Source organism: Actinocorallia sp. A-T 12471 (genome assembly GCF_033875155.1).
Lineage (GTDB): Bacteria > Actinomycetota > Actinomycetes > Streptosporangiales > Streptosporangiaceae > Actinocorallia.
The window spans coordinates 1-57,671 of the sequence record NZ_JAWZTE010000010.1 but is presented as its reverse complement, the minus strand read 5'-3'; the positions used below and the strand labels follow the sequence as shown (position 1 = coordinate 57,671).

The window sequence follows — 57,671 nt, the reverse complement described above, 5'->3', positions numbered from 1 at the left end:
CCTGGAGCCCCGGCGGCGGCGCGGGCGTCCGCACCGTCGACGTCCACGTCGCCCAGCTGCGCGCCAAACTCGGCCCGGCCAGCCCCATCCGCACAGTCCGCGGCGTCGGCTACGCCGCCGACATCTAACCCCGCACATCTCAGTGGGGTGTGCTCGTGGTGGGGTGGGTGGGGCGCTACCGTGGGGTGGGTGATGGGGGCTCAGGGGGTTCGGGGGGGTGCCGTGCTCGGCCCGCTCGCGGTGCTCGCGGCGGGGGGTGCGGCGTTCGCCTATGTGGGTGTGGTCGATCCGAATGAGGCGGGGCACTATCCGACATGCCCGTTTCTGGCGATCACCGGGTTGGCGTGTCCGGGGTGCGGGGGGTTGCGCATGGCGCACGCGCTCGCGCACGGGAGGCTCGGTGAGGCGGTCGGGTTGAACGCGCTCGCGTTCGCGCTGGTCCTCGTCGCCGCCTATCTGTGGGTGCTGTGGACCGTCGCCTCAGTGCGCGGCATCCCGGTCCGCACACGCCTCGGCGACCGCTGGACGATCTTCGCGCTCACCGGCGCGATCGTCGTCTTCTGGATCGTCCGCAACCTGCCGTTCGGGCAGGCACTGGCCCCGTGAGAGCGGGGGCGTGTGTGAGCGAGGTCCCGTGAGGCGGCTAACATCGGCAGGTACAGCAACCGTGACGAGGGGACAACCGTGAGCGTTCTCGACGAGATCATCGACGGAGTGCGCGCGGATCTCGCGGACCGGCAGCGCACCGTCGCGCTAGAGGAGCTGAAGGAGCGCGCCGCGGCCGCCGCGCCGCCCCGTGACGCCCTCGCCGCGCTCGGCGGCGACGGCGTCGCGGTCATCGCGGAGGTCAAGCGCAGCAGCCCGTCCAAGGGCGCGCTCGCGGCCATCGCCGACCCCGCCGCCCTGGCCCGCGACTACGAGTCGGGGGGCGCGAAGGTCATCAGCGTGCTCACCGAGCGCCGCCGCTTCGGCGGCAGCCTCGACGACCTCGCCGAGGTCCGCGCCAACGTCGACATCTGTGTCCTGCGCAAGGACTTCATCGTCACCGCCTACCAGCTGTGGGAGGCCCGTGCCTACGGGGCCGACCTGGCGCTGCTGATCGTCGCGGCGCTCGAGCAGGAGGCGCTGGTGTCCCTGATCGAGCGGGCCGAGTCCATCGGGCTCACCCCGCTGGTCGAGGTGCACACCGAGGAGGAGGTGGAGCGTGCCGTCGCCGCGGGGGCCAAGGTCATCGGCGTCAACGCCCGCAACCTCAAGACCCTGGAGGTCGAGCGGGGCACCTTCGCCCGCCTGGCCCCGCTGATCCCCGCCGACCGCATCAAGATCGCCGAGTCCGGCGTCCGAGGCCCGCACGACCTGCTGTCCTACGCGTCCGCGGGGGCGGACGCGGTCCTGGTCGGCGAGAGCCTGGTGACGGGCAAGGACCCGCGCGCCGCCGTCGCCGACCTCGTCGCCGCCGGAGCGCACCCCGCCCTGCGTCAGGGCAAGTAGTCGGCAGGGCGTCCCAGACAACCCGCTGCCCAACAGGAAAGTCCTCATGACCATCGACAACGCCGTGCCGGACGCCGCGGGGCGCTTCGGCCGGTTCGGCGGGCGCTTCGCGCCCGAGGCGCTCATGGCCGCGCTCGACCAGCTCGAGACCGAGTACCTCAAGGCCAAGGACGACCCGGCCTTCCAGGCCGAGTTCCAGGACCTGCTCACCAACTACGCGGGCCGGCCGAGCCTGCTCACCGAGGCGCCGAGGTTCGCCGCGCACGCGGGCGGGGCCCGCATCCTGCTCAAGCGCGAGGACCTCAACCACACCGGCTCGCACAAGATCAACAACGTGCTCGGCCAGGCGCTGATGACCAGGCGCATGGGCAAGACCCGGGTGATCGCCGAGACCGGCGCGGGCCAGCACGGCGTGGCCACCGCGACCGCCGCCGCGCTGCTCGGCCTCGAGTGCACGGTCTACATGGGCGAGGTCGACACCCAGCGCCAGGCGCTGAACGTCGCGCGCATGCGGATGCTGGGCGCGGAGGTCGTCCCGGTCAAGAACGGCAGCCGCACCCTGAAGGACGCCGTCAACGAGGCGTTCCGCGACTGGGTCGCCTCCGTGGACGACACGCACTACGTGATCGGCACGGTCATGGGCCCGCACCCGTTCCCGATGATGGTCCGCGACTTCGTGCGGGTCGTCGGCGTCGAGGCGCGCGAGCAGAGCCTGGCGCAGCTCGGCAGGCTCCCCGACGCGGTCGTCGCGTGCGTGGGCGGCGGCTCCAACGCGATCGGCATCTTCCACGACTTCATCCCCGATGAGGGCGTCCGCCTGTACGGGTTCGAGGCGGCCGGCGAGGGCGTCGAGACGGGCAGGCACGCCGCGACCATGACGGCCGGGGCCGTCGGCGTCATCCACGGCATGCGCACCTACCTCCTGCAGGACGAGGAGGGCCAGACGATCGAGTCGCACTCGATCTCCGCGGGCCTCGACTACCCGGGCGTCGGCCCCGAGCACTCGTGGCTGAAGGACACCGGCCGCGCGACCTACGCGGCGATCACCGACGCCGAGGCGATGGACGCGTTCGCGCTGCTGTGCCGCACCGAGGGCATCATCCCGGCGATCGAGTCGGCGCACGCGCTGGCCGGCGCGATCAAGGTCGGCAAGGAGCTGGGCCCCGAGGCGACCATCGTGGTGTGCCTGTCGGGCCGCGGCGACAAGGACATGCACACCGCGGCCGCCTACTTCGGCCTGATGCCGGAGGAGGAGCAGTGAGCGTTTCCGTCGCGTTCGACAAGGCCAAGGCCGAGAACCGGGCCGCGCTCGTCGGCTACCTGCCCGCCGGGTTCCCCAGCGTGGAGGGCGGGATCGAGGTCGCGCGGGCGATGGTGGCGGGCGGCTGCGACGTCATCGAGATCGGCCTGCCCTACACCGACCCGCTGATGGACGGCCCGACCATCCAGGACGCCGTGCACCGCTCCCTCACCGGGGGCGCGCGCCTGGCCGACGTGTTCCGCACGGTCGAGGCGGTCGCCGAGACGGGTGCGGCGACGCTCGTCATGACGTACTGGAACCCGGTCGACCGGCACGGCGTCGAGCGCTTCGCCCGCGAGCTCAAGGACGCGGGCGGCTCCGGCCTGATCACGCCCGACCTCACCCCCGAGGAGGGCGAGGAGTGGCTCGAGGTCGCCGACGCGCTCGACCTCGACAAGGTCTTCCTCGTCGCGCTCAGCTCCACCGAAGAGCGGATCAAGAAGATCACCGAGGTCTGCCGTGGCTTCGTGTACGCCGCGTCGCTCATGGGCGTCACCGGCGCGCGCAAGGCGATCGACACCGGCGCGCCGGGCCTCGTCGCGCGCACCAAGGCGCAGACGTCGCTTCCGGTCGGGCTCGGCCTCGGCGTCGGCACCGGGGCGCAGGCCGCGGAGGTCGCGGGCTTCGCTGACGGCGTCATCGTCGGCTCCGCCTTCATCCGCCGCGTCCTCGACGCCTACACCCTCGCCGACGGCGTCCGCGACGCCCGTGCCCTCGCCGAGGAACTTGCCGAAGGCGTGCGCGGCCGCGCCCGGCACTGAGGACAAAAGCCCTTCAGCCGGTGCCCCAAGGTCCGGGGCACCGGCTTCTTCGTGCCGGTAGTCTTTGCTTTCGGTGACGCCGCGCGCACGCTTCGCGTCCGAAGGGGCCGTGCCGGCTCCGGCGTCGCGCCCCGCGTGCTGATCGGGGGCTTACCCGCGTCCGGCTAGCCTGCCGGTGGAAATCCGGTGTGAAAGGTGAGGTGGGAGGCATGGTGGCCGATACCCGGGACGACACGGGGCCCGAGTCGCCGACGCGGCGCGCGCCCTGGACTGAGTGGGTCACCTTCGCCGCACGGCTGGGCCTGGCCGGGGTGCTGTTCTGGGCGGGGTGGACCAAGTTCACCGAGCCCGCGCCGCTCCAGCGCCAGGCCGTCGCGGCTTACGAACTGCTGCCCGACGCGCTGATCGGCCCGGTCGGGCACGGCCTGCCCGTCCTGGAGATGGTCCTCGCGCTGCTGCTCGTGGTCGGTTTCGCGACGCGGCTGAGCGCGATCCTTTCCGGCCTGCTGATGATCGTGTTCATCGGCGGGATCGCCTCGGCGTGGGCGCGCGGCCTGACGATCGACTGCGGGTGCTTCGGCGGGGGCGGCACCGTCGCCGCGGGGGAGACCAAATACCTCCAGGAGATCCTGCGGGACGTCGGATACCTGGCGCTCGCGGTGTGGATCACCGTGCTCGCGCCGGGCCGTCTCGCGGTGGACCGCAGGATCGGCCTGTAGGAAGAAACGATCGAGGGGGATCGGATGGGCAAGTCCTCGCGGGAGCGTTCCGCGCGGGAGAGGATCGCCGAGGAGCGCAGGCTCCAGGCCAAGCGGGACAAGCAGGTCAAGGCGCTGGCGGTCGGCGGGGGCGCGCTCGCGCTGATCGCGGTCGCCGTGGGCCTCGTCGTGCTGGCGAACTCGGGGGGAGGCGACAAGATGGAGTACACCGGGGCGCTCGCGCCGACGAGCAGACAGGACGACGGCTCGGTCGTCATGGCCAAGGAGGGCGTCACCGGGCCGACGGTCGAGGTCTACGAGGACTTCCAGTGCCCGGCCTGCAAGAGCCTTGAGGAGACCACGGGCGCGACGCTCAAGGAGCTCGCCGCGCAGGGCAAGGCGAGGGTCGTCTACCGGCCGTTCCGGCTGTTCAGCGAGGACCCGCTGAAGTCCAACTCCGAGCGGGCCGCCAACGCCGCGCTGTGCGCGCCGGGCGACAACTGGGTGCGGTTCCACGACAGGCTGTTCGCCGAGCAGCCCAAGGAGGGCAAGGTCGGCTTCGAGAACTCCGACCTGATCGCCTGGGCGGCCGACTACGGGATCAGCGGCTCGGCCTTCGAGTCGTGCGTCAACGGCAATGAGAAGTCCGCGCAGGTCCAGGCGATGACCGACCACGCGTTCAACATCGGCAAGGTCCAGTCGACGCCGACGATCATGCTCGACGGCAAGAACATCACCGAGCAGGCGTGGACGCCCGACGACCTCACCAAGGCGGTCACCGGGACGTCCTGACGCCGGGACCGCGGCGGGCACGGAGGCGGCGGGCCGGAGTCCGCCGCCTCATCATGTGCCCGAGGAGGGCCCCGGACGCGGTAACGTCACGGGCATGCTGCTCGCCTCGATCCCGAGCCCGTCCCAGGGCGTCTGGCACCTCGGCCCGTTCCCCCTCCGGGCTTACGCGCTGATGATCATCATCGGCGTGATCGTCGCCGTCTGGCTCGGTGACAAGCGCTGGGTCGCCAAGGGCGGCGAACCCGGCACCGTCATCGACATCGCCGTCTGGGCCGTGCCGTTCGGCCTCGTCGGCGGCAGGCTGTACCACGTCATCACCGACTACCAGATGTACTTCGGCGAGGGCCGCGACCCGATCGACGCGCTGAAGATCTGGCACGGCGGCCTCGGCATCTGGGGGGCGATCGCGCTCGGCGCGCTCGGCGCGTGGATCGGCTGCCGGCAGAAGGGCGTGCGCCTCGCCCCGCTGGGCGACGCGGTCGCGCCCGGCATCGCCCTCGCGCAGGCCATCGGCCGCTGGGGCAACTGGTGGAACCAGGAGCTTTACGGCAAGCCCTCCACGCTGCCGTGGGCCGTGGAGATCGACCAGGCGCACCGGCCGAAGGACTCCTTCGGCGTCGTGCTGCCCGAGTACGCCGACGTCACCACCTACCACCCGACCTTCCTGTACGAGTCGCTGTGGTGCGCCGCCCTGGCCTTCGTGCTGATCTGGGCCGGCAAGAAGTGGAACCTCAACCACGGCAGGACCTTCGCCCTGTACGTCGCGGGCTACACCCTCGGGCGCGGCTGGATCGAGCTGCTGCGCATCGACAACGCGCACGAGTTCCTCGGCCTGCGCCTCAACGCCTACACGTCGCTGCTGGTGTTCGCCGCCGCGGTCGGCTACCTGTACCTCAACCGGAACAAGGGCGCGGTGCCCGAGCGGCTGGACGACGGCCACAGCTACTTCCCCGACGTCGACGACACCGCCGACACCGCCGAGGCCGACGCCGACCCGGACGGCGACAAGCCGCTCGACGCCGCCGACACCGAGCCGACCGAGGACCTGTCGGCCGTGCCGCCGGAGGAGCGCGCCCGCGCCGCCGAGGAGGCCGCCGCCAAGGCCGAGGCCGAGCGCCCGGCCAAGGACGCGGAGACCGAGACCGAGACAGGCCAGCCCGAGCCCGCTGACGAGTCCGTCGACGCTGACGAGCCCGTCGCGGCCGAGCCCGTCGAGCCCGTCGCGGACGAGGCCAAGGCCGACGTGCCCGCGCCCGCCAAGGAGTCAGCGGAGGCCGACGCCGCGCCGGACGAGCCCTCGGGCTCGACCGCGCCCGCCGACCCCGAGCCCGACCCCGAGCCCGCTGACGCCGACGCGAAGGCCGACGCCGAGCGGGCCGACGAGGACGAGGCGGTCAAGGACCGGGCCTGACGAGCCAACCCCTGGCCGGTCTCCGGCCGGTCGGGCGGAGAAGGTGTGCGAGATCGGCGCGGGCGGGGGAGCCGAGCGGCCCCCCGCCCGCGCCGATGCTCGATAAGCTCTCGTCGCGATGTCTGAAATGCCTGGAGGATCGGTGGCCGGTACGAGCGCGCGGACGAAGTCCGCGGAAGAGGAGATCTGGCCCGAGCCCTCCTCACGCGGTGGCGCGGGCGGCAAGGGCAAGATCATCGTCGCGGCGGTCGCCGCGGTGGTGCTCGTCGTGGCGGCCGCCGTCGCCTGGTTCGTGCTGGGTTCCGGCGACGGGGACAAGGGTGCGGCGTCCCCCACGAGCGGGCACGTGCCCGACGCCTACGTGCCGCAGTCGCCGGGGCAGAACGCCGGGAAGGTCGCGTCGCGCAAGACCGACATCCGCCCGTTTACCGAGGGCGAGCTGTTCGACGCGATGAAGCAGGTGAAGTACCGCTCCTACACGTTCGAGCTGAAGGGTGCGGAGGTCACCGACGACTGCGCGTCGGCGGTGTGGGGCCAGCTGCTCGTGGAGACCCTGGAACGCGGCGACTGCACCCAGGCGGCGCGCGGCGCGTACCTGTCCAAGGACGGCAAGGGCGCGGGGATCTTCGCGGCGTTCAACATGGCCGACCAGCGCGCGGCGCAGCAGGTGCTGAACGCGCTCGACCCCGAGCTCAAGGGCGGGTTCGTGCGGCCGCTGCCGATCGACGGCGTCACCGACTTCGGCTCGGGATTCACCGCCGCCTACACCCAGGCCATCGGCCACTACGTGATCATGAGCTGGGTCGGCAGGTCCGACGGTTCGCCGCCGGAGGCGATGAACGAGCTGATCGACACGAGCCTCGCCGTGCAGAAGCCCGAGGAGTTCGCCTGGGGCCGGATCGTGCTGCTCGACCCCCGATGAACGATCCGCGCCTTCCCCGTCAGTCCGCGCCCGGGCCACGGCCGCCGCAGGGCCGTCCCGTGCCGCGTCCGCGCTACCCGGAGGCGGCTTATCCGGAGGCGGCCGTGACGGGGCCGAATCCGGTCCTGCCGGACCCGGCCAAGGAGCGCGACGCCGTCGCCGACAAGGGCGCACAGCCGCGCAAGGGCGGCGGGGGCGGCGCGAAGCGGCCGGGCAAGGGAAAGCGCAGGTCGCAGGTGTTCTTCGGCGCGGCCGCCGCGCTGCTCGTGGTCGTCCTGGCCGCCGTGGTCGCGGTGTTCGCGCTGCGGCCCGACTCCTCGGACGACCCCGGCCAGGCCGGGGGAGTGCGCATGGGCGAGCCCGAGGTGAACGGCTTCACGCCGGGCAGCTATTCGTCGTCCCCGTCCACCGACGTGTTCGCCGAGATCGACACCCGGGCGCTCGACCCCGAGCCGCTGAAGGCCGAGGAGATGTTCCCCAAGGGCTCGGCGCTTGAGGACGAGACCACCGGCGCGAAGCTCGCCCGCCGCGCCGCCGTCGCCGACACCGACTGCGCCGACGCGATCTGGGGCCAGAGCCTCGCGCGGGCGCTCGGCGCGGCGGGATGCAGTCAGGCGGTCCGCGGACTTTACACGGACGCAAAGAAGGGCTTCGCGGCTCTTGTGGCGGTCTACAACCTGAGGGACTCCTCGGCCGCCAATGCCGCTGTTGAGGCGTTCGGCGCGGGAAGCGCGGGATTCGTGCGCGTTCCCGAGGAAGCGCCGGAGTTCTTCGGGCAGGGCTTCGGGATGGCGCGTGGAATAGCCATGGGCCACTACGCGTTGATCGCATGGGTGCAGCGGACGGATGGCACCGGTGACGGGCGCAGCGCCGCGCTCCTTTCCGTGCTGGTTACGGCCGCGGAAGCCGACGCCCTGTACACCCGCGCGGCCGGATGACCTGCGTGTTTCCGTGAGGTTGATCACGGATGAACGGACAGGTCTAGACCTGGTGGGTCTGGTTTGTCCGGCTATGATGGGGTAGGCATACAGGACGGCGCCGGCCCGGAAGGGCCGGAACCGCCCGGCGGCGTGCCCTGGAGCTGATCGACGAAGACAGCTACCGGCGAAAGGATTCGTTTCGAAAGTTTCGCCAACCCACCCAGTCGGGCATGATCTGGGCATTGATGTAACCTTTAGGTAATACTCGCAGCAGGGCCAACGCCGTCCCGAACTGCACTTGTCAGTTGACAGTGAACTTTACGGGAGGGTTGATGGCGGCTGCTGCCCTCACACCTGGTCAGCCTGAAGCGCAGGGGCTCTACGACCCGGCCAACGAGCACGACGCCTGCGGCGTCGGCCTCGTGGCCGACCTTCACGGGCGCAAGACGCACGAGATCGTAGAGAACGCGCTGACGGTCCTGCGCAACCTCGACCACCGCGGCGCGGTCGGCGCTGAGCCCGACGACGGCGACGGCGTCGGCATCCTCACCCAGATCCCCGACGCGTTCTTCCGCGAGGTAGTCGACTTCGAGCTTCCCGAAGCCGGCGCCTACGCCGCAGGTCTCGCCTTCCTCCCCGCCGAGGCCGAGGAGCGCGCGGCCGCCGTCGCGCACATCCACGCCGTCGCGGCGGAAGAGGGCCTTGCCGTCCTCGGCTGGCGCGAACTGCCGATCGACCCGACCTTCTGCGGCCCCGCCGCGCGGCGCGTCATGCCGCACTTCAGCCAGCTCTTCCTCACCACGGCGTCGGACGGCCCCTTCGCCGGGCGCAAGGGCCTTGAGCTGGACCGCGTCGTGTTCTGCGCCCGCGAGCGCATCGAGCAGGACGTGCGCGTCTACTTCCCGAGCCTGTCCAGCCGGACCATCGTCTACAAGGGCATGCTCACCACCCCGCAGCTTGAGCCGTTCTTCCCCGACCTGTCCGACCGCCGGTTCAGCACGGCGATCGCGCTGGTCCACTCGCGGTTCTCCACCAACACCTTCCCGGCGTGGGAGCTGGCGCACCCCTACCGCTACCTCGCGCACAACGGTGAGATCAACACAGTCAAGGGCAACCGGAACTGGATGCGCGCGCGTGAGGCGCTGCTCGCGTCCGACGTGCTGCCCGGCGACATCTCCCGGATCTTCCCGGTCATCGACATCGAGGCGTCCGACACCGCGTCCTTCGACGAGGCGCTCGAGCTGCTGCACCTGGGCGGCCGTTCGCTGCCGCACGCGGTGCTGATGATGATCCCCGAGGCGTGGGAGAACCACACCGAGATGGACCCCGCCCGGCGGGCGTTCTACGAGTTCCACTCGACGCTGATGGAGGCATGGGACGGTCCCGCCTCCGTCTCCTTCACCGACGGCACCGTCGTCGGCGCGGTCCTCGACCGCAACGGCCTGCGTCCCGGCCGCTTCTGGGTGACCGAGGACGGGCTCGTCGTGCTGTCGTCGGAGTCCGGCGTGCTCGACATCGACCCGGCCAAGGTCGTCCGCAAGGGCCGCCTTCAGCCCGGCAAGATCTTCGTGGTCGACACCGAGGCCGGCCGGATCGTGGAGGACGACGAGGTCAAGGCGTCCCTCGCCGCCGAGCACCCGTACCAGGAGTGGCTCGATGAGGGCCTCGTGCGCTTCCAGGAGCTGCCGCCGCGTGAGCGCGAGGTTCCCACGCACGATACCCTCGTGCGCCGTCAGCAGACCTTCGGCTACACCAACGAGGAACTGCGCGTCATCCTGACGCCGATGGCCGCCACCGGCGCGGAGCCGATCGGCTCGATGGGCACCGACACCCCCGTCGCCGCCCTGTCGGAGAAGCCGCGGCTGCTGTTCGAGTACTTCAAGCAGCTGTTCGCGCAGGTCACCAACCCGCCGCTGGACGCCATCCGCGAAGAGATGATCACTTCGCTGCAGTCCACGCTCGGCCCGGAAGGCAACCTGCTCGACCCCGGCCCCGACTCCTGCAAGCGCCTCGTCCTCCAGACGCCGATCCTGGACAACGAGGAACTCGCCAAGATCATCCACATCAACGACGAGGGCTCCCTCCCGCACCTGCAGGCCCATGTCGTCCACGGCACCTACCCGGTGGCCGGGGGCGGCGCGGCGCTCGTCAAGCGGCTTGAGGAGATCTGCTCGGAGGTGTCCCGCGAGATCGCGGCGGGCGCGCGCATGATCGTGCTGTCCGACCGCGGCGCGGACTCCGCCCTCGCGGCGATCCCGTCGCTGCTGCTCACCGGCGCGGTCCACCACCACCTCATCCGCGAGAAGACCCGCACCCGGGTCGGCCTCGTGGTCGAGGCCGGCGACGCCCGCGAGTGCCACCACATGGCCCTGCTCATCGGCTACGGCGCTTCCGCGGTCAACCCGTACCTGGCGATCGAGACCGTCCAGGACCTGGTCCGCACCGGCGCGCTCAAGGGCGTCGACGAGGCCAAGGCCGCGCGCAACCTCGTGAAGGCGTACGGCAAGGGCGTCCTCAAGGTCATGTCCAAGATCGGCGTCTCGACCGTCGCGTCGTACACCGGCGCGCAGATCTTCCAGGCCATCGGCCTTGGCGGCGAGGTCATCGACCGCGCCTTCACCGGCACGTCCTCGCAGATGGGCGGCATCGGCTTCGCCGAGATCGCCCGCGAGGTCGCCGCCCGGCACACCCGCGCCTACCCCGTGAGCGGCAACGAGACCGCGCACCGCACCCTCGAGGTCGGCGGCGAGTACCAGTGGCGGCGCGAGGGCGAACCGCACCTGTTCAACCCGCAGACGGTCTTCAAGCTCCAGCACGCCACCCGCACGCGGCGCTACGAGATCTTCAAGGAGTACACCAAGCTGGTGGACGACCAGTCCGCCCAGCTGATGACGCTGCGCGGCCTGTTCTCCTTCAGGTCCGACCGGCCCTCGATCCCGATCGAGGAGGTCGAGTCCGTCGCGGAGATCGTCAAGCGGTTCTCCACGGGCGCGATGTCCTACGGCTCGATCTCGGCCGAGGCGCACGAGACCCTCGCGATCGCGATGAACCGGCTCGGCGCGAAGTCGAACACCGGTGAGGGCGGCGAGGACCCCGCGCGCTTCACCCCGGACGCCAACGGCGACTCGCGCCGCTCGTCCATCAAGCAGGTCGCGTCCGGGCGCTTCGGCGTCACCTCGGAGTACCTGACCAACGCCGACGACATCCAGATCAAGATGGCGCAGGGCGCGAAGCCCGGCGAGGGCGGCCAGCTGCCCGGCCACAAGGTGTACCCGTGGGTCGCCAAGACCCGGCACTCCACGCCCGGCGTCGGCCTCATCTCGCCGCCGCCGCACCACGACATCTACTCGATCGAGGACCTCGCCCAGCTCATCCACGACCTCAAGAACGCCAACCCGGCCGCGCGCGTGCACGTCAAGCTCGTGTCCGAGGTCGGCGTCGGGACCGTCGCGGCGGGCGTGTCCAAGGCGCACGCGGACGTCGTGCTGATCTCCGGCCACGACGGCGGCACCGGCGCGTCGCCGCTCACCTCGCTCAAGCACGCGGGCGCGCCCTGGGAGCTCGGCCTGGCCGAGACCCAGCAGACGCTGCTGCTGAACGGGCTGCGCGACAGGATCGTGGTGCAGACCGACGGTCAGATGAAGACCGGCCGCGACGTCGTCATCGCCGCCCTGCTGGGCGCCGAGGAGTACGGCTTCGCGACGGCCCCGCTGATCGTGTCGGGCTGCGTCATGATGCGCGTCTGCCACCTCGACACGTGTCCGGTCGGCGTCGCCACCCAGAACCCGGTCCTGCGCGAGCGGTTCTCCGGCAAGCCGGAGTTCGTCGTCAACTTCTTCGAGTTCATCGCCGAGGAGGTACGCGAGCTGCTCGCCGAGCTGGGCTTCCGCAGCCTTGACGAGGCCATCGGCCAGGTCGGCGTCCTGGAGACCCGCGCGGCGGTCGACCACTGGAAGGCCGCCGGGCTCGACCTGTCGCCGATCTTCCACACGCCCGAGCTGCCCGAGGGCGCGGCGCTCAAGTGCGTCACGACCCAGGACCACGGGCTGGAGAAGGCGCTGGACAACACGCTGATCCAGCTCGCCGAGGGCGCCGTCGCGTTCGGCGACCGGGTGAAGCTCGAGCTGCCGATCCGGAACGTCAACCGGACGGTCGGCACGATGCTCGGCCACGAGGTGACCAAGAAGTGGGGCGGCGAGGGCCTTCCCGCCGACACCATCGACATCACCTTCACCGGCTCGGCCGGCAACTCGTTCGGCGCGTTCGTCCCCGCGGGCATCACCCTGCGGCTGGTCGGCGACTCCAACGACTACCTCGGCAAGGGCCTGTCCGGCGGCCGGATCACGGTGCAGCCCGACCCGTCGGCGCAGTTCAACGCCGAGGACCAGATCATCGCCGGAAACGTCCTGCTCTATGGGGCGACGTCCGGTGAGGCGTTCCTGCGCGGCCTGGTCGGCGAGCGGTTCTGCGTCCGCAACTCCGGCGCGACCGCCGTCGTGGAGGGCGTCGGCGACCACGGCCTCGAGTACATGACCGGCGGACGCGCGGTCATCCTCGGGCCGACCGGCCGCAACCTCGCGGCGGGCATGTCCGGCGGCATCGCCTACGTGCTCGACCTCCAGCCCCAGCGCGTCAACCCCGAGATGGTCGAGATCGAGGCGCTGAGCACCGAGGACCGCGACGCGCTGCACGGACTCGTCGCGCGGCACGCCGAGGAGACCGGCTCGACCGTCGCGGCCAAGCTGCTCGCCGAGTGGGACAGCGCGGTCGAGCGGTTCAGCAAGATCATGCCGCGCGACTACAAGCGGGTGCTGGCGGCCAAGGCCGCGGCCGAAGCCGAGGGACGCGACGTCGACGAGGCCATCATGGCCGCCGCACAGGGATAGGAGGCGAGAAATGGCAGACCCCAAGGGGTTCTTGAAGGTCACGCAGCGGGAGCTGCCGGCCCGCCGTCCGGTGGACGTGCGCATCCGTGACTGGAAGGAGGTCTACGAGGACCTCCAGCGCCCGACCCTGGAGCGCCAGGCCAGCCGGTGCATGGACTGCGGCATCCCGTTCTGCCACCAGGGCTGCCCGCTCGGCAACCTCATCCCCGAGTGGAACGACCTTGTCTACAAGCAGAACTGGCAGGCCGGGATCGAGCGGCTGCACGCCACCAACAACTTCCCGGAGTTCACCGGACGGCTGTGCCCCGCGCCGTGCGAGACCGCGTGCGTGCTCGGCATCAACCAGGACCCGGTGACGATCAAGCGGGTCGAGGTCGAGCTGATCGACCGCGCCTTCGCCGAGGGCTGGGTCAAGCCGCAGCCGCCGGCCGTCAAGACCGGGAAGAAGGTCGCGGTCGTCGGGTCGGGTCCCGCGGGTCTTGCGGCTGCGCAGCAGCTGACCAGGGCCGGGCACGACGTCGTCGTCTACGAGCGGTCCGACGCGCTCGGCGGGCTGCTGCGTCGCGGCATCCCCGAGTTCAAGATGGAGAAGCGCCACGTCGAGCGGCGGCTCGACCAGATGCGCGCCGAGGGCACGGTCTTCAAGACCGGCGTCAACGTCGGCGTCGACATCACCGCCGAGGAACTGCGCGCCGAGTACGACGCGGTGGTTCTGGCGGGCGGCGCGACCGCGTGGCGCGACCTGAACGTCCCCGGCCGCGAGTCCACGGGCGTCTACCAGGCGATGGAGTACCTGCCGATCGCCAACCAGGTGGCCGAGGGGGTGCTTCCCGAGCCGACGATCACCGCCGAGGGCAAGCACGTCGTCGTCATCGGCGGCGGCGACACCGGCGCGGACTGCATCGGCACCGCCCTGCGCCAGGGCGCGGCGTCGGTCACCCAGCTGGAGATCATGCCGAAGCCGCCGGAGGCCCGTCCGGGCAGCCAGCCCTGGCCGACGTTCCCCATCCTGTTCAAGATGGAGAGCGCCCACGAGGAGCTGGAAGCGGCCGGAGGCCCCCGGGTCTACGCGGTCAACACGCTCGGCTTCACCGCCGACGAGGACGGCAACGTCAAGTCGCTGCGCCTCGTTGACGTCGAGGGGCCGCAGACCGGCTTCAAGCCGATCGAGGGCACCGAGCGGGAGATCCCGGCTGAGCTCGTCACGCTTTCGATGGGCTTCCTCGGGCCGCAGCGCGAGGGTCTGCTGGAGCAGCTGGGCGTCGAGCTCGACCAGCGCGGCAACGTCGTGCGGAACCTCGACTACCGGACCTCGGTGGACGGCGTGTACGTCGCGGGGGACATGGGGCGCGGTCAGTCCCTGATCGTCTGGGCGATCGCCGAGGGCCGCGCCGCGGCCTCGCGCGTCGACCAGGACCTGCAGGGCTCAACGGCGCTGCCGTACCCGATCCCGCCGACGGCGCGGCCCATCGCCTGACCGTCTTAGAGCCGCACAAGGGCGCACCCCGCTACGGGGTGCGCCCTTTGCGTTCTGGCCTGGCCCGAGAGACCCCCACCCACTACAACCTGGCTCCCACCCTCCCCCTAACCCAAAGGACGCGCTCCCCACGGGAGCGCGCCCTTCACGTTCTACCGGGAAACACCAGCCAAAAAAGCCGCCAACGCACCCCGCGAGACGCTCAGGTGCCCTTGCGCGGGGTTCTTGCTGTCCCGCACGCCTCGGGCCGAGCCGGGAAAGCGCGCGACCTCGACGCACGCACCGTTGCCGCTACTCCTGCTGCTCTTGCGCCACTGGGGGGAGATGTCGGTCATCGTGCGACCCCGGCGAGGAGGGCCGCCAGCGCGGACCGCGTGACGGTCAGGTGCCCCTGCCCGGGGTTCTTGGAGTCTCGGACGCCTCGGGCCGCGCCGCGGAAGCGCGCGACCTCGACGCACTCACCGTTGCCGCTGCTCCTGGTGCTTTTGCGCCATTCAGGGGAGATGTCCGCTGTCATCGGCTCTCCTTAGTTCACGCGGCCTTGCGCATCTCCCTGGCGAGTACACGAAGGAGCCGTGTTGACTCGATGGGGGACAGCGCGGACGCTCTCAAGTGGTCAAATATCAGTCTATAGGCCGAGACCTCGGCCGGTTCTTCCACGAACAGCGCGCTTGTGCCCGCGTCGATGTAGACGACGTCCGGATCTGGGTCGTCGAACCCCAGAACCACGAACGATGACGCCATGGCCGCGTGCTCTCCGGCGCTGTAGGGCATGACCTGGATGTGAACTCCCGGCTGATCGGCCACATCCGCGAGCCGGTCGAGCTGTTCGGCCATCACCTCGGGACCGCCGACCATCCGACGAACGGCTCCCTCGTCAAGAATGATCCATGGGCGCAGTGGCGCGTCGCCTTCGAGGACGCGCTGGCGGTCGACTCTGAGCGTGACCCGCCGCTCGATCGACGCCTCATCGTCATCAGGTCGGGTCGCCTTGATGACGGCTCGGGCGTAGTTCTCGGTCTGGACGATTCCGGCCACGAGTTGCTGCTGATAGCTCAGTAGAACGTTGGCTTCGGTCTCCAGGCCGATGTAGGTGCTGTACTCCGACGGCAGGACGTCGCCATATGCCTGCCACCAGCCGCGCTGGCGCGCCTCGCGGGACAGCGTGAGCAGCACCTCGGCCGTCGTGTCGTCCACCCGGTAGACGGCGAGCAGGCTCTTCAGGTCTGCCGGGCGGATGCGCCGGTCGCCCACTTCCCAGCGGGCGAGGGTGCTGGCGGACCACCCGTTGTCCGCCATGACGCACACCTGCTCGATGGTGTGGCCGGCTTGCTCACGGAGTCTCCGCAGTTCCCTCGCGAGTCGTTTGCTGCGGACGGTCGGGCTCGGCCTAACGGACATAAATACTCAAACCTCCCAAGCCGTGCCGTCCGCGAATTTTGGCGAATTGCCATTGACTTGTTGCCAACGACGCATTGTTGCTTCATCCTGGCATCAGACTGCCACAGCGAGTAGTAACTCTGCGGCAAATCGGCGAGATCTTCGGTGTTTCCCTTTGGCGAAACGCCAAACGACAACGACCCCGGCCAGTGAAGGCACGGGGCCTGACCGGAAGTGAGGTTCTGACCATGGGGTGTGATTCTCGGCCGGCGGCGGTCGGTGTTCTTGCGGGGCTTGAGGCGCTGGAGGTGGTGTTGGTGCGGCGGGGGGATCTCGTCGTGTCGGCGGGGGTGGTGGGGGTGGGGGTGCCCTGTTTGCGGGTGGCCGCCGTTGGTGGGGGTGGGGTTGTGGAGCGGGTGACGGTGGAGCCGGAGGTCGGCGGGGCGGTGTTCGTGTTGGCGCGGGGGGAGCGGTGGCCCGTCGCGGATGTGGCGGGGACGGCCGAGCGGGTCGCGGCGGTGCTGGGAGCGCATGTGGGGTTGCGCGTTCGGGCGGATGCGCGGGCTGTGGGGGCGGTGCGGGCGTGGTGTCGGAGGGTGCTGGCGGGGTGTGCGCAGCTTGGGGACGCGATGGTGTGCGTGAGCGAGCTGCTCGGGAACGTCGTGCGGCATGGGGGAGAGGCCCCGGTGCCCTCGACCGTGACGTTCTGGCATGAGGGGTCCGCTCTTCTCGGGGAGGTGCGGCATCCGATGGCCGACGATGCCGTGCGTCCGGCTACGCCCGACCACGTTCTTGACGAGCTCGCCGCGCTCGCCGCGCTCACCGAAGGGGCGGGCCCGCCCGGCTTCGACCTGGCCGCCCTTTCCGAGGGCGGGCGCGGCCTCGTCGTCGTGCGGGGACTCGCCGACGACGTCAGCCAGACCCGCACCCCCTCCGGCCTCGTCACCGTCTGGCGGCAGACCCCCTGCGGCTGCGTCCGCCCCACCCACACCCCCTGACGCCCCCGGCCCCCAGGAAGTCGCCGCCGTCCCGGAGGTGGGTGGGGGGGTTCTTGCAGGTGGGGGTGGGTGTGTCAGGGTGGGGGGATGCGGATCTTTGTTGTTGACGCGTTCACGGATCGGGCGTTCGGGGGGAACCCGGCGGGGGTGTGTCTGCTGGAGAAGCCCGCCGAGCCGAAGTGGATGCAGGCGGTGGCGGCGGAGATGCGGCACTCGGAGACCGCGTTCGTCCGGGCGCTCGACGAGGGGTTCGAGCTGCGGTGGTTCACGCCCGAGACCGAGGTGCGGCTGTGCGGGCACGCGACGCTCGCGGCGGCGCGCGCGATCTACGCCGAGGGCCTCGCCGAGCCGTGGCAGACGATCGAGTTCTCCACGCTGAGCGGCCTGCTGACCGTCGCCCAGGAAGAAGACGGCCTGCGGCTCGACTTCCCTGCCGTGCCCGCCGAACGTGTCGAACCCCCGGCGGGCCTCGCCGCGGCGCTCGGCGTCGAGCCGGTCTTCACCGCGCGCAACGCCCAGAACGACATCCTCGCCGTCGTCCCCGACGCGACGGCCGTCCGGAACCTGCGGCCCGACTTCGCCCTCCTCGAAACGATCGACGCGCGCGGCGTCGCCGTCACCGCCCCCGCCGACGCCGAAGCCGAGGGCGCGGACTTCGTCTCCCGCTTCTTCGCCCCCTCAGTCGGCATCCCCGAGGACCCGGTGACGGGCTCGGCCCACTGCATGCTCGCCCCCTACTGGGCAGAACGCCTGGGCCGCGACACCCTCACCGGTCTCCAGGTCTCCCCCCGCTCCGGCAAGGTCACCGTCCGCCTCGAGAACGGCCGCGCCCACCTCACCGGCAACGCCGTCATAGTCCTCATCGGCGAACTCCTGGTCTAACCCGACGCCGTCAGTTGTTACCACCCCATCGGGGACCCGAGCGGTCGGCCAACAGAACCTCAAGGGGCCGTCGTTTGATCGCGAGCAGCGAGACTGGCGCGAGGACGATCCAGCCGGTCTTCGGCTCGGCGTGCGGCAGCGGCGCAAGGGAACCGGCGAGCGCCGGGCTGGGGACGCCGGGGACCGTCGCGACGCACACCGCCCACTTCTTGCCGGGAACCGTCCGCCGGACGGCGACCCGCCCGATCTCCGGCCAGCGGTAGAACGTGAGCCGACCGCTGTCGCGCACCCCGAGGCCGTCGCCGTCCACCCGCAGCTCGAACGGCTCGCGCACCGCCCTGATCCGGGGGACGAGACGGCCGAGGCCGGTCACCACAAGGTAGATGCCGAGCGCGCCAAGGACGACGACAAGGCTGCCGTCCGCGTTGTTCGCGGTGCCCGAGACCGCGCCCGCCAGCATCACCACGCCGATCAGCAGCCGAAGGACGGTCCGCGCGAGCGCGCCGACCAGCACCGCCTTGCGGCCCCGGAGGACGACGCCGCTCCCGGGACCCGTCGCGCGTCCGGCGTCCGGGGCCGGGACCTCGAGCGTCGTCGTCACGCGCTCCACGCGCGGAGCCGACGCCTCGGGAGCGGTGTCCGGATACCCGAGGAGCCGCATGAGGGTCTGCGCCGCCGTGGGCCGCAGTTCCGGATCTTTGGCCAGGCAGGCGCGGACGATCCCGGCGAGCTCCGGCGGCAGCGCGGACACGTCGGGTTCGGCGTGCAGGACCCGGTGCAGCACCGCGGGGATGCTGTCCGCGCCGAACGGCGGCGCGCCCGTCGCCGCGAAGACGAGGGTCGAGGCCCAGGCGAACATGTCGGTGGCGGGCCCGAGCGGCAGTCCCGCGACCTGCTCGGGCGCCATGTAGGCGGGCGTGCCGACGGTGTGGCTGCGCATCGTGGCCATGCCGTCGAGTGCCCTGGCGATGCCGAAGTCGATGACGCGGGGGCCGTCCTCGCCGACGATCACGTTCGGCGGTTTGAAGTCGCGGTGCACGATCCCGGCTCGGTGGATCGCCGCGAGCGCCGTCACCGTGCCGATCGCGAGCCGGTGCAGGTCAGCGCCCGCGCGGACGCCGTCAGCCCGGATGAGCTCGTGCAGCGACCGGCCGCGCACGTACTCGCTGACGATGTAGGGCCGATCGCCGTACACGTCGGCGGCGATGACCCGGGCGGTGCAGAAGTCCGCGACGCGGCGTGCCGTCTCGAGTTCCCGGACGAATCGGACGCGCGCGGCCTCGTCGCCGCTGAAGCCCGCTGACAGGAGCTTCACCGCGACCTGCCGTCCGGACGGGCTCCGGCCCAGGTAGACGACGCCCTGACCGCCCTCGCCGAGCCGTCCCACGAGGACGTACCCGCCCACTTCGCCGGGATCGCCCGCCACCAACGCCGCAGCCCCCGACATCCCCACCCTCCAGCAACCTCGCCCACCCACCGCTTCTACTTATATCCCGACAACCCGCCCGACGCCCCCACTTCCGCCCCGGTCCCGCCGAATGTCGGGACCGGGGCGCGGTGGGTCAGCCTGCCAGCCAGGCTTCGAGTTCGTCGGCTTGGCGGGGGAGGGAGGCGGAGAGGTTTAGGGAGCCGGTTTCGGTGACGACGAGGTCGTCTTCGATGCGGACGCCGATGCCGCGCAGCTCCTCGGGGAGGGTGAGGTCGTCGGGCTGGAGGTAGAGGCCGGGTTCGACGGTGAGGACGTGGCCGGGCTCCAGGACGCCGTCGAGGTAGGTCTCGGCGCGGGCCTTGGCGCAGTCGTGGACGTCCATGCCGAGCATGTGGCCCGAGCTGCACAGGGTGTAGCGGCGGTACAGGCCGGACTCGGGGTCGAGTGCGGCCTCCGCGCCGCCGGGCAGCAGGCCCCAGTCGTCAAGGCCCTCGGCGATGACGCGCATCGCGGCGTTGTGGAAGTCGCGGAAGCGCGCGCCGGGCTTGACGGCGGCGATCGCGGCCTCCTGCGCGGCGTACACGAGGTCGTAGACGCGGCGCTGCGCGTCGGTGAACCTGCCGTTCGCCGGGAGGGTGCGGGTGATGTCGGCGGTGTAGAACGAGTCGGCTTCGACGCCGGCGTCCAGCAGCAGCAGTTCCCCGTCGCGGACCGGGCCGTCGTTGCGGATCCAGTGCAGCACGCACGCGTGCGCGCCCGCCGCGGCGATGGTCTCGTAGCCCGTGCCGTTGCCCTCAAGGCGCGCGCGGCGGTTGAAGGTCGCCTCGACCCAGCGTTCGCCGCGCGGGTGGCGCAGCGCGAACGGCAGCTCGGCGGCGACGTCGCCGAACCCCGCGACGGTGAAGTCGACGGCGGCGGTGAGCTGGCCGACCTCGTACTCGTCCTTGACCAGGCGCAGCTCGGCGAGGACGGCGTGCAGCTCATGGTCGGCGTGCTCGTCGGCGTGCGGGGGGACGAGCGCGTCGATCGCCTCGTCGACGCCGCGCACGACCCGCACCGGGGCCCGTCCTGACGTCAGCGCGGCCTCAAGCCTCTCCAGCGGAGCGGCGGCGAGGCCGAGCGCCTGTTCGGTCTCCTCAAGCGCGCGGCGGCGACCCACCCACAGCTCGCCGTGACGCCGGTCGCGGTAGAACTGCGCGCCGAGCGGCCCGTCGTCGCGCGGTGAGCGCGGGTGCGTGTACAGCACCGCCTCGTGCCCCGACGCCGTCGGCTCGAGCACCAGCACCGCCTCCGGGACCGCCTCGGTGGCGACCTCGGCCGTGAGGTGCGCGAACGCGGTGTGCGGCCGGAACGCGTAGTCGCAGTCGTTGCTGCGCACCTTCAGCCCGCCCGACGGGATCACCAGCCGCTCCCCGGGGAAGCGCGCCGAGACAGCGGCCCGCCTCTTGGCCGCGTACGCCGAGGCCGGGACGGGTTCGGCCGTCACGTTCGTGTCGGCCCATCCGTGCCGGAAGAACTCGGCGAGGGCGGGGGTGATGGGCAGGTCGTGGCTGCCGGTGACGAACCTTGCGTCGCTTGAGGTGCTCATGTGGGGCTTTCCGGACGGTGATCGAGGAGGGACGGCTGGTGGGGGTGCGCGTCCCAGATTACGCCCGGGCCAAGACCGGCGTCGCCGGGGCCTTGCGAGCCGATCTCTCGCGACCTATCGTTCTCCCTATCTAGATATATCTAGATATGACTCTACTAAGACTCAGGTGAGAGGGAGGGTTCCGGTGGCCCTTGGCGAAAGACTCGTCGACGCGCTCTTCGCGCGCGGCACCGTGGCCGAGGTCGACTTCGCGGCGGCGCGGGTGCGCGCTATCCGGCTGCGGGTGGGCGCCGACCTCGCGTGGCGGCCAGGACAGCAGGTGCGGGTGCACGTCAACGACCTGCTGTCCGGGCTGCGCAAGCCGTTCGACATCCTGCGCACCTACTCGGTCTGGGACTACGACGGCGTCCACCTCGACCTGCGGGTCCTCGACCACGGCGACGGCCCGGGCGCGGGCTGGGCCCGCGCGCTCTCGGCCGGCGACGAGGTGGTCTTCGGCAAGCCGGAGGGCGGCTTCGTCGTCCGGCCCGAGGCGGGTCTGCATCTTTTCGTCGGGGAGGAGACGGCCCTCGGGGCGTTCGGGCCGATGACGCGCGCCGTCGCGGACGCGTCCCCCGGCGTTCCCTGCCACAGCGTCGTAGAGGTCGCGGGCCCAGACGACAGGCTCCCCCTGGAAGGCGACGTCACCTGGCTCTACCGAGGACAGGCCCCCGCCTACGACTCGGCGACGCTCGCCGAAGCCGTCGCCGGTCTCGACCTTCCCCCCGACAACGCGCACGCCTACCTCGCGGGGGAGGCGAAGACCTGCCAGTCCGTCAAGAAGGCGCTGCTCGCCAAGGGCTGGGCGCGCCGCTCGATCCACGTCAAGCCGTTCTGGACCCCCGGCAAACGCGGCATGGACTAGCGGCTCAGCGGCCGATCCAGTCGCGGATCGCCGCGTTGAGCTCATGTCCGGCAAGGGGCGCGACGGGCAGCGACGTCGGGGCGGGCCGCAGCCCTTCGAGGACGAGGGCGTGATGGCGCAGCCAGGGCCGTCCGGGGATGTGCCGCGTGTGCTCGGCGATCGTCGCGACGGCCATGAGCAGCAGCGTCAGGTCCCCGAACCCGAGGTCCGCCCGGACCGCCCCGGCCCGCTTGGCCCGCTCGAGCAGCAGCTCGACGGGCGGCGCGAAGACGCCGAGCGCGGCGGCGAGCCGGTCGACGTCGCCGGGCGCGAGGATCAGCTGGCGCAGGCCCCTGTCGGTCAGGTGCTCGTCGCAGAAGCGCTGGAGGAACCGTTCGAGCCCGGTCCACGGATCGGGCTCGGCCAGCGCGTCCTCGGCGAGCAGGCGCAGCTCCTCGTGCTGTGTCTCGACCACCGCCTCGATGAGGTCCTCGCGCGCGGGGAAGCGCCGGTAGACGGTGCCGATCCCCACTCCCGCCGTCCGCGCGACCTCCTCGAGGGTGACGTCGAGGCCCCGCTCGGCGAACAGCGCACGCGCCGCGGCGAGGATCCGCGCACGGTTGCGCGCGGCGTCCTTGCGCAGCGGCCGGGTCGACGTGCTCATGATCACCGAATCCTAGCGAAGTCCGGATATGCCGGACAGGGCCCGCTGCCGGGGGATCGCCGCTGAGCTGGGCATAGGATCGGTGGTCATGAAGTCCGTCGAGACCGAGATCACCACGTGGTACCTGGAGCAGACGTCCCCGGACGATCTCGTTCCGGCACGGCCCGCCGCGGTCGAGGTGATCCGGGCCGAGGTGCCAAGCCCTGAGTTCAGCAGATACCTGTACTTCGGGGTCGGCGGCGACTACCAGTGGAGCGACCGGCTGCCCTGGGGCTACGACGAGTGGGCGCAGTGGCTTGAACGTCCCGGCTCGGAGACCTGGGTGGCCTGGGACCGGGGCACGCCCGCCGGATACGCCGAGTTCAACCCCGGCGACGACGGGTCGGTGGAGATCATCTGCTTCGGGCTGCTGCCCGCGTTCACCGGCAAGGGCTTCGGCGGGCACCTGCTCACCGAGGCCGTCCGGCGGGCCTGGACGCTCGACGAGCGGCACGACCTGCCCAAGACGTCGCGGGTCTGGCTGCACACCTGCTCCCTCGACGGCCCCGCCGCGCTGCCGAACTACCGGGCGCGCGGCTTCCGCGTCTACGACACGCGCTTCGCGATCGAACGCGTCTGGGCGCGCCCGCTCGGCCCGTGGCCCGGGTCGCCCCGCTGAGCCTGAGAAATCGGTGAGAGTGCGCTGAGAACGCCCCGCCGCTCCACGGAGCACGGGCCGCCGATGGCTACGTTGAGTGCATGACTACTCCGGACGAGCCCCGCGCCCACATCCTCGTCGTGGACGACGAGCCAGCGGTCCGCGAGTCGCTCGCCAACAGCCTGATCTTCGAGGGCTACCAGGTGAGCGAGGCAGGCGACGGCGTCGAGGCGCTCGAACAGGCCGAAAAGCTCAGCCCCGACCTCCTCGTCCTCGACGTCCTCATGCCCCGCATGGACGGCCTGACCGCGTGCCGCCGCCTGCGCACCGGCGGCGACGCCACCCCCGTGCTGATGCTGACCGCGCGCGACATGGTCGGCGACCGCGTCACCGGACTCGACGCCGGAGCCGACGACTACCTCGTGAAGCCGTTCGAACTCGACGAACTCCTCGCCCGGGTGCGCGCCCTGCTGCGCCGCAGCGCCATGACGGGCGCGCCGCGCGCCGCCGACGCCGAGGCCGACGAGGTCCTTGAGTTCGCGGGCCTGCGCATGAACACCCTCACCCGCGAGGTCACCCGCGACGGCCGCGCGCTTGAGCTGACCCGTACCGAGTACATGCTTCTCGAGATGTTCATGACCCACCCGCGCCAGGTGCTCACCCGCGAGCAGATCCTCGAGACGGTCTGGGGATTCGACTTCGAACCCGCGTCCAACTCCCTCGACGTGTACGTCATGTACCTGCGCCGCAAGACCGAGGTCGGCGGGATGCCGCGCCTTGTGCACACCGTACGCGGCGTCGGTTACGTGCTGCGTCCGGGCGCATGAGGCGGCTTCCGCTGCGTGGGCGGATCACGCTGCTCGCGTCGGCCGCCGTGGCCGTCGCCGTCGCGGCGTGCGCGGTCGCCAGTTGGTTCCTCGTGCGCGACGCGCTGTACGGGCAGCTCGACCGTCAGCTGCACGCCCAGGCCGAGGGGCCGGGCGGCAGGGAGGGCGACTGGACGCCGCGCGAGATCGCGATCGCGGTGCAGTCGTGCACGTCAGAGCCGATCTCCGACACCGACGACAGCCCGTTCGGGTTCCGTCCGCCGAACGGGCGGCTGCAACAGGTCGTGCTCGACAACGGCCAGGTCTGCACGATGCGCAACGGCGGCAAGATGCCCGTCAGCGAGGCCGACCTGTCGGTGGTGCGCGGGGAACGCGAGCAGGTGCTCTACAACGGCTCGGGCACCGACGCCGACGGTGAGCGGGTGAACGTCCGGATCATCACCTCCGCCCGTTATCTGAACGCGGACGGCTACCGGATCACCGTCATGACCGCGCTGCCGCTCCAGCAGGTCACCGAGCCGCTGCGCGAACTCGCGCTGACCCTGCTGCTGGTGTCGGCGTGCGGGATCGTCGGGTCGGCCATCGCGGGGCTGGTGATCGCGCGGGCGTCGCTGAAGCCGGTCGACCGGCTGACCGACGCCGTCGAGGAGGTCGCGCGGACCGAGGACCTGTCGGTGCGCATCCCCGAGGAGGGCACCGACGAGATCGCGCGCCTCGGCCGCTCCTTCAACACGATGACGGCCGCGCTGGCCGCGTCCCAGGAACGCCAGCGCAACCTCATCGCCGACGCCGGACACGAGCTGCGCACCCCGCTGACCAGCATGCGCACCAACATCGACCTGCTGATCCGCAGCCAGGAGACCGGCCGCGACCTGCCGCCGGAGACCAAGACGAGGCTGCTGGACAGCGTCCGCGCCCAGATGCGCGAGCTGACGTCGCTGATCGGCGACCTGCTCCAGCTCGGCAGCCCCGCCGCCAAACCACGGCAGCACACCGAGGTCGCCTTCCACGAGGTCGTCGAGCGCGCGGTCGAGCGGGCGCGGCTGCGCGGCCACGGGCTGACCGTCACGGCCGACCTCAAGCCCTGGTGGGTCGAGGGGGACCCCGACAGCCTTGAGCGCGCGGTGGTGAACCTGTGCGACAACGCCGTCAAGTTCAGCCCGCCGGCCGGGACCGTCGAGGTGACGCTCAACGACGGGGTGCTGCTGGTGCGCGACCACGGGCCGGGGGTGTCCGAAGAGGACCTGCCGTATGTGTTCGAGCGGTTCTGGCGGTCGCCGTCCGCGCGCAGCCTCCCCGGGTCGGGGCTCGGGCTCGCGATCGTCGCGCAGGTCGCCAGGGAGGCGGGCGGCGACGTCTCGCTGACCGCCGCGCCCGGCGGCGGAACCGTCGCGCGGCTCAGCCTCCCGGGGACTCTCATCCGCAGTTAAGCCGCACGTCAGGGGCCTCCCAGGGCGGGTCGGCATCTTCGGTGGCATGAGCGCAACCATCGACCTCCCCGAAGGCGGCAGGGCGGCCCCGCCCGCGACGCGTCGGCTGGAGAAGCTTGTCGAGGTCGTCATCCCCGTGCACAACGAGGAGCACGTCCTGGAGGCCAGCGTCCGCCGTCTGCACGCCTACCTGTTCGAGAACTTCCCTTACGGCTTCCGCATCACCGTCGCCGACAACGCGAGCGCCGACCGGACGTCCGAGGTGGCCGCGCGGCTCGCCGCCGAGCTGCCCAGGGTCCGCGCGGTGCGGCTCGACCGCAAGGGCCGGGGCCTCGCGCTGCGGCACGTGTGGGGGGCCAGCGACGCCGACGTCGTCGCCTACATGGACGTCGACCTCTCGACCGATCTCGACGGGTTCCTCCCGCTCGTCGCCCCGCTGCTGTCCGGCCACTCCGACCTCGCGATCGGCAGCCGGCTCGACCGGGGCTCGACCGTCGTGCGGGGGGCGAAGCGCGAGGTCATCTCGCGCTGCTACAACCTGCTGCTGCGCACCACGCTCGCCGCCCGCTTCTCCGACGCGCAGTGCGGGTTCAAGGCGGCCAGGACCCAGGTCGTCCAGGCGCTGCTGCCGCAGGTCGAGGACGACGCGTGGTTCTTCGACACCGAACTGCTGCTGCTCGCCGAACGGACCGGGCTGCGCATCCACGAGGTCCCGGTGGACTGGGTGGACGATCCGGACAGCCGCGTCGACGTCAAGCAGACCGCCCTTGACGACCTCAGGGGCATGGCAAGGGTCGCGCGCCGGATAGCGCGCGGGCGGTTCGGGGAGACGTCGCTCTCGCGGGAGCTGCCGCGCGGGATGGCCCGGCAGCTTCCCCGGTTCGCGATCGTCGGGGTGCTGAGCACGATCGCGCAGCTTGTTCTTTATGTTCTGTTCCGTCTGGTGATGTCGCCGCTTGTGGCGAACGCCTTGAGCCTGCTGCTGACGGCGGTGGCCAACACGGCGGCGAACCGGAGGTTCACGTTCGGCGTGACGGGGACGTCGGGGGCGTTGCGGCATCAGGCGCAGGGCGGGATCGCGTTCCTCGTCGGGCTCGGGTTGTCGACCGGGGGGCTCGCGCTGCTGCATCTGATCGTGGACGCGCCCACGCGGGGGGTCGAGGTCGGGGTCGTCGTGGTGGCCAACGGGCTCGCGACCCTCGTCCGGTTCCTGCTGCTTCGGGTGTGGGTGTTCCGTCCGGGTGTTCGGCGGGAGGCGGCGTCATGAGCACCGTTCTTGAGATTCCCGTGGGTCACGTGTCCCCTGTTAAGGAGCGTTCCCTGATAGCGCGCGTGTTCCTCGGCAAGGCCGACGAGCCCCGGTGGGCCCGTCCCGTCCTTTGGGCTGTGCTGCTGCTGGCGGGTGGGCTGTACGGGTGGAACCTCGCGGCGTCCGGGGACGCCAACACGTACTACGCGGCCGCCGTGTACTCCGGCGCGCAGAGCTGGAAGGCGTGGTTCTTCGGGGCGCTGGACGCGGGCGCGTTCATCACCGTCGACAAGCCGCCGTTCGCGCTGTGGGTGATGGGGCTGTCGGCGCGGATCTTCGGGTACTCGTCGTGGAGCATGCTGCTGCCGCAGGCGCTCATGGGCGTCGCCGCCGTCGGCATCCTGTACTCGTCGGTGCGGCGCGGCCTGGTCGGACGGCTCGGCGCTGCTCGCGCGGCCGCCGGGGCGAGCGTCGCGGCGCTGGTGTTCGCGCTGACGCCGATCACCGTGGCGATCAACCGCGACAACAACCCCGACACGCTCCTGGTGCTGCTGCTCGTCGGCGCGGCCTGGTGCTGCCAGCGCGCCATCGCCAACGGGAAGCTGCTTCCGCTGCTGGGATGCGCGGCGCTCGTCGGGTGCGCGTTCAACACCAAGATGCTCCAGGGGTACGTGCCGCTGCCCGCGTTCGCCCTGGCGTACCTCGCGCTCGCCGACGTCACGCTCGGGAGGCGGATCAAGAACCTGCTCCTCGCGGGGGTCGCGCTCGTCGCCGCGAGCGGCTGGTGGATGGGCGTCGTCGCCCTGTTCCCCGCCGACGCCCGCCCCTACATCGGCGGCAGCACCGACAACACGGTCTGGGACCTGGTGATCGGCTACAACGGCCTGGGCCGCATCTTCGGCGCCGACGGCCCCGGCAGCACGGGTGGCGGGGGCGGCAGTATGGGCGGCGGCGGGGGCGCGAGCTTCGGCGGCGCGTCCGGGGCGGGCCGCCTGTTCAACGAGACGATGGCCGGCCAGATCTCCTGGCTGCTCCCCGCCGCCGCGCTCCTCACCCTCGCCGCGCTCGTCCTCGTCGGACGCGCCCGCCGCACCGACCCGGCCCGCGCGCTCCTCGTGCTCTGGGGAGGCTGGCTGCTCCTGCACTACGCGGTCTTCAGCTTCGCCGAAGGCACCTTCCACCCCTACTACACGACGGCCATGGCCCCCGCCGTCGCCGCCCTGGCGGGCGCGTGCGGCGCGCTCCTGTGGCGCGCCCCCCGCGCGTTGGGCTGGGTCCTGCCCGTGACCGCCGCCCTCACCGGCATATGGGCCTTCGAGGTGCTGCGCCGCACTCCCGACTGGCACCCATGGCTCGCCTGGACCGTGGCCGCAGCCTCCTTCGCCGCAGTCCTCACCCTGCTCATCGTCGCCTACGGCCCCCGCGCCGGCCGGACTCTCACAGCCCTCGCGCTCACCGCCGCCCTGGTCACGGGCCTCGCGGGCCCCGCCGCCTACGCGGCCTCCGCCGCCACCACCCCCGTCAACGGCACAAACCCCACAGCGGGCCCCGCCTCCTCCTCGGGCCCCGGCGGCATGGGCCGCCCCGGCAGCGGAAGCTTCCCCGACGGCGGCGGCAACGGCTTCCCAGGCGGCGGCCAGCCCCCCTCCGGCATGCCCGACGCCCAACCCCCGTCCTCAACCTCCCAACCCCAAGACACTCAGCCCCAAGACTCTCAGGGGCAGGGTTCTTGGGGGCAGGGTGCTCCGGGGGGTGGGGGTGGGCCCGGTGGGGGCTTCGGCGGGCGCGGGGGGCTTGATGAGGAGACCGTCGCGTATCTGAAGGAGAACCAGGGGGAGGCGACCTGGCTTGTGGCGGTGAGTGATGCGCAGACCGCCGCGTCATTGATTCTGAGTACGGGGGAGCCGGTCATTTCGATGGGCGGGTTCACCGGGTCGGATCGGGCGATGACGGTCGAGCGGCTCAAGGAACTCGTCGCCGACGGGAAGCTGAAGTACATCGTCGTCGGGGGGTCCCGGGGCGGTGCGGGGGAGGTGGACTCCTGGGTTCAGGAGAACGCGACCCCTGTGGAGGAGGTGGGCGACGGCTCGCTGTACGAGCTTTCGGCCGACTGAAATCCCCGGTAACGCCCTCCGCCCGCACTGGCGGGGGGCGTTATCGCATGTCAATCTCGCATTTATGCGCACGATCAGGAGCATTCTGTTCGGCGGGCCGGAGGACCCGGCGTGGGCGCGCCCGGTGGTGTGGGCGCTCACCGCGCTCACCGCGCTGCTGTACTTCGCGGGGACCGGGGCCGACCCGCACCCGTACGCCCTGGTCGGCGCGGTCGCGGCGGGCGGCGCGGTCTTCGCGCTGTACGCGGCGGTCACGCGCCTGTTCGGACACGGCGCCGGAGCGCTCGCGGCGCTCGCCCTCGCGCTGAGCCCAGTCGGAGTGGGCCTCGCCGCATCCTCCGACGCCCTCGCCCTGCTCCTCCTCATCCTCGCGGCCCACACCCTCACCCCGCCCGCTCAGGCCGCTCGGCCCGCCGGGCATGCTCAGTCCGCCCGGTCGGTCTGGCACGGCCGGGTTGTGGGGCGTGTTGGTGGGGGGCTTGTGCTCGGGGTCGGGGGTGGGGCGGTGCTGTGGAGTGGGCCGTGGGGGTACACGGCGTCCGGGGTCTGGGGGCGGGAGGGCGGGCCGGCGCAGGGCGCCGGGCGTGCGGTCGGGGTCGCCGAGTCGTTCGCGGATGTGCCGGGCGGGCCGTTCGCGTCGCTGCTGCCCTTCGCGCTCGTTTCGCTCGTCGCGGGGCTGGTGATCGTGCGCGGTGACCGCGCGCGCACGGTGGCGCTGCTGCTCTGGGGGGCCTGGACGGCGATCGCCGCCACGGCCTTCGCGCTCGTGCCCGGCACCGGGTCCTCGGGCCTCGTCTTCCTTGAGCCCGGCCAGGAGGTTTCCGTCGGCGTGCCGCCGGGGCCCGGTGCGGACTCGTCGGCGGTCGCGCTGCTCGGGCCGGGCGTCGCCGCGCTCGCCGGGATCGGCGCGGCGCTCATGGGCCGCGCCGGACGCCCCTGGCCCGCCGTCCTCGCCGTCTGCGCGGTCGGCACCGCCGCCGTCGTGTTCGTCGCGTTCGGCGACGCGCCCGGCGTGCGGCCCTGGCTGCGCTGGGCCGTCGTCGCGCTGGCCCTCGCCTCCGCCGCCCTGATGGCCCGTAAGCGCCTCGCCTGCGGCATGGCCACCCTCACCGGCCTCCTCGCCGGCCTCGCCGCCCCCGCCCTCCTGGCCCTCTCCACCGCGGGCCTCATCGCCCCCCTCTAACCCCCTCCCCAACCCGCCGTGCGTGACGCCCCTCCCCAACACTTCAGTGAAGGTAGACACGGGGGTGGGATGCGGGACGGGGAGGGTTGCTCCGCTCTAGGCTGGGGGCTCCCGTTTCTCCCGGAGAGCCCGTGCCCACCCTTCACAAGTTCGCCGTGCTCGTGCTCGGCGCAGCGCTGTTGTTCGGTCTTCTGCTCGCGCCGCAGGAGCAGGACGCCGACGAGGTCGTCGCCAAGCCGTCAAAGGCGGGGGCCGCGGCCGAGCCCGCGGGCCACACCGCGACGCCGACGGCCAAGCCGACGCCCACCAAGACGACGCCGCCTCCGCCGCAGCCCGCCACCGCGGCGGCCGCCGCGGCCAAGGCCAACGAGCTCGGCCAGGTTCCGGTGATCATGTACCACCGGATCATCAAGAAGCCGTTCTCCTCGATCGACCGCACGCCGGACGAGCTGCGCAAGGAGCTGGAGTCCCTGGCCAAGGCGAACTACGTGCCGATCACCGCCGCCGACTTCGTGCGCGGGAACATCGACATCCCGGCCGGGTCCCACCCCGTCGTGCTGACGTTCGACGACGGCAACCCGACCCAGTTCGCCCTCGACGCCTCGGGTAACCCCGTCCCGGAGACGGCGGTCGGCGTCCTGTTCGACGTCGCGTCCCGCTACCCGACGTTCCGGCCCGTCGCGACGTTCTACGTCAACAAGGACCCGTTCCAGCTCGGCGAGGAGGCCAACCCGGGCGTCGCGTGGCTCGTCCAGCACGGGTTCGAGATCGGCAACCACACCCAGACGCACCCGAACCTCGCCGGTATGTCGCGTAAGAACGTCGAGGCGGAGATCGCGAAGAACGAGTCGGTCGTGGAGAAGATCTCCGGGTCGCGCTCGGTCACGTTCGCGTATCCGTTCGGCAACCCTCCGCGCTCGAAGGCCAAGGACAACGCGTTCGTCGCCAAAGGTTCGACCTGGGAGTTCAAGGGCATCTTCCTGGCCGGGTGGAACCCGTCGGTGTCGGTCTTCGCCAAGGATTTCGACCCCACCCGTATCTCCCGCATCCGGTCGGAGGATAAAATCAAGGAGGACGGATGCGACAAGTTCTGCTCGACCGCCTGGCTTGAGTGGCTGGAAAAGAACCCCGACCAGAGGTTCACCTCCGACGGCGACAAGAACACCGTGACGGCTCCGTCGTCGGTGATCGGTGATCTCGCCCCCGACTGGGCGGCCCAGGGCCGCTTCTACCAGCCCGCCGACATCCCCGGGTAGATCTCCCCCCGGATGCTCGGATTGACCTGGGGCACTGCCATCTCATATGCTGATCGCTGCGCTGTGGGCCTGCGGCGCCTCGGACGGAGCAGGCGCACGCTCGATCTGGTCGACATCGGTCATCTCGGGGGGTTCAGCCCCTCATCTCCGGTCTTGGGCAGGGACGAAATGGGCCCTCGCGCTTCATAAATCGACTCATGTCCGTACCCGGAGCCAGTCCACACATGACGAGCAGCACCGAAGCCACCTCGACCACCCCGCAGGTAGCGGTCAACGACATCGGTTCGGCGGAGGACTTCCTCGCCGCGATCGACCTGACCATCAAATACTTCAATGACGGCGACATCGTCGAAGGCACCGTCGTCAAGGTCGACCGAGACGAGGTCTTGCTCGACATCGGTTACAAGACCGAGGGCGTGATCCCTTCCCGGGAACTCTCGATCAAGCACGACGTCGACCCCAACGAGGTCGTTTCCGTCGGCGACGAGGTCGAGGCCCTGGTCCTCCAGAAGGAGGACAAGGAGGGTCGCCTGATCCTGTCCAAGAAGCGCGCCCAGTACGAGCGCGCCTGGGGCACGATCGAGAAGATCAAGGACGAGGACGGCATCGTCACCGGTACGGTCATCGAGGTCGTCAAGGGTGGTCTCATCCTTGACATCGGCCTGCGCGGCTTCCTCCCGGCGTCCCTGGTCGAGATGCGCCGCGTCCGCGACCTTCAGCCGTACGTCGGCAAGGAGCTCGAGGCCAAGATCATCGAGCTGGACAAGAACCGCAACAACGTGGTCCTGTCCCGCCGTGCCTGGCTCGAGCAGACCCAGTCCGAGGTCCGCCAGACCTTCCTCAACACCCTCCAGAAGGGCCAGGTCCGTAAGGGCGTCGTGTCCTCGATCGTCAACTTCGGTGCGTTCGTGGACCTCGGCGGCGTCGACGGCCTGGTGCACGTCTCGGAGCTGTCCTGGAAGCACATCGACCACCCGTCCGAGGTCGTCGAGGTCGGCCAGGAGGTCACGGTCGAGGTCCTGGACGTCGACATGGAGCGCGAGCGCGTCTCCCTGTCGCTGAAGGCGACCCAGGAAGACCCGTGGCAGCAGTTCGCCCGGACCCACCAGATCGGCCAGGTCGTTCCCGGCCGCGTCACCAAGCTCGTCCCGTTCGGCGCGTTCGTCCGCGTCGAGGAGGGCATCGAGGGCCTGGTCCACATCTCCGAGCTGGCCGAGCGCCACGTGGAGATCCCCGAGCAGGTCGTCCAGGTCGGCGACGAGATCTTCGTCAAGATCATCGACATCGACCTCGACCGCCGTCGCATCAGCCTCTCGCTGAAGCAGGCGAACGAGGGCGCCGTCGAGGTCACCGAAGAGGACTTCGACCCGACCCTGTACGGCATGCCGGCCGAGTACGACGCCGAGGGCAACTACAAGTACCCCGAGGGCTTCGACGCCGACACCGGCGAGTGGCTCGAGGGCTACGACGCCCAGCGCGAGACCTGGGAGCGGCAGTACGCCGAGGCCAGGTCCCGGTTCGAGGCGCACCGCAAGCAGATCGACGAGGCCCGCAAGGCCGACGCCGAGGCAGCGGGCGGCGAGAGCGGCACCACCTCCTACAGCGGTGGTGGCGAGGAGGCCACGGGCGGCGCCCTGGCGACGGACGAGGCCCTGGCCGCGCTTCGCGAGAAGCTGTCCGGCAACCAGTAAGCACCGTTTTGGGGGTAACTCATCCCATCGCCGGATGAGCCGTCCCGTTCAGCCGCTACCATCTTCAGGTGGTCACGACTGACAAAGGCACCGAGTTCGAGGGCCCTGCCGGACCACCGGCAGGGCCCTCGATCGTTCCCCGGGGGGTCGCGCGGCTGACGCTGATCGCGGTCACCGTCGCGGTGTTCGCCGAGACGCTCCGCTACAGCCTCCCCGCGTTCTCCAACACGTCCGTCGGCGGCGCGCTCGGTTTCGGGCTGCTCGCCGCCGCGGCGGCGTTCCTCGCCCCGGCGATCCGGGCGCTGCGCGGTCCGCGCTGGCTCGTGGTGATCGGCGTCGGCGGGCTGCTGCTCACGCGGGTCGTGGCGCAGGGGACGGGTCCGGTGCTGAACCTCGCGGTGGTCGGCACCGCGTTCGGGCTGCTGGCCCTGCCCGCCCTGTACGAGAGCTCACGCGGCCTGTCGGGCGTCGGCTTCTCCATCGCCGCGACGGCCGGGCTCGCCTTCGACACCAGCGTCAGGATGTTGTTCGGCACCTGGGACGGGGTGTGGCGCGACGGGATCGGCCCCTGGGCGGTCTGCCTGGTCGTGGTGGCCGTCGGGATCGCGGCGCTGGCCAGGGAGATGTCCTCGCCCGCCGTCCCGTTCCCCGGGATCAGCTGGCGTGACGCGCTCGGCGCGGCCGCGCTCGGCCCGTTCATCGCCCTCCAGGTCCTTGTGCTGTCGAATCCGGCGTTCGTGGCGTCGTCGGGCTGGCTGTCGCTGACCACCGCCTGCTACGTCGTCTGGGCGGGCCACGCGCTCGCGCTGGCGTTCCTGGCGTCCGGCCTCGCGGTGCGCGCGGTGCCGGGCGGCGTCGGCGTCCTGGGCGGCACCCTGCTCGGGGTGTGCGCGGGCGCGGTCGCCGGGACCTACGCGCTCGACGGCAAGGTCGTGGTGATCGCGGTCGTGCCCGCCCAGCTCCTCGCGGCCTGGCTGCTCGCGGTCGCGTGCCGCGCGCCGCTGCGGCTCGCCGGGACCGGCGGCCCGATCTGGCGGGTGGACCTCGGCGCGGCCCTCGGCGGCCTGGCGCTCGTGGCGATCCTCGTCCCGTACACGCTGAACCCCGAACACCCGCTGCCGTTCCCCAACAACGCGCTGAGCGGCATCGCGGGCATCCTGCTCGGCCTGCTCGCGGCGATCGCGGCCGCGCGCGGCGGCCCGCTGCCCGCCCGCGCCCCCCAGCGCGCGCTGACGGCCCTGGGGGCGTGTCTGCTGCTGCTCATCCCGCCGTTCGTGTTCGGCAGGGCGGCGGCCGTCCCCGCGTCCGGCGCGATCGCCGACGAGGTGCGCGTGGTGTCGCTCAACATCGACCAGGCGATGCACGGCGGAAGGCTCGACCCCGAACGGATCGCCGCGCTCGTGGAGGCCCGTGACGCCGACGTCGTCACGCTCCAGGACGTCGGCAGGGGCGCGACCGCCTCGGGCACCGCCGACCTCGGCGTCTGGCTGTCGCAGCGCCTGGGGATGACCCTGGTGTGGGGCCCGGCAGCCGACTCCCAGTACGGCAACGCGATCCTCACCTCCCTCCCGGTCAAGTCGACGGGCACGGCACGGGTGTTCAACGGCGACGAGGTGCGCGGCTACGTGTGGGCGCGGATCGGCGAGGGCGACCGGACCATCGACGTCTGGACCACCCGCCTGGCCCCCGGCGACGACGCGGACGACGCCCGCGCGGCGGAGATGTCGGCGCTGGTGAAGGCGTGGAGCGGCGCGCCGCGCACGATCGTCACCGGCGACCTCGGCACCGCCGCCGACGCCGAGGAGATCAGCGTCCTCACCTCCGCGGGCCTGCGCCGCGCGCCGGGGACGCTCGCGCAGGGCGTCACCCAGAACGTGTTCGGCACCGACGACGTGGTGTTCGGCCAGACGTCGGTCGACGACGGCGGCCTGATCGCCGTCACCGCGAAGGTGGGCTGATGATCGGCAGGGCCGAGGCGGCGGACGCGGGCGAGCTGCTGACGCTCCAGCGCGCCGCCTACGTCACCGAGGCGCAGGCGTACGGCGACGCGTTCATCGCCCCGCTGGTCGAGCCGCTCGATCGGGTCGTCGCCCTGCTGGACACCGCCGCCGTCGTGCTGAAGGCGGTCGAGGACGGCAGGATGGTCGGCGCGGTCCGCACCGCCGTCCAGGGCCGCACCTGCCTGGTGAGCCGCCTCGTGGTCGCGCCCGACATGCAGGGCAGGGGCATCGGCACCGCCCTGCTGCGCGCGGTCGAAGACGAGATGCGCGGCCTTGTGACGTCGCTCGTGCTGTTCACCGGGCACCTGTCGGCGGGGAACCTCCGGCTGTACCGGCGGCTCGGGTACGTCGAGTACCGCCGTGAGCGGGTGTCGGACCACCTCGTCCACGTCCATCTGCGCAAGCCGCTGTCCGAGCACGCCGAGACCGTCACGCCGGCGTGACCCGCCCCGAAGGAAACGAGGAGACCATGCCGCGACTGCGCGTCGGCCTGACCGGTGGCATCGGAATGGGCAAGAGCGAGGTGTCGCGCCGCCTCGTGCAGCACGGCGCGGTGCTCATCGACTCCGACGCCCTGGCCCGCGAGGTGGTCGAGCCCGGCACGCCGGGCCTCGCGGCGATCGTCGCGGAGTTCGGCGACGGCGTCCTGCTGCCCGACGGCGCGCTCGACCGCGAGGCGCTGGGCGCGATCGTGTTCGCCGACGCGGCCAAGCTGAAGGCGCTGAACGCGATCACCCACCCGCTGATCGGCGCGCGCGGCCAGGAGCTCCTTGAGGCAGCGCCGGACGACGCGGTCGTCGTCTACGACGTCCCGCTGCTCGCCGAGAACGGCCTGAAGCCCCTGTACGACGTCGTCATCGTGGTCGACGTCCCCGAGGAGCTCCAGATCGAGCGGCTGACGCAGCGGCGCGGCATGACCGAGGAGGCCGCCCGCGCCCGCATCGCCGCCCAGGCCACCCGCGAACAGCGCCGCGCCATCGCCGACCACGTCATCGACAACTCGGGCACCCTCGAAGACCTGCACGCCCGCGTGGACGAACTCTGGGCGACCCTGTAGGACGCGGTCAGGCGTCCAGGAGGGCGCGCAGGACGTCGGGGCGGTCGGTGGTGATGCCGTCGACGCCGGAGTCCATGAGGCGGCGCGCGGTGGCGGCGTCGTTGGCGGTGTAGGCGTAGACGCGGTACATGGCGTTGTGCGCCTGGGCGACGTAGGCCGCGCCGGCCGAGCCGCGCGGGATGTGCAGGACGTCGGCGTAGAAGCGGGCGCGCAGCATCTCGGCGAAGTTCGGGCGGCCGAGCACGCCGGTCCTGATCGCCTGCGGGACCCGGTCGTTGACGTCGCGGACCGCCGACCAGGTGAAGCTCTGCACGAGCGCGCGGCCGTCCTTGAGCCAGTACGGGTCGGCCTTGAGCGCCGCGACGACCTTGGCCGTCATGCCCGGGTACAGCTCGGGCTGCTTCAGCTCGATCACGACGCCGTCACCGGCCGCCTTGACGGCCTTCAGCGCCTCGGCGAGCGTCGGCACCTTCTGGCCCTTGAACGCGCGCCCGTACCATGACCCGGCGTCGAGCTTGCGGATCTGGGCGAGGGTGAGGTCGCGCACCTTCCACGACTTGCGCTTGGGGAACTTGCGGCGCGCGTCGGTGGTGCGGGTGAGGGTCGCGTCGTGCATGACGACGACCTTGCCGTCCTTGGTCTGCCGGACGTCGATCTCGATCATGTCCGCGCCCCTGCGGCCCGCCTCGCGGATCGCCGCGACGGTGTTCTCCGGCGCGTAAGCCGACGCCCCGCGGTGCGCGATGACCGTGACGTCGCCGGAGCGCGCCTTCTCGACGGGCTCGGCGGGCGCGGCCGCGGCGGGGACCGCCGGGAGCGCCAGGGGCACGGAGACGGCGGCGGCCAGCACGACGCCGAGGCGGGGCATGGGCGATCCTCCACGGGGAGCGGTCGCCCGCCGGGCACGGCGGGCGACGACCACCGTAGGACACGTGCGCCGCCCCCGCCACACCTTCCCCGTGAACGCGCGTCAGCCTTGCCCGGACAATCCGGCGAACCAGCTCATAGCGGTTCCTCGACAGGCAGCCGCCGCACTGACGGCAGCCTTTCGTCCATCTCACCGGGCTCGAACCTGCACAGCCCGACCGACCACCAGAACTGCCCGGTGACGGCCCCGCTGTGCTTGTACCGCCCGTCCGGCGTGACGACCGCCCACCCTTCGGCGAGCCCGAGCAGGGTGCAGCGCCGTTCGGCCTGCGCGGGATCGGCCCCGAGCGCCCACAGGATGACCGTGCCGTCGTCGCCCCCACTGGCCAGGAGCCCTCCGTCCGGGGAGAACGCGACGGACCACACGCGCCGGGTGTGTCCGGCCAGCGTGGCGACGGGCTCGCCGGTGGCGGCGTCCCACAGCCGGATGACGAGGTCGTCGCCGGCCGTGGCGAGGGTGCGGCCGTCCGGGGAGAAGGCGACGGTCCACAGCCGTCCGGTGTGGCCGCGCACGCAGCGCAGGGTCGCGCCGGTCGCGGTGTTCCACAGCCGCGCGGTCCCGTCGTTGCTCGCGCTGGCAAGGATGCTCCCCGACGGGTCGTACGCGACCTGGTAGACGCGGTCGCCGTGCCCTTCGAGCGTGTGCAGGAGCGTGCCGGTGGCGGTGTCCCAGATGCGGACCTGCCTGTCGTCGCAGCCTGTGGCGACGCGCGCGCCGTCGGGGGAGAAGTCGATGCACCGGACCCGGCCCCGGTGGGCGGCGAGGTTGCCGACCTCGCGTCCGGTGGTGTGGTACCAGAGCCGCACCGTGTCGTCGTCGTTGGCGGTGGCGAGGATGTCGCCGGTCGGGCTGAACGCCTGCGCCCACACGTGGTCGGTGCCGACCGACAGCTCGCGCTCGAACGCGCCGGTGGAGGCCTGGCGGAGCTGGACGCCGCCGTCGTTGGTCGCGGTGCCGATCCGCTGGCCGTCGGGGCTGAACACCACGGAGGTGAGCCGGTCGGCCTCGCCGGTGAGCGGCGAGCCCGCGGGGGCGCCGGTCGAAGGGTCCCAGAGCCGGACGACGCCGTCGTTTCCGGCGGTGGCAAGGAGCGAGCCGTCCGGGCTGAACGCCACTGTGGTGATGCGGCGTCCGTGGCCGCGCAGGGTGTGGCGGCACGCGCCGGTCGCGGTGTCCCACAGCCGCGCGGTCCCGTCGTTGGAGACGGTGGCCAGCTGTGCGCCGTCGCGGCGGAAGGCGGGCGGCCAGACCGCGCCGCGGTGGCCGCTCAGCGCGCGGGCGCGCCTGCCGAACGAGGCGGGCCACAGCCCTTCGGCCCCGGCGACGTCCCACAGCAGGACCGCGCCGTCGCTGTCGGACGTCGCCAGCAGCTCCCCGGACGGGTCGAGCAGCGCGTTGTAGATGGCCCCGGTGTGCCCGCCCAGGGAGCGCGACGGGTTGCGGCCGGAGAGGTCCCAGACGCGTACGCCGCCGTCGGTGTCCCCGGAGACGAGCAGGGAACCACGGCTGCACAGGGCGTAGACGCGTCCGGTGTGCCCGGTGAACTCCCTGAGGACGGCCCCGGAAGGCAGGTCCCACAGGCGGACCTTCCCGACGGCGTCGCAGGTGGCGAGCTGTCCTTCGTCGGTGAACAGCAGCCGGTAGACGGGCCCTTCTCCTTCGAGCCGGTGCGCGGGTTCGCCTTGCGCGGTCCATACGCGGACGGTCCCCTGGCTGTCGCCGGTGACGATCCACTCCCCGTCGGGGCTGAACGCGCACGTGTAGACGGGAGCGGCGTGCCCGGGAAGCGTCAGATAGGGCTCGTCCTCCACGGTGAGGTCCCACAGTCTGACGACGCCGTCGGCGGCCCCCGCCGCGAGCCTGCGGCCGTCGGCGACGACCGGCCACACCCCCTCGGGGTGGACGTCGATGCGGCGGCGTTCCCTGCCCGTCGCGGTGTCCCACAGCCGCAGCGTCCCGTCCGCCGCGCCGGTGACGAGGAGGTCGTCGCCCGCGTGGACGACCGCGTACGCGCGGTCCCGGTGCCCGCGCAAGGTGCGCAGAGGGAGGCCGGTCCGCGAGTCGCACAGCAGGACGGCCCCGTCCTCGACCCCGAACGCGACGGTCGAGCCGTCCGGGCTGTAGGAGACGGGCGCGGGCAGGCGGCTGTTCTGGAAGTGGAACCCGAACGGCACGCCCATCGCGGCGGGCGCGAACTGCGCCTCGACCGGGTCGCCCGGCACGACCGCCGCGCCGCGCCGCCCGACCCGCTCGGCCGCGCCGCCCCGGGTGCCGATGAGCGCGGCCCTGGTCCAGGTCCCGCCGCTGACGACGGCGTCGCGCAGGTCGGTCCCGACGAGCCGCGCCCGGCTGAGATCCGCGCCGGTGAGGTCGGCCCCGGTCAACCGGGCGTCGTCAAGCCGCGCCCCCGCCAGGGTCGCGCCGCGCAGCACGGCCCGCGTGAGGTCCGCCCCGACCAGATGGGCGTCGGTCAGATCCGCCCCGGTGAGGTCGACCTCCGACAGGTCCCGGTAAGACAGGTCCTCGCCTTGCAGGTTCGCTCCACGCAGATCCGTGCGCGCGGGCGTACGCAGCCGCGTGGAGATCTTGACGGCGTTGCCCCGCTGCACGTCGCCCGCGCCGGGATCGGCGAGCACGGCGGCCGTCCAGCGGCGGCACGCCGACGGGTCGGCGAGGTCGCACAGGAAGTCGACGGTGAGCTGGGACAGGGCGCGGCGGCCGAGCGGCGCGGGGTCGAGCCCGTCGGCGAGGTCGTCGGCGATGCGGCGCGCGACGAGCCACTCGGGGACCGAGCTGTGGATGAACCCGAACAGTCCTTCGTCGGTGCGCACGAGCAGGCCGCCCGCGCCGACCGCGTGGGTGGTCTGGCCGGGCGACATGTCGGCGTCGGCGAGGCCGGTCAGCGTCTCGGCGACCTCGCTGAGCTCGTCGAGGCGAAGGTGCGCCTCGCCGGTCTCCCACAGCCGCAGCGCGAGGGTCCCCGCGGCGAGCCACAGGTCGGCGAGCGACAGGCCGTCGGGGGAGCCGGGGATGCCGCGCATCCGGCGTTCCTCGTGCGCCAGCCATGAGGTGAGGATCTCCTGGTAGAGGTGCGCGGCGCTGACCGTGCGGCGGGCCTGCGCGACGAGCCTGAGCCGCTCCTCGGGAAGGTCGGCGATGAACCCGAGCATGCGCGGGTTCTGGGCGAGGCCGAGCAGCTCCTCGACGCCGCGCAGCAGCGCCATCCGACGGTCGGCGGCCGCCTCGTCGCGGTACCGGTTGACCAGGAACGCCCTGATCTGTGCCGGGGTGAACGACTCGACGCCCCACACCCGCCGGTTCGGCACGGTCCCGACGCGCTCGCCCAGCGCGGTGAACACCTGGGCGTGCGACTTGAAGTGCTGGGTCCGCGAGGCGACGACGATCTTGGCGTCGCCCTCGGCGGCCGCGAGCAGGGTCTCCAGGTGGTCGGCCGCCCTGTCGTAGGTGACGCGGGTGACGAGCTCGTCGAACCCGTCGAAGAGCAGCACGATCCTGCCCTGCCGCAGCATGTAACGGAACGCGCGCAGGTCGATCAGCTCCTCGCCGTGCGCGGCGAGGTGCGCGGCGACCAGCGCCTCGACGGACTGCGCCTTGTCCAGCGCGCGCAGCTCGATGAGGATCGGGATGAGCGACGGCAGCTCGGCCGGGATGCGTCTGGCGACCTCGCGCAGCGCGAACGTCTTGCCCCTGCCGAAGTCGCCGAGCAGCAGCAGGAACCTCCCGTGGTCGCCGCCGAGCATGTGCAGCATCTCTTCCACGAGCCCGTCACGAATGGCCGTGGTGTCGCCGCCGTCGAGCTCGCGGAACCGCTGCGGGACGTACAGGTCGGGCGGGTAGAGGGGATCGGACTCCAGGCGCGCGGTCTGCCCGGCGACGTAAGCCGACAGGTCGAGCAGCCCTTGGAACTCGGTGAGGCTGCGCAGCCGTACGCCGCGGCGTAGGGCGTCCTCGCGCAGCGCACGCGAAGGCGGGTCGCCGAGGTAGACGAGTTCAGAGCCGTGTGCGTCACCGCCCGCGTGGACGTGCCGCAGGAACGCCGCGACCTCCTCCTCGCCGACGGTCCCGGGATGCGCGCCGATCCGGAACTGCCGGACGAAGCCGTCCTCCATCCGGGTCACCAGCAGGTGCGGCGGCTCGCCCGCGACCCTGCGGACGCGCGCGCCCGGGAACCGGGTCTCGCACGCCTCGATGATCTGGTCGAGCAGCACGTCGGCGGGGCCCGGCAGCTCGTCGGACGACCTGCGCGGCGCGGGCACTGCGGGCGGCGGCGGCTCGCGCCGGACCAGGCCGGGCCGCTCGATCCTGACGGGTTCCGCGCCGAGCCGCGCCACGGTGATGCCGGAGGCGTCGAGGGTGAGGACCTGGAGGCGGCCGTGGGTGGGGGAGGGGAACGCGGGCGCGCCGGACGGCAGCTCGCCGGGGACGTCCGCGCCGCCGTGCAGCACGAGGTCGAGCGCGGGCACGACGAGCCTGCCGAGGAGGTCGGCGTCGCGGGCGCGGCCGGGGGAGGCGGGGTCGGGGCTGTGCGCGACGACGCCGACGCGCAGCCAGCCGTCGCCGAGGCCGCGCAGCCGTTCGGCGAACCAGGCGGCCTGGGCGTGGCCGATCTGGCCGTGGTCGTCGCCCGCGCGGTGGCTGACCGCCATCGTGGAGTTCAGGCCCGCGACGGCGAGGCGCAGCTCGGGCACGGTGAACAGGGTCCACGGCTGCGCGCTGTCGAACACGACGCCGTCGAGCCCCCGGTACAGCTCGGCGAACAGGCCCGCGAAGTGCCGCCACTTGGGCCAGTACGGGGGCTGGGGCGCGACGTCGTCGGCGTCGCACAGCTCGAAGTACGAGCGCGAGGCCGCCTTGGTGACGTCGCGGACGCCGGGCACGACGACGATCCGGTTCGGCTCGAGGCCGAGCAGGGCGCGCAGGCCGGTGAGGAACGTGGCGGCCTCGGCGCACTCGCGGCGGCTGCCGGACTCGGTGAGGTCGCCGGTGATCACCACGAGGTCGGGCCGCGCGCGCAGCTCGGCGAGGTCGGCCGCGACGCGTTCCTGGAGTTCGGCGGCGTCGAACGGCTCGGCGGCGAGGGTCCGCCCGAAGCGCGGCCCGGCGAGCTGGAGGATCGTCACCCGCTCCGGCCCGGCGGCGGCGTCGGCGATCCCCGACGGGTAGGCGGGCTGCGCCGAGGGCGAGCGCCTTGCGGGCCTGCCGCCCGTCGGCAGCGGCTCGGCGGGCACCGGCGCGAACGGCGACGCGGGCCGCTCGGCGGGCTTGGCGCGCCCCTCGACTGCCTCGCGCACCCGCGTCAGCAGCAGGTCGCGCGCGGTCTCCTCGTCGGGGACGCCCACGAGGTCGACGTAGGTGATGGTCGCGAGCAGCCCTTCGAGCTCGCAGTCCTCGAGCCGGACCGTGATGAGCTTGGCCGACGGGTCGTCCGGCGAGGCGCGGATCGCCGCCTGCCACTCCATCCGCCCGTAACGCGAGCGCAGGTAGTTGCGCGACAGGACGGCGACGACGACGCGCGCCTCGCTGACGCCGCGGTCCATGAAGTCGATGAAGTTGCTGCCCGGGACGAAGTCCCACGCCTGCATCATCGTCCGGTACCCCGCGGCCTCCAGCTCCCAGGCGATCCACGCGGCCCAGCGCTCGTCGGCGGGCGAATAGGAAACGAAGACGTCAGTCCGCTGCCCCGTCATCCCGTCAGTATCACGGGATCACGCGGCGTTGAGAATCCCCGATCAGCTCTCCGGCCCTGTTCCCCCGGGCATATTCCGCCTTTTCGGACGGACTTTTGTGAGGTGGGAGGCGGAATCGGGCCCGGGGGAGATTTCCGCCGTTGAGTTACGCGGTCCTTCAAGGGATCATGACGGGGCAGCGGGGCAGCACAGGGAGGGCCGTCGTCGCATCATGAGCGTCCGCAGCCTTGTCGGCCGTGTCGCCGTCCTCGACCTGATCCGCTTCGGGCTGCTCGCGGCCGGGATCGGCTTCGTCGTCACCGGAATCCTGCCGTCGGAGCTCGCGGAAGAGAACCTGCGCAGGATCGCGCCGCTGCTGGTGTTCCTCGTCGCGGTGATCGTGCTCGTGGAGCTGACCAAGACCGCGCAGTTCTTCGACGTCGTCGCCGCGCGGATCGCGATCGCCGGACGCGGCGTTTACTGGGCGCTTTTCCTGTTGTGCACGGCTTTCGCCTCGCTCACCACGATCTTCCTCAACCTCGACACGACGGCGGTCCTGCTCACGCCGGTCATGCTCGCGCTGGCCGCGCGTTCCGGAATCGCCGCGCTGCCGCTGGCGATGACGACGGTCTGGCTCGCCAACACCGCGAGCCTGCTGCTGCCGGTCTCCAACCTGACGAACCTGCTCGCCGCCGACCGGGTCGCGCTCGCGCCGCGCGACTTCGCGGCCCGGATGTGGGCCGCCCAGCTCGTCGCGATCGCGGTCACGATGGCCGCGCTGTGGGCGCTGTACTGGCGGCGCGGGGCGCGCGGCGCGGAGTCCTACACGCCGCCCGAGCCCGAGGCAGTCCGGGACAGGCTCCTGTGCGGCGCGGCCGCCGCGGCCTGCCTGGGTTTCGTGGTCGCGGTGCTCGCTGGCGTGCACGTCGAGTGGGCGGCGGGCGGGGCGGCGCTCGCGCTCGCCGCGGTGTTCCTGTGGCGCGACCCCTCGGCGCTGCGTCCCGCCCTGGTGCCCTGGCAGCTTCTCGTGTTCGTCACGGGGCTGTTCCTCGTGGTGCCGGTCCTCGTCGAGTACGGGCTCGACGCCGTCATGACCGCGCTGATCGGCGCCGACGACGGCCTCGGCGGCGCGCTGCGCGCGGCGGCAGTCGGTGCTGGCCTGTCCAACGCCATTAACAACCTGCCCGCTTACACCGCGGGAGAAAGTGCCGTACCCCTCGGCAATGACGACCAGTTGCTCGCGCTGCTCATCGGGACCAATGTGGGTCCCCTGATCACCCCCTGGGCCTCGCTGGCGACCCTCCTGTGGTTCGAGTGGTGCCGCCGCTTCGACCTCGCGGTCCCGATCGGCCGCTTCGCCGCGCACGGCGCGCTCGTCGCCGCGATCGCCCTGCCCGCCTCGGTCCTCGCCCTGGTCCTCCTCTAGCGCCCCCTCCCCGCCCTGTCCGCCTGCGTGCTCGCCCTGGTCCTCCTCTAACGCCCCGCCGTAGCCCCCGCCCTGACGGGGTCAGCCCGTGTGGGTGCGGAGGGAGTGGATGGCGAGGCGGGCGGTGGTGCCGATGACGGCGTCGGCGCGGGGGAGGGTGGCGGCGGTGCTGCGGGAGCGGGTGAAGACGGCGACGGCGTAGCGGCCGCCGTCGGGGTACTCCACGACGCCGATCTCGTTGCGCAGGGTCGGCAGGGTGCCGGTCTTGCCGCTGACGAGGACGTCGTCGTAGGGGAAGCCGGAGGCGAGGCGGTGCGGCCACACCTGGAGGCCGAGCATCCGGCGCATGAGCGCGCAGGACTCGGGCGGGGCTGCCTCGTCGCGCCAGATCGCGGCGAGCAGCGCAGTCATGTCGCGCGGGGTGCCGCGGGTGGCGCGGGCCGGGTCGAGCGCGGACAGCCGCGCGGTCATGCCCGGCTCGCCGATCCGCGCCCACAGGTCGGCGGCGTCGGCGACGCCCGCGTCGGCGAGCATCGAGGCGTGCAGCTCGCGCGCCCCCGCGACGACCCGGGTGCGGGTGAGGCCGAGCTCGGCAAGCGCGCGGTTGACCGCGGGCAGGCCGACCCGGTCGAGCACCGCTTCGGCGGCCGTGTTGTCGCTGACCGTGATCATCAGGCAGGCGAGGTCGCGCAGCGACATCCGCACGTCGTCGAGCAGCACCGACGTGCCGGTCGGCCCGGCGATGCGGGAGGCGGGCGGCAGCGTCACCTGCTCGCGCGGGTCGAGCGCCCCGGCCGCCGCGCGCCGGAAGAACGCGACGAGCAGCGGCACCTTGAACACCGACGCGAGCACCACCGGCTCCTCGGCCCCGACCCCGAGCTGCGCGCCGGAGTCGAGGTCGAGCGCGTGCAGCCAGCCGCGCACGCCGGCCTCGCGGAACTCCGCCTCGATCGCCGCGGTCACGCCAGGAACCCTGACGACGGGCGCGGCACCACGCGCTGCGCGACGGGCGTCATCGCGGCCTCCGCGCGCAGCACGCGCGTGGTGACGTCAACGAGGTCCGCGAGCGGCCCTTCCGGCGGGACGCCCTCCCGCCACGCGCACGACGTCCGCCACAGCAGCGGGTCGCCGGTCAGCGGCCGCCACGCCGTGCCGGGCAGCGCGCGGGCGCGCGGGACGAGCGCGAGCGCGGTCCCGGCCAGCACGAGGCCGAGCGTGAACTGGGGGTGCGGCGAGTCGTGCACGGTCTCGGGCGCGAACCCGTGCCGCGCGCATGACGCGAGCAGGTCCTCGCGCGCGGCGGACCCGCCCTCCACGACGAGGTCGTGCCCGTGCAGGTCGGCGAGGAACAGCGCCGGGGAGGCGGCCAGCGGGGACCCGTCGGGGAGCAGGACCCCCAGGGGCTGCCCGAGCATCGGCCCCAGGGACAGGCGTGCGGTGTCGCAAGGGTGGCGCAGTACGGCGATGTCAAGGAGACCTTCGTTAAGCGCGCGCAGGTGGTCGGCAGTGGGCGCGGGACGCAGGTCGAGGGGGAGATCAGGGCGGACGTCACGGTACGCGCCGATGAGGGCGGCCACGACGCGTCCGTCGAGGTCCTCGGGGATGCCCGCGCGCAGGACCGCGCGCTCGCCCGCGCGCGCGGCGAGGCCGCGGATACGCTCGACCCTGGCCAGGAGGTCGCGGGCGTCGTCAAGGAGCACCCTGCCGGGCTCGGTGAGCGCGACGCGGCGGCTCGACCTGTCGAACAGCCGGGTGCCGAGCTCGCGTTCCAGCCGCTGGATGCGCTGGCTGAGCGGCGGCTGTGCCATGCCGAGCCGGGCGGCGGCCCGGCCGAAGTGCAGTTCCTCGGCGACCACCACGAAGCACTCGAGATGCCCCACGAGGTTCATGAGCGGGAACTATATCGCTTTACCTATGAATATGTGATCTATAGCCATCTTGGACATACTCGGGATCTTCTGCTGTCCTGGTTGGGCTCACCCGGGGGAAGGAGAAACGTTCATGCGGCGTAAGACGGTGGTGCTGGTGGCGGTACCGACGGTCCTCGCGGCGGCCGGAGCCGGCCTGTGGGCCCTCAACCGGGGCGACGGGCCGGAGACCGTCGCGGCGCGGTTCGCGGCCGCCTGGCAGCGCCAGGACGCCCCGGCGATGGCCGCGCTCGCCGAGGGCGACCCCGCCGACCTCCCCGCCTCCCTGGGCAAAACCTGGACGGATCTCGGCGTCACCGCCCAGACCGTCCGGATAGTCCGGGTCGTCGACCGCGACGACGTCCTCGCCCGCTACCAGGCCGAGCTGACCCTGGGGGAGGGCCAGCGCTGGAAGTACGACGGCTCCTTCGGCCTCGCCAAGGTCGACGGCGACTGGAAGGTCAGCTGGGCCCCCGACGTCCTGCACCCCGACCTCAAGGACGGCCAGCGCCTCACCGCAGTGCGCGCCTACCCCGACAGGGCCGCGATCACCGCCGCCAACGGCTCGGACCTGCGCCTCAGCTCCTCGGGCTCGGTACAGCAGCTGATCGGTCCCGTCGGCGCGGCCACCGGCAAGCAGGCGCAGGAGTTCGGCGCGCCCTACCGTGAGGGCGACCCCGTCGGCCAGGACGGGCTCAACCGGCAGTACGACCGCAGGCTCGCCGGAACGCCCGGCACGGACGTCAAGATCGTGGACGCCGACGACAAGGCGGTGAAGACCCTGGCCAGTTTCGACGGCACCGAGGGCGAGCCGCTGGAGACCACGATCGACCCCCGCGTCCAGCGCGCGGCGGGCGAGGCGCTGACCCCGGTGAAGAAGAACGCCTCGATCGTGGTGGTGCGGCCGTCGACCGGGGAGATCCTCGCCGTCGCCAACAAGCCGGGCGGCTACAACCGCGCGCTGATGGGCCAGTACCCTCCCGGCTCCACCTTCAAGATCGTGACGGCCGCCGCCCTCGTCGCCGGCGGCACGGGCGTCAAGGACACGGTGAAGTGCCCGGCGACCACCACGATCGGCGGCCGCACCTTCAAGAACGCCGGTTACGAGAAGCTCGGCAGCGTCCCCTTCCGCGACGCGTTCGCCCACTCGTGCAACACCACGTTCGCCTCCCTCGCGGTGTCCGAACTCGGCAAGGACCGCCTCGCGCAGGTCGCCGCCCAGTTCGGCTTCAACGCCCCCGTCATCAGCGGCCTGCCGTCGGTCCGCGCGGCGTTCCCGGCCGTCAAGGACGACACCGCGCTCGCCGCCGCCGCGTTCGGCCAGGGCGAGGTGCTGACCAGCCCGCTCAACATGGCGTCGGTAGCGGCCGCCGCCGCCGACGGCACGTGGCGCTCGCCCCGGCTCGTCCCCGCCGACCTCGTCAGCGAGGCGCTGGACGCGGGCGGCAAGAAGGCAGAGCCTGACCACCCGCTCGACCCGGGCGTGCGGCGCGCGCTGCGCGTCCTGATGCCCGCCGTCGTCACCGAGGGGACCGCGCACGCCGTCGCGTTCCCCGCGGGCAGCGCGGGCAAGACCGGCACCGCCGAGTACGGCTCGGGCGAGAACCCGCCCACCCACGCCTGGTTCGTCGGCTACAAGGGCGACGTGGCGTTCTCCGTCATCGTGGAGGACGGCGGGACCGGGGCCGAGGCCGCCGCGCCCGTCGCCGCGCGGTTCCTCAACGCCCTGTGACGCCGCCCGCGGGCTCGGGCATGCGGAGGCCGTCGGCGGAGGCGAGCAGCGGCAGCAGGGTCGCAGCCGTCTCCGGACGCGCCGCGACGAAGGTGTGCTCGGGCGCGTCCACGTGGATCGGGAAGGGCGCGCCGTCGAGCGTGGTGATCCGCGCCCCCGCCTCGGTGGCGATGAGCGCGCCCGCCGGAAGGTCGACGGGCCCGGCCCGGTAGGCGATGACGGCGTCGATCAGCCCGCGCGCCAGCATGATCCAGGTCAGCTGCGGCGACCACAGCTGGAGCACCCTGCTGCACCCGCGGTTGAGCACGTACAGATGGGCCATGGCCGTCGGGTCGTCTCTGCTCACCGGATAGCCGACGACGTAGGACACGATCAGCCCCCGGCGCGGCGACGGCTCGGGCGGCGGCAGCGGCCGCCCGCCAGGACCGAGCGGCCCGCCGCCGCGCACCGCCGACCACGTCTGCCCCGTGACGGGATCGTGCACGACCCCCACGGCCGGGGCCCCGTCGAGGCACAGCGCCACCCCGACCGAGTAGGCGGGCAGCCCGATCGTCATGTTGTGGGTGCCGTCGAGCGGGTCGATCACCCACAGCGCGCCCTCGCCCGGCGTCCTGCCGGACTCCTCGGCGAGCACCGCGTGCCCGGGGAAGGCGGCGGCGAGCCGGTCGATGATGATCCGCTCGGAGCGGACGTCGAGGTCGGTCACCAGGTCGCCAGCGCCGCCCTTGGCCGACACGGCGAACCGCGCGCCCGGCGCGAGCACCGCGCCCGCCGCCTCGGCCGCCTCGACCGCCACCGCGTGCGCCCGCGCAAGGTCGATCATGGGTGTGCTCCGTTCGCCTGAAGGAGGTCGGCGGCCCGCCGCGCGAGCCGCGCCGTCTGCCGTGGGTCGCCGCGCCGGCGGCGCACCCGGTGCGAGCGCAGGCCCGGCGGGCCCAGCGACATGTCGTGCCCGCCCGCCCGGTCCGCGCCGAGCGCGACCGTCGCGGTCTCGCCCGTCACGTCGGTGCGGTGGAAGCTCCCGGCGGGCAGCCGGTAGACCTCGCCGCGCGTGAAAGTGCGGCCCTGCGACGGCTCGGCCCTGACCGTCCGGTCCGTCGCGTGCAGGGTGTCGCCGTCGGGCGCGCTGACCACCCGGAACACCCGCAGGTCGGGGCCTTCGGCGAGGGACGCCAGGGTGTTGTGCAGGGTGCCGTACAGCAGCAGGCTCAGCAGCTCCCAGCTGTGGCAGTGCCACAGCGACGTCGTGGTCGGCGCGGGCGGCAGCTCCGGCGACCACAGGTGCAGGCAGACGCCGGTGCCCGCATGCCGCTCGACCGGCAGGCACAGGAACCCCAGCGGGTGAAGGACGCCCTCGATCCGGCCCGCCGACGCGTCGGCGAGCGTGCGGCCCGCCCAGCTCGTCACCTGGCCGACCTCGGGGGCCGAACCCGTCGCGCACAGCCGGTGCAGGTCCGCGTAGCGCATGGTCAGCGGTCTCGTCGGGTGAGCTCGTGGCCGTCGGGGTCGGGATCTGGGCCGTCGGGGTAGGGGTTGGCGGCGCGCAGCGCGCGGCGGGCGATGTCCATGACGTCGCGGTCGGTGAACGACCTGGGCAGCGCCAGGCCCAGCGCCTGGAACAGCCGCCGGACCTCCTCGATCGTCGGCTCGTCCGACAGGGGCGCGGCGCGGGCCTGCTCAAGCGGGACGCGCCTTGCCTGGTCGAGGCTGTTGAGGAGCTCGGCGGCGCACCAGTCGTAGTAGAACTTGCCCTTGTCGATCTTGAGCGCGGGCCCGGTGGGCTCCTCGCGCGTGATGATCACCGACGACGCCGACAGGTCCCAGCGGAACGTCGTCATCGTCCGGGAGAGGCCGATCACCACTTCCAGCAGCCGGAACCGCTCGGTGTACCAGCAGACCGCCAGGATCGTCGCATACGACTCCTTGCGGGTGCGCTCAAGGGTCCACGGCTCGGCCTGGGCGGTGGAATCCGCGCCCGCGCGGCGGAACCTGGCGTAGGTGTCGCAGACGTCGCCGTCGGACGGGTCGATGATCTCCAGCCGGACGAGCAGGGTCCGCCCGTCGCGCCGCGCGGCCGCGACAAGGCCGGGCAGCGTCACGGCCCGGATGTAGGTGCCGGTGCCGCCCTTGAACGTCCAGCGGTCGGTGCCCGCGCGGGCCGCCGCGAGCGCCGGGGCGACCTCGGCGCCGCCCAGCACCTGCACGGCCGAGGACTCGTCGAGCGCCAGGCGGGAGCGGCGCACCAGCTGCTCGAACTCCTCGATCCGCTCGAGCCGCTCCGGCAGCACCGCAAGGGTCCGCAGCGAGTCGCGGACCTCCTCCTCGACGGGCCCGCGCCGGTAGCGGTCGCGCAGAATCCCGGCCGACACCAGGCCGAGCACCAGCAGCGTCGCGCCGGACACCAGTTGCGGATCGGGGTCGTCGGTGAGCCCGATGACGGCGACGACCACCGCCACGAGCAGCGCGATCGCGCCGTCCGCGTTCTTGACGAGCCATACAGCCAGCCGTGCCAATGCGATCCCCGTACCTGTGGGCGGCCCGGTCATCGTAAACAGAAACGCGCTCATCGTAAACAGAAAAGCGCGGTCGGCGACAGCCTCAAGAATTCCCCAAAGAATGGCCGCGCGGCGGGGCCTGTCCTTTCTGGGGGGAATGAGCGGTCTAGCGGTCGAGGAAGACCACACCGAGCAGCGGGGGAGCCACATGGCGGGCGACGAGCGGGACGGGAGCGGCGGCACGGGACGCGAAGAGCCCGGCCGGGAGACGCCCCCGGGCGAGGGCACGCCGCCCGAGGAGTCCGGCGCGTTCGGCACGGTCGGCGGACCGGGCGACGGCACGCAGCCCGAGGACTCCGGCGCGTACGGGACCCTGCCGCCCGACAGGCGGGGACGGCGTGAGCCGCTGGGCACCGCGCGGGTCGACTCGGGGGCCACCGGCACCGAGCGCAGCAGGTCGGGCAAGGACTTCAACCCCGCGTGGCTGCTCGTGCCGGCCGCCGGCCTCATGCTCGGCGGGCTCGGCATCGCGAACATGTCGCGCGAACCCGTCGTGCGGACGACCCCGACGGTCACGGTCACCGCCGCCGACCAGACCGTCACCGTCCCGGCCGCGCCCGTCGCCACGACGGGCACGACCGCGTGCCGCCTCGTGTTCACCGGGACCACGTTCGCCCCGCCCGTCGGCGCGATCCGCGACTCGCGGACCGGCGCGTCGATGACCGCGCCGCAGGGCCAGGCGTACGCGGTGGTGAACACCACGATCAAGAACGACGGCGGACGGCCCTGCTCGGCCACGGCCGGATACCAGCGCGGCTACACCGGGCCCAACGACGCGCACCCGGGCAGGCGCAAGATCGGCCAGATGCTCGACGGCGGCCGCGCGCTAGAGACGGCCATCGGCCCGGGGCAGACGGTCCAGGGGTCCTACGTCTTCCAGATCCCGGCCAGGACGACTCTCAGGGAGGTGCGTCTCCGCCAGAACGGCGGCACCGACTGGACGACGGTCAAGGCTCGCTGACCGCCAGTTCCCGATCCAGCGATTTCGGAGCAGACACCATGAGCACACCGATGGACATCAAAAAACTGCTCGGCGCCCGGATGACCGGGCCCGGCGGCGACGAGCTCGGCACCGTCGAACAGATCTTCTTCGACGACGTCACCGGCAACCAGGAATGGGCCCGCCTGCGGATGGGCGGGATGCTCGGCGGCAAGGACAGGTTCGTGCCGCTGGCGGGCAGCTCCCTGTCCGGGCGCGACCTCGTCGTGCCCTACGACAAGAACAAGGTCAAGGACTCGCCGGAACTCGCCGTCGACCGGCACATCACGCCCGAGCAGGAGGCGCGGCTGCGCACCTACTACGGCCTCGGCACGACGACCACGACGCCGACCGCCGCGTCCGGCAAGGCCACCAGCGCCGCCGCCGCGGGGGCCGCGGGCGCGGCGGGGGCCGCGGGCCGCAAGGACAGCCGGAGCGAGACGACCGCGTCGAACCTGACGTCCGGCACGACAGGTTCGCCCGGCGCGATGGGGGCCCCGGGGAGCCGCGAGTCCGCGCGCGACCTCGGCCGCGAGTCGGCGCGCACCCGCGACTTCGAGGCGCACCGGCCCGAGGAACTGTCCCTCACCCGGTGCGAGGAGCGCATCCACTTCCGCACCGAACAGGTCGAGCTCGGCCGGGTCAGGCTGCACAAGTACGTGGACGTCGTGCCCGTGGAGGAGCGGGTCAGGCTCGTCCACGAGGAGTTCGACCTCGAGCGGGTGCCGGTCACCGAGTCCCAGACGCCCGGCGCGGAGCAGATCGGCGAGGACACCGTCGAGATCGTCCTGCGGGGCCAGCGGGCGTTCGCCGTCAAGGAGACCCACGCGGTCGAGCGGGTGCGCCTGAACGTCAAGCAGGTCCCCGAGGAGCGGATCATGCGCGACGAGATCCGCCGCGAGCGCATCGAGGTCGAGCGCTTCGAGGACGGCGTCGGCCGCCACGTCGGCTCCCGCGAGGGCTCCGCCGACACCACCCGCCGCGACACGCCCATCGACCCCGGCGCCCGACCCGACCGCCGCTGACCCACCCACCCGAAGGGGACCGGCCCGCCCACGCGGCCCCGGTCCCCTTCCCCCTACCCAACAACCGGCTCCGCCCACGCGGTGACCCCGGAGGGCACACGGCCCACAGGGCAGCACCCTTGGGAGGCGGGAAGGGCCCCTCCGCGCTGGCCGTTGGCCCAGGGGTGGGCACCCCGACGGTCGGGAGGGCATCCCGGGGGTGCGCGGCCCGCAGGGCGGCACCCGCGAGGCGGGGAGGGCGCCTTCGCGCTGGCCGTGAGGCCCTTGGCCCGCAGGGCGGCAGCTCCGCAAGGCGGGGGAGGGCCCATCGCGCTGCCCCGTAGGCCCCCGGGGCCGGAGGGGCAGCGCTGGGTTTTTGCGGGGGGCGGATTCTGTCGGTGGGGGGTCGTACGGTGGGAGGGACACAGGGAGGTGGGCCGTGCGGCGCGAAATGGATCTTCAGCGCGAGCTTGACTCGCAGCGTATTCGCAAGCCGTTCGAGGTCGTCACCGAGATGACGCCGTCGGGCGACCAGCCGGGGGCGATCGCCGCGCTGGCCGAGCGGGTCGAGGCGGGCGAGAAGGACTCGGTGCTGCTGGGGGCCACCGGCACCGGCAAGACCGCGACGGTGGCCTGGCTGATCGAGCAGGTGCAGCGACCGACGCTCGTCATGCTGCCGAACAAGACGATCGCCGCCCAGTTCGCCAACGAGCTGCGCGAGATGCTGCCCGGCAACGCGGTCGAGTACTTCGTCTCGTACTACGACTACTACCAGCCCGAGGCATACGTCCCGCAGACCGACACCTACATCGAGAAGGACTCCTCGATCAACGACGAGGTCGAGCGGCTGCGGCACTCGGCCACGTCCTCGCTGGTGACCAGGCGTGACGTGGTGGTCGTCGCGTCGGTCTCGTGCATCTACGGCCTCGGCGCGCCCGAGGAGTACGTCAACCAGATGATCAAGCTGCGGGTCGGCGAGGAGATCGAGCGCGACAAGCTGCTGCGCCGCCTCGTCGACATCCAGTACGCCCGCAACGACCTCGCCTTCACCCGCGGCACGTTCCGGGTGCGCGGCGACACCATCGAGGTGATCCCGCAGTACCAGGAGCTCGCCGTCCGGGTCGAGATGTTCGGCGACGAGATCGACAAGCTGTCCACCCTGCATCCGCTCACCGGCGAGGTGATCGAGGAGCACGAGGAGCTGCACATCCTGCCCGCCACCCACTACGGCGCGGGCGAGGAGCGGATGGCCAAGGCGATCGTCGGGATCGAGGCCGAGCTGGGCGAGCGCCTCGCCGTCCTCGAGGGCCAGGGCAAGCTCCTCGAGGCCCAGCGGCTGCGCATGCGCACCACCTACGACCTCGAGATGCTCCGCCAGATCGGCTCATGCTCGGGCATCGAGAACTACTCCCGGCACATGGACGGCCGCGAAGCGGGCTCGCCCCCGCACACCCTGCTCGACTTCTTCCCCGACGACTTCCTGCTCGTCGTGGACGAGTCGCACCAGACGATCCCGCAGATCGGCGCGATGTACGAGGGCGACGCCTCACGCAAGCGTCAGCTGGTCGACCACGGCTTCCGGCTGCCGTCGGCGCTGGACAACCGGCCGCTCAAGTGGGAGGAGTTCCTCGAGCGGATCGGCCAGACCGTCTACCTGTCGGCCACTCCCGGCCCGTATGAGCTGGGCAGGGTCAAGGGCGACGTGGTCGAGCAGGTGATCCGCCCGACCGGCCTGGTGGACCCCGAGATCGTCGTCAAGCCCACCAAGGGCCAGATAGACGACCTCGTCCACGAGATCAGGGTGCGCACCGAGCGCGACGAGCGCGTCCTGGTGACCACGCTCACCAAGAAGATGGCCGAGGACCTCACCGACTACCTGCTCGAGCTCGGCGTCCGCGTCAGGTACCTGCACAGCGAGGTCGACACCCTGCGCCGGATCGAGCTGCTGCGCGAGCTGCGCCAGGGCGAGTTCGACGTCCTGGTCGGCATCAACCTGCTCCGCGAGGGCCTCGACCTGCCCGAGGTGTCCCTGGTGTCCATCCTGGACGCCGACAAGGAGGGCTTCCTGAGGTCGGAGACGTCGCTGATCCAGACGATCGGCCGCGCCGCCCGCAACGTCTCGGGCGAGGTCCACATGTACGCCGACAAGATCACCCCGTCGATGGAACGGGCGATAGACGAGACCAACCGGCGGCGCGCCAAGCAGGAGGCTTACAACGCCGAGCACGGCATCGAGCCGACCGCGCTGCGCAAGAAGATCGCCGACATCCTCGACTCCATCGTCCGCGAGGACGAGGACACCGCGATGATGATGGGCGGCTCCGGCCGGGCCCAGTCGCGCGGCAAGGCGCCCGTGCCGGGCTTCGGCAGCAGGTCCGAGGTCGGCAGGCACACCGCCGAGCTCGTCACTGACCGGCCGCGTGAGGAGCTCGAGGGCCTGATCGCCTCGCTGACCGACCAGATGCACACCGCCGCGGCCGATCTCCAGTTCGAGGTCGCGGCCCGGCTGCGCGACGAGATCAAGGAGCTGAAGCGCGAGGTGCGCGACCTCAAAGAGGCCGGCATTTCCTGAGCAGCGGCAGCAGCAGCCGGTCGGTGAGCCGCTCGGCGGCCCCCGGGTCGCTGATCGGGTCGAGCAGCACGGTCCGGTAGCCGAGGTAGGCGGGCACGGCCGAGAAGACGAGGTCGACGTCGACGTCGGGGTCGACCTCGCCGCGCAGCACGGCCCGGCCGAGGATGCGCTTGGCGACCTCGTTGCGCGGCATGATCACCAGCCGCCGGTAGGCCCGGTTGAGGTCGGGGTCGACCGGCAGCCGGGCGGCGAGGGCGGCGACGAGGTCGCCGTGCAGGGCCTGTTCGCGCACGAGCGAGGAGACGAACGTGACGAGCTCGTCGCGCAGGCCGAGGTCGCCGGGGTCGCGCGGGGTGGGGAAGCAGCCCTCCACGAGGGCTTCCAGGAGCAGTTCGGAGATCGCGGGCCAGCGCAGCCGGAGCGCGGGCAGCGATGTCCCGGCCCGCTCGGCGACCGCCTCGTGGGTGAGGTCCGGGTCGGCCCGGAACGCCTCGATCACCGCCGCGTAGATCCTGCCGCGCGTCGCGGCCGGGGTCTCCTCGTCGCTCAGGACCACTCCCACGCCTTCGCCTTCGCCCTCGGTTGCCCATCGGTTACTCAGAACGGTGGAAAGTGTGGCAATACGACGGCGTGCGCGGGGGGAAATCTCCGGAAAAAGTTCTGACATCTCCTGCGCCGAAGAACAATCCTTCTACCCGCGGCCGCCCTACCAGGCGCTTCGCCGGGTCGGCCCTTCCGAAGGGTTAATCGCCGCCCCCGGAATCGGACGACCCTTTCCGGGCGAACCGCACCGACCAACTCCGGCCCAGCTTGTCCCGTCGCCGCTTCGCCCGCAGGACGAGCCGGACCGCGACGGCCAGCAGCAGTAGGACCAGGATGATCCCGACGACCGGGGCGAGGATCGCTACGAAGCTCAGGCCGAGTGAGAACACGTCCTCGGTGGTGCTGAGCACGGGCGCGGCGGTCCCCAGCGTCCCGGCGTTCGCGACGGGCCGGACCGTGCTCTTGGCCCCGTGTACGGTCAGCGCCATCCCGATCCCCAGGACCCAGCCGACCCACGACTGGTCCATCAGCACCTTCGCCCCGGTCCCGAGGCTCGCGTCCAACCGCTCGGCGGCGGTGCTCGCCGCCATCACCGCCCCGCCCGCCGCGGGCCGCACGAACGTCATCACCGCGTCGTTGACGCTGTCGACCACCGGCACCTTGTCCAGCACGATCTCCGCGACGAGCAGCACCGCGAGCGCCGTCAGCGCCCACCCGTTCGCCATCCACGCGAACGACTCGGGCAGCACCACCACATCCCCGTACCTGGCGAGCACCCCCACCACGAGAATCGGTATGTAGGCGTTCAGCCCCGCCGCCCCGGCAAGCCCAAGCCCAGTCAGAAACGCAAACATCAACCCCCCTCCACCAGAATTCCCCCCAACCCCCCACCCAACCCCCAATCCCACAAAGCCCCACGCCAGTCGCCCCCCGCAAGAACCCCTATTCCTCCGGCCCGCTCGCCTAGCGGCTCGCGGCCCTCCGGAAAAGCGCCCTCCCCCCCGAGGCCCCAACGGTCCGCGCGCGGCTCCTGCCCTCCCGAGACCGCCCGGGCCCCCGAGGACCCGGGCCACGCGGCCGAACCTCCTCCGTTTCGCACGAAACACGCTCCCGTACCGGCCGGCCTCCGCAAGAACCCCTATTCCTCCGGCCCGCTCGCCTAGCGGCTCGCGGGCCTCCGGGGAAGCGCCCTCCCCCCGCGAGGCCCCGACGGTCCGCGCGCGGCTCCTGCCCTCCCGAGACCGCCCGGGCCCCCGAGGCCCCGGGCCACGCGGCCGAACCTCCTCCGTTTCGCACGAAACACGCTCCCGTACCGCTCGGCCTCCGCAAGAACCCCTGTTCCTCCGGCCCGCTCGCCTGGCGGCTCGCGGGCCTCCGGGGAAGCGCCCTCCCCTCGCGAGGCCCCGACGGTCCGCGCGCGGTCCTGCCCTCCTGGGACCGCGCGGGCCCCCAAAAGCCCGGGCCACGCGGCCGAGCCTCCTCCGTTTCGCACGAAACGCGCTCCCGTACCGCTCGGCCTCCGGGGAAGCGCCCTCCCCCCTGAGGCCCCAACGGTCCGCTCGCGGTCCTGTCCTCCCGGGACCGCCCGGGCCCCCGAGGGCCCGGGCCACGCGGCCGAACCTCCTCCGTTCCGCACGAAACGCGCTCCCGTACCGGCCGGCCTCCGCAAGAACCCCTATTCCTCCGGCCCGCTCGCCTGGCGGCTCGCGGCCCTCCGGGAAAGCGCCCTCCCCCCGCGAGGCCCCAACGGTCCGCGCGCGGTCCTGCCCTCCTGGGACCTCGCGGGCCCCCGAGGGCCCGGGCCACGCGGCCGAGCCTCCTCCGTTTCGCACGAAACGCGCTCCCGTACCGCCCGGCCTCCGGGGAAGCGCCCTCCCCCCGCGAGGCCCCGACGGTCCGCGCGCGGTCCTGTCCTCCTGGGACCGTGCGGGCCCCCGAGGGCCCGGGCCGCGCGGCCGAGCCTCCTCCGTTTCGCACGAAACGCGCTCCCGTACCGCTCGGCCCTCCTCGCACGGGCCGCGCTCCCGTACCGGGTCGGCCCCGTTCGCGCGGGCCGCGCTCGCGTGCGGGCTGGCCCTCCTCGCTCGGGGCGTGCTCTTGTGCCGGGTCGGCCCCGTTCGCGCGAGACGCACTCCTATGCCGGGTCGGCCCCGTTCGCGCGGGGCGTGCTCTTGTGCCGGGTTGGCTCCCGTTCACGCGGGGCGTGGTCTTGTGCCGGGTCGGCCCGTTCGTGCGGGGCGCGCTCTTGGGTCGGGGTGGGCGGGTTTGTGTGTTGGGGAGGGGAGTCGCGTGCGGGGGGGGCGCCCCCCCGGGGGGGGGGGGGGGGGGGGGGGGGGGGGGGGGGGGGGGGGGGGGGGGGGGGCGGGGGGGGGGGGGGGGGGGGGGGGGGGGGGGGGGGGGGGGGGGGGGGGG

46 protein-coding genes (1 of these 46 running past the window's edge) are annotated in these 57,671 nt (G+C 72.3%); 31 read left to right on the top strand and 15 right to left on the bottom strand.

The window, feature by feature from the left end; all coding sequences use genetic code 11:
* The 12 genes from R9X44_RS24865 to R9X44_RS24810 form a co-directional block, all read left to right on the top strand.
* Nucleotides 1-128, top strand: partial view of a response regulator transcription factor gene (locus R9X44_RS24865; protein WP_319816681.1) — the final stretch only. 565 nt of this gene lie to the left of the window's left edge; 128 of the gene's 693 nt are visible here — the last part of the coding sequence; its start codon lies off the left edge, out of view; its stop codon occupies nt 126-128.
* A 241-nt stretch (nt 129-369) separates the two neighbouring features.
* On the top strand, nt 370-606 hold the full coding sequence (locus R9X44_RS35815) for a hypothetical protein (RefSeq protein ID WP_413774981.1): 237 nt from the start codon (nt 370-372) through the stop codon (nt 604-606).
* Between the two features lie 78 nt (nt 607-684).
* Nucleotides 685-1,491, top strand: a complete 807-nt coding sequence (gene trpC / locus R9X44_RS24855) for an indole-3-glycerol phosphate synthase TrpC (protein WP_319816680.1) — start codon at nt 685-687, stop codon at nt 1,489-1,491.
* A gap of 46 nt (nt 1,492-1,537) precedes the next feature.
* A complete protein-coding gene (trpB, locus tag R9X44_RS24850) occupies nt 1,538-2,752 on the top strand; it encodes a tryptophan synthase subunit beta (RefSeq protein WP_319816679.1) in 1,215 nt (404 codons plus the stop codon).
* Complete coding sequence (trpA, locus tag R9X44_RS24845; RefSeq protein ID WP_319816678.1) at nt 2,749-3,552, top strand: tryptophan synthase subunit alpha; 804 nt, start codon at nt 2,749-2,751, stop codon at nt 3,550-3,552. Before trpB ends, trpA begins: the two co-directional genes overlap by 4 nt.
* 209 nt (nt 3,553-3,761) lie before the next feature.
* On the top strand, nt 3,762-4,271 hold the full coding sequence (locus R9X44_RS24840) for a MauE/DoxX family redox-associated membrane protein (protein ID WP_319816677.1): 510 nt from the start codon (nt 3,762-3,764) through the stop codon (nt 4,269-4,271).
* Between the two features lie 24 nt (nt 4,272-4,295).
* A complete protein-coding gene (locus R9X44_RS24835) occupies nt 4,296-5,042 on the top strand; it encodes a DsbA family protein (RefSeq protein ID WP_319816676.1) in 747 nt (248 codons plus the stop codon).
* Nucleotides 5,043-5,136: 94 nt separating this feature from the next.
* Nucleotides 5,137-6,453 (top strand): prolipoprotein diacylglyceryl transferase, encoded by a 1,317-nt coding sequence (gene lgt / locus R9X44_RS24830; protein WP_319816675.1) that lies wholly within the window; start codon nt 5,137-5,139, stop codon nt 6,451-6,453.
* Nucleotides 6,454-6,571: 118 nt separating this feature from the next.
* Nucleotides 6,572-7,375, top strand: coding sequence for a hypothetical protein (locus R9X44_RS24825; RefSeq protein ID WP_319816674.1), 804 nt, complete (start codon nt 6,572-6,574; stop codon nt 7,373-7,375).
* Nucleotides 7,372-8,313 (top strand): hypothetical protein, encoded by a 942-nt coding sequence (locus tag R9X44_RS24820; RefSeq protein WP_319816673.1) that lies wholly within the window; start codon nt 7,372-7,374, stop codon nt 8,311-8,313. Before R9X44_RS24825 ends, R9X44_RS24820 begins: the two co-directional genes overlap by 4 nt.
* Nucleotides 8,314-8,627: 314 nt before the next feature.
* The gene (gene gltB / locus R9X44_RS24815) at nt 8,628-13,181 is read left to right on the top strand and encodes a glutamate synthase large subunit (protein ID WP_319816672.1); all 4,554 of its coding nucleotides are present in this window, start codon (nt 8,628-8,630) and stop codon (nt 13,179-13,181) included.
* A gap of 10 nt (nt 13,182-13,191) precedes the next feature.
* Nucleotides 13,192-14,658, top strand: coding sequence for a glutamate synthase subunit beta (locus tag R9X44_RS24810; RefSeq protein WP_319816671.1), 1,467 nt, complete (start codon nt 13,192-13,194; stop codon nt 14,656-14,658).
* Nucleotides 14,659-14,810: 152 nt separating this feature from the next.
* On the opposite strand, the gene R9X44_RS24805 is transcribed toward R9X44_RS24810, so the two are convergent.
* From R9X44_RS24805 to R9X44_RS24795, 3 genes are read right to left on the bottom strand one after another with little or no spacing between them, the layout of a single operon-like run.
* Complete coding sequence (locus R9X44_RS24805) at nt 14,811-14,993, bottom strand: DUF397 domain-containing protein (protein WP_319816670.1); 183 nt, start codon at nt 14,991-14,993, stop codon at nt 14,811-14,813.
* Nucleotides 14,990-15,175, bottom strand: coding sequence for a DUF397 domain-containing protein (locus R9X44_RS24800; protein ID WP_319816669.1), 186 nt, complete (start codon nt 15,173-15,175; stop codon nt 14,990-14,992). Before R9X44_RS24800 ends, R9X44_RS24805 begins: the two co-directional genes overlap by 4 nt.
* A gap of 14 nt (nt 15,176-15,189) precedes the next feature.
* Nucleotides 15,190-16,059, bottom strand: a complete 870-nt coding sequence (locus tag R9X44_RS24795) for a helix-turn-helix transcriptional regulator (RefSeq protein WP_319816668.1) — start codon at nt 16,057-16,059, stop codon at nt 15,190-15,192.
* 227 nt (nt 16,060-16,286) lie between these two features.
* Between R9X44_RS24795 and R9X44_RS24790 the strand changes: the two genes are divergently transcribed.
* Both R9X44_RS24790 and R9X44_RS24785 read left to right on the top strand, forming a co-directional pair.
* The gene (locus tag R9X44_RS24790; RefSeq protein WP_319816667.1) at nt 16,287-17,036 is read left to right on the top strand and encodes an ATP-binding protein; all 750 of its coding nucleotides are present in this window, start codon (nt 16,287-16,289) and stop codon (nt 17,034-17,036) included.
* A gap of 87 nt (nt 17,037-17,123) precedes the next feature.
* Entirely contained in the window at nt 17,124-17,918 is a 795-nt protein-coding gene (locus tag R9X44_RS24785) for a PhzF family phenazine biosynthesis protein (protein WP_319816666.1), read from the top strand.
* Between the two features lie 10 nt (nt 17,919-17,928).
* On the opposite strand, the gene R9X44_RS24780 is transcribed toward R9X44_RS24785, so the two are convergent.
* Together R9X44_RS24780 and R9X44_RS24775 are read right to left on the bottom strand one after the other, a co-directional pair.
* Entirely contained in the window at nt 17,929-19,365 is a 1,437-nt protein-coding gene (locus tag R9X44_RS24780; RefSeq protein WP_319816665.1) for a serine/threonine-protein kinase, read from the bottom strand.
* A 115-nt stretch (nt 19,366-19,480) separates the two neighbouring features.
* Nucleotides 19,481-20,935 (bottom strand): aminopeptidase P family protein, encoded by a 1,455-nt coding sequence (locus tag R9X44_RS24775; RefSeq protein WP_319816664.1) that lies wholly within the window; start codon nt 20,933-20,935, stop codon nt 19,481-19,483.
* A gap of 184 nt (nt 20,936-21,119) precedes the next feature.
* Between R9X44_RS24775 and R9X44_RS24770 the strand changes: the two genes are divergently transcribed.
* Complete coding sequence (locus R9X44_RS24770; RefSeq protein WP_319816663.1) at nt 21,120-21,839, top strand: siderophore-interacting protein; 720 nt, start codon at nt 21,120-21,122, stop codon at nt 21,837-21,839.
* Between the two features lie 4 nt (nt 21,840-21,843).
* On the opposite strand, the gene R9X44_RS24765 is transcribed toward R9X44_RS24770, so the two are convergent.
* Nucleotides 21,844-22,482, bottom strand: a complete 639-nt coding sequence (locus R9X44_RS24765) for a helix-turn-helix domain-containing protein (protein WP_319816662.1) — start codon at nt 22,480-22,482, stop codon at nt 21,844-21,846.
* Nucleotides 22,483-22,570: 88 nt separating this feature from the next.
* Between R9X44_RS24765 and R9X44_RS24760 the strand changes: the two genes are divergently transcribed.
* The 11 genes from R9X44_RS24760 (at nt 22,571) to coaE (ending at nt 35,926) form a co-directional block, all read left to right on the top strand.
* On the top strand, nt 22,571-23,140 hold the full coding sequence (locus tag R9X44_RS24760) for a GNAT family N-acetyltransferase (RefSeq protein WP_319816661.1): 570 nt from the start codon (nt 22,571-22,573) through the stop codon (nt 23,138-23,140).
* A gap of 80 nt (nt 23,141-23,220) precedes the next feature.
* Entirely contained in the window at nt 23,221-23,946 is a 726-nt protein-coding gene (locus tag R9X44_RS24755) for a response regulator transcription factor (protein WP_319816660.1), read from the top strand.
* Nucleotides 23,943-25,376 (top strand): HAMP domain-containing sensor histidine kinase, encoded by a 1,434-nt coding sequence (locus R9X44_RS24750; RefSeq protein WP_319816659.1) that lies wholly within the window; start codon nt 23,943-23,945, stop codon nt 25,374-25,376. Before R9X44_RS24755 ends, R9X44_RS24750 begins: the two co-directional genes overlap by 4 nt.
* Nucleotides 25,377-25,422: 46 nt before the next feature.
* On the top strand, nt 25,423-26,643 hold the full coding sequence (locus R9X44_RS24745) for a bifunctional glycosyltransferase family 2/GtrA family protein (protein WP_319816658.1): 1,221 nt from the start codon (nt 25,423-25,425) through the stop codon (nt 26,641-26,643).
* Nucleotides 26,640-28,739 carry an ArnT family glycosyltransferase gene (locus R9X44_RS24740; RefSeq protein ID WP_319816657.1) on the top strand — a complete coding sequence of 700 codons (2,100 nt, stop codon included), beginning with the start codon at nt 26,640-26,642 and terminating at the stop codon, nt 28,737-28,739. The genes R9X44_RS24745 and R9X44_RS24740 overlap by 4 nt, the downstream gene beginning before the upstream one ends.
* Nucleotides 28,740-28,803: 64 nt before the next feature.
* A complete protein-coding gene (locus R9X44_RS24735) occupies nt 28,804-29,922 on the top strand; it encodes a hypothetical protein (RefSeq protein ID WP_319816656.1) in 1,119 nt (372 codons plus the stop codon).
* A 131-nt stretch (nt 29,923-30,053) separates the two neighbouring features.
* On the top strand, nt 30,054-31,178 hold the full coding sequence (locus R9X44_RS24730; protein ID WP_319816655.1) for a polysaccharide deacetylase family protein: 1,125 nt from the start codon (nt 30,054-30,056) through the stop codon (nt 31,176-31,178).
* Between the two features lie 224 nt (nt 31,179-31,402).
* A complete protein-coding gene (gene rpsA / locus R9X44_RS24725; protein WP_319816654.1) occupies nt 31,403-32,869 on the top strand; it encodes a 30S ribosomal protein S1 in 1,467 nt (488 codons plus the stop codon).
* 68 nt (nt 32,870-32,937) lie between these two features.
* Nucleotides 32,938-34,827, top strand: a complete 1,890-nt coding sequence (locus tag R9X44_RS24720) for an endonuclease/exonuclease/phosphatase family protein (protein ID WP_319816653.1) — start codon at nt 32,938-32,940, stop codon at nt 34,825-34,827.
* A complete protein-coding gene (locus tag R9X44_RS24715) occupies nt 34,827-35,312 on the top strand; it encodes a GNAT family N-acetyltransferase (protein WP_319816652.1) in 486 nt (161 codons plus the stop codon). The genes R9X44_RS24720 and R9X44_RS24715 overlap by 1 nt, the downstream gene beginning before the upstream one ends.
* A gap of 26 nt (nt 35,313-35,338) precedes the next feature.
* The gene (coaE, locus tag R9X44_RS24710) at nt 35,339-35,926 is read left to right on the top strand and encodes a dephospho-CoA kinase (protein ID WP_319816651.1); all 588 of its coding nucleotides are present in this window, start codon (nt 35,339-35,341) and stop codon (nt 35,924-35,926) included.
* Between the two features lie 7 nt (nt 35,927-35,933).
* On the opposite strand, the gene R9X44_RS24705 is transcribed toward coaE, so the two are convergent.
* Both R9X44_RS24705 and R9X44_RS24700 read right to left on the bottom strand, forming a co-directional pair.
* A complete protein-coding gene (locus R9X44_RS24705; protein ID WP_319816650.1) occupies nt 35,934-36,794 on the bottom strand; it encodes a glycerophosphodiester phosphodiesterase in 861 nt (286 codons plus the stop codon).
* Nucleotides 36,795-36,928: 134 nt separating this feature from the next.
* Complete coding sequence (locus R9X44_RS24700; protein ID WP_319816649.1) at nt 36,929-42,562, bottom strand: TIR domain-containing protein; 5,634 nt, start codon at nt 42,560-42,562, stop codon at nt 36,929-36,931.
* Between the two features lie 211 nt (nt 42,563-42,773).
* On the opposite strand from R9X44_RS24700, the gene R9X44_RS24695 reads away from it, so the two are divergent.
* On the top strand, nt 42,774-43,967 hold the full coding sequence (locus R9X44_RS24695) for an SLC13 family permease (RefSeq protein ID WP_319816648.1): 1,194 nt from the start codon (nt 42,774-42,776) through the stop codon (nt 43,965-43,967).
* An 81-nt stretch (nt 43,968-44,048) separates the two neighbouring features.
* Here the strand turns inward: R9X44_RS24695 and R9X44_RS24690 are convergent, their stop codons facing one another.
* Both R9X44_RS24690 and R9X44_RS24685 read right to left on the bottom strand, forming a co-directional pair.
* Nucleotides 44,049-44,930 carry a serine hydrolase gene (locus R9X44_RS24690; protein ID WP_319816647.1) on the bottom strand — a complete coding sequence of 294 codons (882 nt, stop codon included), beginning with the start codon at nt 44,928-44,930 and terminating at the stop codon, nt 44,049-44,051.
* The gene (locus R9X44_RS24685) at nt 44,927-45,856 is read right to left on the bottom strand and encodes a LysR family transcriptional regulator (protein WP_319816646.1); all 930 of its coding nucleotides are present in this window, start codon (nt 45,854-45,856) and stop codon (nt 44,927-44,929) included. Before R9X44_RS24685 ends, R9X44_RS24690 begins: the two co-directional genes overlap by 4 nt.
* 112 nt (nt 45,857-45,968) lie before the next feature.
* On the opposite strand from R9X44_RS24685, the gene R9X44_RS24680 reads away from it, so the two are divergent.
* Nucleotides 45,969-47,606, top strand: coding sequence for a penicillin-binding transpeptidase domain-containing protein (locus tag R9X44_RS24680; RefSeq protein ID WP_319816645.1), 1,638 nt, complete (start codon nt 45,969-45,971; stop codon nt 47,604-47,606).
* Here the strand turns inward: R9X44_RS24680 and R9X44_RS24675 are convergent.
* The 3 genes from R9X44_RS24675 to R9X44_RS24665 are packed head-to-tail and all read right to left on the bottom strand — an operon-like array spanning nt 47,593 to nt 50,119.
* The gene (locus R9X44_RS24675) at nt 47,593-48,429 is read right to left on the bottom strand and encodes an inositol monophosphatase (RefSeq protein ID WP_319816644.1); all 837 of its coding nucleotides are present in this window, start codon (nt 48,427-48,429) and stop codon (nt 47,593-47,595) included. The genes R9X44_RS24680 and R9X44_RS24675 overlap by 14 nt on opposite strands.
* Entirely contained in the window at nt 48,426-49,073 is a 648-nt protein-coding gene (locus R9X44_RS24670; RefSeq protein WP_319816643.1) for a hypothetical protein, read from the bottom strand. Before R9X44_RS24670 ends, R9X44_RS24675 begins: the two co-directional genes overlap by 4 nt.
* Before the next feature lie 2 nt (nt 49,074-49,075).
* Nucleotides 49,076-50,119, bottom strand: coding sequence for a hypothetical protein (locus R9X44_RS24665; protein ID WP_319816642.1), 1,044 nt, complete (start codon nt 50,117-50,119; stop codon nt 49,076-49,078).
* Between the two features lie 139 nt (nt 50,120-50,258).
* Here R9X44_RS24665 and R9X44_RS24660 point away from each other — a divergent pair, with 139 nt between their 5' ends.
* The 3 genes from R9X44_RS24660 to uvrB all read left to right on the top strand — a co-directional run bounded on the left by R9X44_RS24660 (nt 50,259) and on the right by uvrB (nt 54,716).
* Nucleotides 50,259-51,122, top strand: coding sequence for a hypothetical protein (locus tag R9X44_RS24660; RefSeq protein ID WP_319816641.1), 864 nt, complete (start codon nt 50,259-50,261; stop codon nt 51,120-51,122).
* A gap of 38 nt (nt 51,123-51,160) precedes the next feature.
* A complete protein-coding gene (locus R9X44_RS24655; protein ID WP_319816640.1) occupies nt 51,161-52,165 on the top strand; it encodes a YsnF/AvaK domain-containing protein in 1,005 nt (334 codons plus the stop codon).
* A gap of 430 nt (nt 52,166-52,595) precedes the next feature.
* Entirely contained in the window at nt 52,596-54,716 is a 2,121-nt protein-coding gene (gene uvrB, locus R9X44_RS24650) for an excinuclease ABC subunit UvrB (RefSeq protein ID WP_319816910.1), read from the top strand.
* Here the strand turns inward: uvrB and R9X44_RS24645 are convergent.
* Nucleotides 54,694-55,278, bottom strand: coding sequence for a TetR-like C-terminal domain-containing protein (locus R9X44_RS24645; RefSeq protein WP_319816639.1), 585 nt, complete (start codon nt 55,276-55,278; stop codon nt 54,694-54,696). The genes uvrB and R9X44_RS24645 overlap by 23 nt on opposite strands.
* Before the next feature lie 181 nt (nt 55,279-55,459).
* Nucleotides 55,460-56,113, bottom strand: a complete 654-nt coding sequence (locus tag R9X44_RS24640) for a DUF4126 domain-containing protein (RefSeq protein ID WP_319816638.1) — start codon at nt 56,111-56,113, stop codon at nt 55,460-55,462.
* Nucleotides 56,114-57,671 lie beyond the last annotated feature (1,558 nt).

Excerpts from the sequence above, each read along its gene's own strand:
- R9X44_RS24680 (WP_319816645.1), top strand. The coding sequence starts at position 45,969 with ATGCGGCGTAAGACGGTGGTGCTGGTGGCGGTACCGACGGTCCTCGCG.
- R9X44_RS35815 (WP_413774981.1), top strand. The coding sequence starts at position 370 with ATGGCGCACGCGCTCGCGCACGGGAGGCTCGGTGAGGCGGTCGGGTTG.
- gltB (WP_319816672.1), top strand. The coding sequence starts at position 8,628 with ATGGCGGCTGCTGCCCTCACACCTGGTCAGCCTGAAGCGCAGGGGCTC.
- R9X44_RS24705 (WP_319816650.1), bottom strand. The coding sequence starts at position 36,794 with ATGCCCCGCCTCGGCGTCGTGCTGGCCGCCGCCGTCTCCGTGCCCCTG.
- R9X44_RS24765 (WP_319816662.1), bottom strand. The coding sequence starts at position 22,482 with ATGAGCACGTCGACCCGGCCGCTGCGCAAGGACGCCGCGCGCAACCGT.
- R9X44_RS24775 (WP_319816664.1), bottom strand. The coding sequence starts at position 20,935 with ATGAGCACCTCAAGCGACGCAAGGTTCGTCACCGGCAGCCACGACCTG.
- R9X44_RS24740 (WP_319816657.1), top strand. The coding sequence starts at position 26,640 with ATGAGCACCGTTCTTGAGATTCCCGTGGGTCACGTGTCCCCTGTTAAG.
- R9X44_RS24780 (WP_319816665.1), bottom strand. The coding sequence starts at position 19,365 with ATGTCGGGGGCTGCGGCGTTGGTGGCGGGCGATCCCGGCGAAGTGGGC.
- R9X44_RS24835 (WP_319816676.1), top strand. The coding sequence starts at position 4,296 with ATGGGCAAGTCCTCGCGGGAGCGTTCCGCGCGGGAGAGGATCGCCGAG.
- R9X44_RS24795 (WP_319816668.1), bottom strand. The coding sequence starts at position 16,059 with ATGTCCGTTAGGCCGAGCCCGACCGTCCGCAGCAAACGACTCGCGAGG.
- R9X44_RS24760 (WP_319816661.1), top strand. The coding sequence starts at position 22,571 with ATGAAGTCCGTCGAGACCGAGATCACCACGTGGTACCTGGAGCAGACG.
- uvrB (WP_319816910.1), top strand. The coding sequence starts at position 52,596 with ATGGATCTTCAGCGCGAGCTTGACTCGCAGCGTATTCGCAAGCCGTTC.
- coaE (WP_319816651.1), top strand. The coding sequence starts at position 35,339 with ATGCCGCGACTGCGCGTCGGCCTGACCGGTGGCATCGGAATGGGCAAG.
- R9X44_RS24785 (WP_319816666.1), top strand. The coding sequence starts at position 17,124 with ATGCGGATCTTTGTTGTTGACGCGTTCACGGATCGGGCGTTCGGGGGG.
- R9X44_RS24655 (WP_319816640.1), top strand. The coding sequence starts at position 51,161 with ATGAGCACACCGATGGACATCAAAAAACTGCTCGGCGCCCGGATGACC.
- R9X44_RS24805 (WP_319816670.1), bottom strand. The coding sequence starts at position 14,993 with ATGACCGACATCTCCCCCCAGTGGCGCAAGAGCAGCAGGAGTAGCGGC.
- R9X44_RS24825 (WP_319816674.1), top strand. The coding sequence starts at position 6,572 with ATGTCTGAAATGCCTGGAGGATCGGTGGCCGGTACGAGCGCGCGGACG.
- R9X44_RS24735 (WP_319816656.1), top strand. The coding sequence starts at position 28,804 with ATGCGCACGATCAGGAGCATTCTGTTCGGCGGGCCGGAGGACCCGGCG.
- R9X44_RS24745 (WP_319816658.1), top strand. The coding sequence starts at position 25,423 with ATGAGCGCAACCATCGACCTCCCCGAAGGCGGCAGGGCGGCCCCGCCC.
- R9X44_RS24840 (WP_319816677.1), top strand. The coding sequence starts at position 3,762 with ATGGTGGCCGATACCCGGGACGACACGGGGCCCGAGTCGCCGACGCGG.
- R9X44_RS24670 (WP_319816643.1), bottom strand. The coding sequence starts at position 49,073 with ATGCGCTACGCGGACCTGCACCGGCTGTGCGCGACGGGTTCGGCCCCC.
- R9X44_RS24685 (WP_319816646.1), bottom strand. The coding sequence starts at position 45,856 with ATGAACCTCGTGGGGCATCTCGAGTGCTTCGTGGTGGTCGCCGAGGAA.
- trpB (WP_319816679.1), top strand. The coding sequence starts at position 1,538 with ATGACCATCGACAACGCCGTGCCGGACGCCGCGGGGCGCTTCGGCCGG.
- R9X44_RS24755 (WP_319816660.1), top strand. The coding sequence starts at position 23,221 with ATGACTACTCCGGACGAGCCCCGCGCCCACATCCTCGTCGTGGACGAC.
- rpsA (WP_319816654.1), top strand. The coding sequence starts at position 31,403 with ATGACGAGCAGCACCGAAGCCACCTCGACCACCCCGCAGGTAGCGGTC.
- R9X44_RS24700 (WP_319816649.1), bottom strand. The coding sequence starts at position 42,562 with ATGACGGGGCAGCGGACTGACGTCTTCGTTTCCTATTCGCCCGCCGAC.
- R9X44_RS24800 (WP_319816669.1), bottom strand. The coding sequence starts at position 15,175 with ATGACAGCGGACATCTCCCCTGAATGGCGCAAAAGCACCAGGAGCAGC.
- R9X44_RS24715 (WP_319816652.1), top strand. The coding sequence starts at position 34,827 with ATGATCGGCAGGGCCGAGGCGGCGGACGCGGGCGAGCTGCTGACGCTC.
- R9X44_RS24675 (WP_319816644.1), bottom strand. The coding sequence starts at position 48,429 with ATGATCGACCTTGCGCGGGCGCACGCGGTGGCGGTCGAGGCGGCCGAG.
- R9X44_RS24640 (WP_319816638.1), bottom strand. The coding sequence starts at position 56,113 with ATGTTTGCGTTTCTGACTGGGCTTGGGCTTGCCGGGGCGGCGGGGCTG.
- R9X44_RS24660 (WP_319816641.1), top strand. The coding sequence starts at position 50,259 with ATGAGCGGTCTAGCGGTCGAGGAAGACCACACCGAGCAGCGGGGGAGC.
- lgt (WP_319816675.1), top strand. The coding sequence starts at position 5,137 with ATGCTGCTCGCCTCGATCCCGAGCCCGTCCCAGGGCGTCTGGCACCTC.
- R9X44_RS24810 (WP_319816671.1), top strand. The coding sequence starts at position 13,192 with ATGGCAGACCCCAAGGGGTTCTTGAAGGTCACGCAGCGGGAGCTGCCG.
- R9X44_RS24695 (WP_319816648.1), top strand. The coding sequence starts at position 42,774 with ATGAGCGTCCGCAGCCTTGTCGGCCGTGTCGCCGTCCTCGACCTGATC.
- R9X44_RS24790 (WP_319816667.1), top strand. The coding sequence starts at position 16,287 with ATGGGGTGTGATTCTCGGCCGGCGGCGGTCGGTGTTCTTGCGGGGCTT.
- R9X44_RS24820 (WP_319816673.1), top strand. The coding sequence starts at position 7,372 with ATGAACGATCCGCGCCTTCCCCGTCAGTCCGCGCCCGGGCCACGGCCG.
- R9X44_RS24750 (WP_319816659.1), top strand. The coding sequence starts at position 23,943 with ATGAGGCGGCTTCCGCTGCGTGGGCGGATCACGCTGCTCGCGTCGGCC.